General features: G+C 73.0%; 50 protein-coding genes (1 of these 50 only partly in view). 21 read left to right on the top strand and 29 right to left on the bottom strand.

What is annotated here, in order from left to right; genetic code table 11:
- The first annotated feature begins 181 nt into the window (after positions 1 to 181).
- The 3 genes from ACFO3J_RS19465 (at position 182) to ACFO3J_RS19455 (ending at position 3,765) form a co-directional block, all read left to right on the top strand.
- Positions 182 to 862, top strand: a complete 681-nt coding sequence (locus tag ACFO3J_RS19465) for a bifunctional DNA primase/polymerase (RefSeq protein ID WP_386430727.1) — start codon at positions 182 to 184, stop codon at positions 860 to 862.
- A 327-nt stretch (positions 863 to 1,189) separates the two neighbouring features.
- Entirely contained in the window at positions 1,190 to 2,080 is an 891-nt protein-coding gene (locus ACFO3J_RS19460) for an ABC transporter ATP-binding protein (RefSeq protein ID WP_386430726.1), read from the top strand.
- Positions 2,077 to 3,765 (top strand): transporter, encoded by a 1,689-nt coding sequence (locus ACFO3J_RS19455; protein ID WP_386430725.1) that lies wholly within the window; start codon positions 2,077 to 2,079, stop codon positions 3,763 to 3,765. Before ACFO3J_RS19460 ends, ACFO3J_RS19455 begins: the two co-directional genes overlap by 4 nt.
- Positions 3,766 to 3,820: 55 nt before the next feature.
- Here ACFO3J_RS19455 and ACFO3J_RS19450 read toward each other — a convergent pair whose 3' ends face one another.
- Entirely contained in the window at positions 3,821 to 5,083 is a 1,263-nt protein-coding gene (locus tag ACFO3J_RS19450; protein WP_386430724.1) for an MFS transporter, read from the bottom strand.
- Positions 5,084 to 5,233: 150 nt separating this feature from the next.
- Between ACFO3J_RS19450 and ACFO3J_RS19445 the strand changes: the two genes are divergently transcribed.
- The gene (locus ACFO3J_RS19445) at positions 5,234 to 5,830 is read left to right on the top strand and encodes a CGNR zinc finger domain-containing protein (protein WP_386430723.1); all 597 of its coding nucleotides are present in this window, start codon (positions 5,234 to 5,236) and stop codon (positions 5,828 to 5,830) included.
- 3 nt (positions 5,831 to 5,833) lie between these two features.
- On the opposite strand, the gene ACFO3J_RS19440 is transcribed toward ACFO3J_RS19445, so the two are convergent.
- The 14 genes from ACFO3J_RS19440 to ACFO3J_RS19375 form a co-directional block, all read right to left on the bottom strand.
- Positions 5,834 to 6,466: a hypothetical protein gene (locus tag ACFO3J_RS19440; RefSeq protein WP_386430722.1), complete on the bottom strand. Its 633-nt coding sequence runs from the start codon at positions 6,464 to 6,466 to the stop codon at positions 5,834 to 5,836.
- Positions 6,463 to 6,858: a hypothetical protein gene (locus ACFO3J_RS19435; RefSeq protein WP_386430721.1), complete on the bottom strand. Its 396-nt coding sequence runs from the start codon at positions 6,856 to 6,858 to the stop codon at positions 6,463 to 6,465. The genes ACFO3J_RS19440 and ACFO3J_RS19435 overlap by 4 nt, the downstream gene beginning before the upstream one ends.
- 43 nt (positions 6,859 to 6,901) lie before the next feature.
- On the bottom strand, positions 6,902 to 8,092 hold the full coding sequence (locus ACFO3J_RS19430; RefSeq protein ID WP_386430720.1) for a hypothetical protein: 1,191 nt from the start codon (positions 8,090 to 8,092) through the stop codon (positions 6,902 to 6,904).
- Positions 8,093 to 8,214: 122 nt separating this feature from the next.
- Positions 8,215 to 8,490: a WXG100 family type VII secretion target gene (locus ACFO3J_RS19425; protein ID WP_386430719.1), complete on the bottom strand. Its 276-nt coding sequence runs from the start codon at positions 8,488 to 8,490 to the stop codon at positions 8,215 to 8,217.
- 146 nt (positions 8,491 to 8,636) lie between these two features.
- Positions 8,637 to 11,738, bottom strand: coding sequence for a BTAD domain-containing putative transcriptional regulator (locus ACFO3J_RS19420; RefSeq protein ID WP_386430718.1), 3,102 nt, complete (start codon positions 11,736 to 11,738; stop codon positions 8,637 to 8,639).
- Positions 11,739 to 11,841: 103 nt separating this feature from the next.
- Positions 11,842 to 12,336 carry a TadE/TadG family type IV pilus assembly protein gene (locus tag ACFO3J_RS19415; RefSeq protein WP_386430717.1) on the bottom strand — a complete coding sequence of 165 codons (495 nt, stop codon included), beginning with the start codon at positions 12,334 to 12,336 and terminating at the stop codon, positions 11,842 to 11,844.
- Entirely contained in the window at positions 12,336 to 12,800 is a 465-nt protein-coding gene (locus ACFO3J_RS19410; RefSeq protein ID WP_386430716.1) for a TadE/TadG family type IV pilus assembly protein, read from the bottom strand. The genes ACFO3J_RS19415 and ACFO3J_RS19410 overlap by 1 nt, the downstream gene beginning before the upstream one ends.
- A gap of 4 nt (positions 12,801 to 12,804) precedes the next feature.
- Entirely contained in the window at positions 12,805 to 13,188 is a 384-nt protein-coding gene (locus ACFO3J_RS19405) for a TadE family protein (protein ID WP_386430715.1), read from the bottom strand.
- 184 nt (positions 13,189 to 13,372) lie between these two features.
- Positions 13,373 to 13,582: a Flp family type IVb pilin gene (locus tag ACFO3J_RS19400; protein ID WP_386431037.1), complete on the bottom strand. Its 210-nt coding sequence runs from the start codon at positions 13,580 to 13,582 to the stop codon at positions 13,373 to 13,375.
- 91 nt (positions 13,583 to 13,673) lie between these two features.
- The gene (locus ACFO3J_RS19395) at positions 13,674 to 14,585 is read right to left on the bottom strand and encodes a type II secretion system F family protein (protein WP_386430714.1); all 912 of its coding nucleotides are present in this window, start codon (positions 14,583 to 14,585) and stop codon (positions 13,674 to 13,676) included.
- A complete protein-coding gene (locus ACFO3J_RS19390) occupies positions 14,582 to 15,565 on the bottom strand; it encodes a type II secretion system F family protein (protein ID WP_386430713.1) in 984 nt (327 codons plus the stop codon). Before ACFO3J_RS19390 ends, ACFO3J_RS19395 begins: the two co-directional genes overlap by 4 nt.
- Positions 15,565 to 16,872, bottom strand: coding sequence for a CpaF family protein (locus tag ACFO3J_RS19385; protein ID WP_386430712.1), 1,308 nt, complete (start codon positions 16,870 to 16,872; stop codon positions 15,565 to 15,567). Before ACFO3J_RS19385 ends, ACFO3J_RS19390 begins: the two co-directional genes overlap by 1 nt.
- The gene (locus ACFO3J_RS19380; protein ID WP_386430711.1) at positions 16,869 to 17,672 is read right to left on the bottom strand and encodes a hypothetical protein; all 804 of its coding nucleotides are present in this window, start codon (positions 17,670 to 17,672) and stop codon (positions 16,869 to 16,871) included. The genes ACFO3J_RS19385 and ACFO3J_RS19380 overlap by 4 nt, the downstream gene beginning before the upstream one ends.
- A gap of 20 nt (positions 17,673 to 17,692) precedes the next feature.
- Positions 17,693 to 18,427, bottom strand: coding sequence for a hypothetical protein (locus tag ACFO3J_RS19375; protein ID WP_386430710.1), 735 nt, complete (start codon positions 18,425 to 18,427; stop codon positions 17,693 to 17,695).
- A gap of 421 nt (positions 18,428 to 18,848) precedes the next feature.
- Here ACFO3J_RS19375 and ACFO3J_RS19370 point away from each other — a divergent pair, with 421 nt between their 5' ends.
- The 5 genes from ACFO3J_RS19370 (at position 18,849) to ACFO3J_RS19350 (ending at position 26,986) form a co-directional block, all read left to right on the top strand.
- Complete coding sequence (locus tag ACFO3J_RS19370) at positions 18,849 to 23,387, top strand: FtsK/SpoIIIE domain-containing protein (protein WP_386430709.1); 4,539 nt, start codon at positions 18,849 to 18,851, stop codon at positions 23,385 to 23,387.
- A 98-nt stretch (positions 23,388 to 23,485) separates the two neighbouring features.
- Positions 23,486 to 23,782 (top strand): hypothetical protein, encoded by a 297-nt coding sequence (locus ACFO3J_RS19365; RefSeq protein WP_386430708.1) that lies wholly within the window; start codon positions 23,486 to 23,488, stop codon positions 23,780 to 23,782.
- Positions 23,783 to 23,787: 5 nt separating this feature from the next.
- Positions 23,788 to 25,128: a putative T7SS-secreted protein gene (locus tag ACFO3J_RS19360; protein ID WP_386430707.1), complete on the top strand. Its 1,341-nt coding sequence runs from the start codon at positions 23,788 to 23,790 to the stop codon at positions 25,126 to 25,128.
- An 84-nt stretch (positions 25,129 to 25,212) separates the two neighbouring features.
- Entirely contained in the window at positions 25,213 to 26,097 is an 885-nt protein-coding gene (locus ACFO3J_RS19355) for a hypothetical protein (protein ID WP_386430706.1), read from the top strand.
- Between the two features lie 10 nt (positions 26,098 to 26,107).
- A complete protein-coding gene (locus ACFO3J_RS19350) occupies positions 26,108 to 26,986 on the top strand; it encodes a hypothetical protein (RefSeq protein ID WP_386430705.1) in 879 nt (292 codons plus the stop codon).
- Between the two features lie 78 nt (positions 26,987 to 27,064).
- On the opposite strand, the gene ACFO3J_RS19345 is transcribed toward ACFO3J_RS19350, so the two are convergent.
- Both ACFO3J_RS19345 and ACFO3J_RS19340 read right to left on the bottom strand, forming a co-directional pair.
- A complete protein-coding gene (locus tag ACFO3J_RS19345) occupies positions 27,065 to 28,015 on the bottom strand; it encodes an alpha/beta fold hydrolase (RefSeq protein ID WP_386430704.1) in 951 nt (316 codons plus the stop codon).
- Positions 28,016 to 28,433: 418 nt separating this feature from the next.
- Positions 28,434 to 29,126 (bottom strand): metal-dependent transcriptional regulator, encoded by a 693-nt coding sequence (locus ACFO3J_RS19340; RefSeq protein ID WP_386430703.1) that lies wholly within the window; start codon positions 29,124 to 29,126, stop codon positions 28,434 to 28,436.
- A gap of 120 nt (positions 29,127 to 29,246) precedes the next feature.
- On the opposite strand from ACFO3J_RS19340, the gene ACFO3J_RS19335 reads away from it, so the two are divergent.
- The gene (locus ACFO3J_RS19335; RefSeq protein WP_386430702.1) at positions 29,247 to 30,020 is read left to right on the top strand and encodes an SIS domain-containing protein; all 774 of its coding nucleotides are present in this window, start codon (positions 29,247 to 29,249) and stop codon (positions 30,018 to 30,020) included.
- Positions 30,021 to 30,080: 60 nt separating this feature from the next.
- On the opposite strand, the gene ACFO3J_RS19330 is transcribed toward ACFO3J_RS19335, so the two are convergent.
- Positions 30,081 to 31,445, bottom strand: coding sequence for a PAS domain-containing protein (locus ACFO3J_RS19330; RefSeq protein WP_386430701.1), 1,365 nt, complete (start codon positions 31,443 to 31,445; stop codon positions 30,081 to 30,083).
- A 329-nt stretch (positions 31,446 to 31,774) separates the two neighbouring features.
- Complete coding sequence (pdxH, locus tag ACFO3J_RS19325; RefSeq protein ID WP_386431035.1) at positions 31,775 to 32,434, bottom strand: pyridoxamine 5'-phosphate oxidase; 660 nt, start codon at positions 32,432 to 32,434, stop codon at positions 31,775 to 31,777.
- A gap of 318 nt (positions 32,435 to 32,752) precedes the next feature.
- Here pdxH and ACFO3J_RS19320 point away from each other — a divergent pair, with 318 nt between their 5' ends.
- On the top strand, positions 32,753 to 33,853 hold the full coding sequence (locus ACFO3J_RS19320) for a citrate synthase 2 (protein ID WP_386430700.1): 1,101 nt from the start codon (positions 32,753 to 32,755) through the stop codon (positions 33,851 to 33,853).
- A 251-nt stretch (positions 33,854 to 34,104) separates the two neighbouring features.
- Entirely contained in the window at positions 34,105 to 35,223 is a 1,119-nt protein-coding gene (gene serC / locus ACFO3J_RS19315; protein ID WP_386430699.1) for a phosphoserine transaminase, read from the top strand.
- Positions 35,224 to 35,395: 172 nt separating this feature from the next.
- Here the strand turns inward: serC and ACFO3J_RS19310 are convergent, their stop codons facing one another.
- Positions 35,396 to 36,439 (bottom strand): hypothetical protein, encoded by a 1,044-nt coding sequence (locus ACFO3J_RS19310; RefSeq protein ID WP_386430698.1) that lies wholly within the window; start codon positions 36,437 to 36,439, stop codon positions 35,396 to 35,398.
- A 47-nt stretch (positions 36,440 to 36,486) separates the two neighbouring features.
- Between ACFO3J_RS19310 and ACFO3J_RS19305 the strand changes: the two genes are divergently transcribed.
- Both ACFO3J_RS19305 and ACFO3J_RS19300 read left to right on the top strand, forming a co-directional pair.
- Positions 36,487 to 37,167, top strand: a complete 681-nt coding sequence (locus ACFO3J_RS19305; RefSeq protein ID WP_386430697.1) for a GDSL-type esterase/lipase family protein — start codon at positions 36,487 to 36,489, stop codon at positions 37,165 to 37,167.
- Between the two features lie 83 nt (positions 37,168 to 37,250).
- Complete coding sequence (locus ACFO3J_RS19300) at positions 37,251 to 38,246, top strand: aldo/keto reductase (protein WP_386430696.1); 996 nt, start codon at positions 37,251 to 37,253, stop codon at positions 38,244 to 38,246.
- 136 nt (positions 38,247 to 38,382) lie between these two features.
- Here the strand turns inward: ACFO3J_RS19300 and thpR are convergent, their stop codons facing one another.
- The 3 genes from thpR to ACFO3J_RS19285 all read right to left on the bottom strand — a co-directional run bounded on the left by thpR (position 38,383) and on the right by ACFO3J_RS19285 (position 41,092).
- On the bottom strand, positions 38,383 to 39,030 hold the full coding sequence (thpR, locus tag ACFO3J_RS19295; RefSeq protein WP_386430695.1) for an RNA 2',3'-cyclic phosphodiesterase: 648 nt from the start codon (positions 39,028 to 39,030) through the stop codon (positions 38,383 to 38,385).
- Positions 39,031 to 39,048: 18 nt separating this feature from the next.
- Positions 39,049 to 40,530, bottom strand: coding sequence for an MFS transporter (locus ACFO3J_RS19290; RefSeq protein ID WP_386430694.1), 1,482 nt, complete (start codon positions 40,528 to 40,530; stop codon positions 39,049 to 39,051).
- Positions 40,531 to 40,657: 127 nt separating this feature from the next.
- Positions 40,658 to 41,092: a MarR family transcriptional regulator gene (locus tag ACFO3J_RS19285; protein WP_386430693.1), complete on the bottom strand. Its 435-nt coding sequence runs from the start codon at positions 41,090 to 41,092 to the stop codon at positions 40,658 to 40,660.
- Positions 41,093 to 41,310: 218 nt separating this feature from the next.
- Between ACFO3J_RS19285 and ACFO3J_RS19280 the strand changes: the two genes are divergently transcribed.
- Positions 41,311 to 41,586, top strand: coding sequence for a DUF2530 domain-containing protein (locus tag ACFO3J_RS19280; protein ID WP_386430692.1), 276 nt, complete (start codon positions 41,311 to 41,313; stop codon positions 41,584 to 41,586).
- 70 nt (positions 41,587 to 41,656) lie between these two features.
- Here ACFO3J_RS19280 and ACFO3J_RS19275 read toward each other — a convergent pair whose 3' ends face one another.
- Entirely contained in the window at positions 41,657 to 44,866 is a 3,210-nt protein-coding gene (locus ACFO3J_RS19275) for a sacsin N-terminal ATP-binding-like domain-containing protein (RefSeq protein WP_386430691.1), read from the bottom strand.
- An 817-nt stretch (positions 44,867 to 45,683) separates the two neighbouring features.
- Positions 45,684 to 46,436: a DUF3027 domain-containing protein gene (locus tag ACFO3J_RS19270; protein ID WP_386430690.1), complete on the bottom strand. Its 753-nt coding sequence runs from the start codon at positions 46,434 to 46,436 to the stop codon at positions 45,684 to 45,686.
- A 272-nt stretch (positions 46,437 to 46,708) separates the two neighbouring features.
- Here ACFO3J_RS19270 and ACFO3J_RS19265 point away from each other — a divergent pair, with 272 nt between their 5' ends.
- The 4 genes from ACFO3J_RS19265 (at position 46,709) to ACFO3J_RS19250 (ending at position 50,365) form a co-directional block, all read left to right on the top strand.
- The gene (locus ACFO3J_RS19265; RefSeq protein WP_386430689.1) at positions 46,709 to 48,085 is read left to right on the top strand and encodes an MFS transporter; all 1,377 of its coding nucleotides are present in this window, start codon (positions 46,709 to 46,711) and stop codon (positions 48,083 to 48,085) included.
- A 111-nt stretch (positions 48,086 to 48,196) separates the two neighbouring features.
- Positions 48,197 to 48,688, top strand: a complete 492-nt coding sequence (locus tag ACFO3J_RS19260; protein WP_386430688.1) for a hypothetical protein — start codon at positions 48,197 to 48,199, stop codon at positions 48,686 to 48,688.
- A complete protein-coding gene (locus ACFO3J_RS19255) occupies positions 48,685 to 49,425 on the top strand; it encodes a futalosine hydrolase (RefSeq protein ID WP_386430687.1) in 741 nt (246 codons plus the stop codon). The genes ACFO3J_RS19260 and ACFO3J_RS19255 overlap by 4 nt, the downstream gene beginning before the upstream one ends.
- A complete protein-coding gene (locus tag ACFO3J_RS19250; RefSeq protein WP_386430686.1) occupies positions 49,418 to 50,365 on the top strand; it encodes a 1,4-dihydroxy-6-naphthoate synthase in 948 nt (315 codons plus the stop codon). The genes ACFO3J_RS19255 and ACFO3J_RS19250 overlap by 8 nt, the downstream gene beginning before the upstream one ends.
- A gap of 326 nt (positions 50,366 to 50,691) precedes the next feature.
- On the opposite strand, the gene ACFO3J_RS19245 is transcribed toward ACFO3J_RS19250, so the two are convergent.
- Complete coding sequence (locus ACFO3J_RS19245; RefSeq protein ID WP_386430685.1) at positions 50,692 to 51,075, bottom strand: cold-shock protein; 384 nt, start codon at positions 51,073 to 51,075, stop codon at positions 50,692 to 50,694.
- A 163-nt stretch (positions 51,076 to 51,238) separates the two neighbouring features.
- Here ACFO3J_RS19245 and ACFO3J_RS19240 point away from each other — a divergent pair, with 163 nt between their 5' ends.
- A complete protein-coding gene (locus tag ACFO3J_RS19240; protein ID WP_386430684.1) occupies positions 51,239 to 51,511 on the top strand; it encodes a hypothetical protein in 273 nt (90 codons plus the stop codon).
- Here ACFO3J_RS19240 and ACFO3J_RS19235 read toward each other — a convergent pair.
- Together ACFO3J_RS19235 and ACFO3J_RS19230 are read right to left on the bottom strand one after the other, a co-directional pair.
- On the bottom strand, positions 51,490 to 52,125 hold the full coding sequence (locus ACFO3J_RS19235; protein WP_386430683.1) for an HAD family hydrolase: 636 nt from the start codon (positions 52,123 to 52,125) through the stop codon (positions 51,490 to 51,492). The genes ACFO3J_RS19240 and ACFO3J_RS19235 overlap by 22 nt on opposite strands.
- A gap of 58 nt (positions 52,126 to 52,183) precedes the next feature.
- Positions 52,184 to 53,176, bottom strand: a complete 993-nt coding sequence (locus ACFO3J_RS19230) for a hypothetical protein (protein ID WP_386430682.1) — start codon at positions 53,174 to 53,176, stop codon at positions 52,184 to 52,186.
- 123 nt (positions 53,177 to 53,299) lie between these two features.
- On the opposite strand from ACFO3J_RS19230, the gene ACFO3J_RS19225 reads away from it, so the two are divergent.
- Complete coding sequence (locus ACFO3J_RS19225; RefSeq protein ID WP_386430681.1) at positions 53,300 to 55,948, top strand: helicase-associated domain-containing protein; 2,649 nt, start codon at positions 53,300 to 53,302, stop codon at positions 55,946 to 55,948.
- A gap of 23 nt (positions 55,949 to 55,971) precedes the next feature.
- Here the strand turns inward: ACFO3J_RS19225 and ACFO3J_RS19220 are convergent, their stop codons facing one another.
- Positions 55,972 to 56,352 carry the 3' portion of a Uma2 family endonuclease gene (locus ACFO3J_RS19220; protein WP_386430680.1) on the bottom strand. It continues 198 nt past the right edge of the window, so 381 of the gene's 579 nt are visible here — the last part of the coding sequence; the start codon falls outside the window, past its right edge; its stop codon occupies positions 55,972 to 55,974.

Below are 56,352 nucleotides of genomic sequence, written 5' to 3'. Positions count from 1 at the left end.
GTCATTTCCCGCCAGTCGCCGGAAATACGCACGTAGTGGCGGTAATTCACCCGAGCCGGGCGGCTCCCGGGCCCAGTTGACTACCTGTGCCTACCCGAAACGGACGCCGACTGCCCGTACGCGCCCCCGGCCATGCATCGGTGCGCCCGTCATGAGCCACGGCCGCACCCCGTAACCGCCGATGAGTCAGGGAGTTGTGCAGCGCGTGGAAGACACCATCGGGGCCCCTCGGCAGCTCAGCGGCCAACTTCTCGACGCGGCGGTGCGATACGCCGAGGAAAGGCACTGGGACGTCCTCCCCGGTTCATGGCTGGACATCCCCGCGGGGGGCGCACCGCGCTGCTCGTGCTCCGCGCCCGACTGCCCGGCGGCCGGCGCCCACCCGACCCGGCCCGACTGGGCCGCCCAGGCGAGCGGCGACACCGCGGTGCTCCGCGAGATGTGGCGGCGGCAGCCGCTCTCCTCGGTCCTGCTGCCGACCGGCCGCGCCTTCGACGCGATCGACGTACCGGAAAGCGCGGGCTTCCTCGCCCTGGCCCGGCTGGACCGGATGCAATTACCACTCGGGCCTGTGATCTCCACACCAGCGCGCCGGCTGGCCTTCTTCGTGCTGCCCGGTGCCACGAGGAAGGTGCCCGAACTGCTGCGCGCGCTGGGCTGGCCGGCCGGCACCCTCGACATGGTGGTGCGCGGCGAGGGCGACTGGGTGGCCGCGCCGCCGACCCGGATGGGCACCGGGGGCTCGGTGCAGTGGGCCCGCCGGCCCACCGAATTCAACCGCTGGCTGCCGGACTCCCGCGAACTGATGAACCCGCTCGCGTACGCGTGCGGGCGGGATGTGGTCGCGGCCCGCGCACGGTGACGGGGCCGTGCTCCCCCGCCTGGGGCACCGCCGATGCGCCCCGGTATGTCCGTGGCCTTTCCGCCGCCTTTCCGAGGTGTTTCCGGCGCCGATCCACTGCCCGTCCACTGCCGCTCCGCCTCCGATCCGCCACCGTCCCGTCGCCGTCCCGTCGCCGTTCCGCCGCCTTCGAGCGGGGCGCCGCACTTCCGCCCGGGCCAAGGGCCGCCCGGGTCGATCGTCACTGTCAGTGGTCCCCTCTAGGGTTGCGGTACGGACGACATGTGCGCGCCGCTGCGACCGGTGGCGGGCACGGCCTGAGGGCGCAGTGGTGAGAGGTGCCGCGAGATGGGACAGCCGGAGGAGACTACGCAGGGTGAGGCCGTACGGCCGCAGCCGTACGGGGCGCTGCCCGTCTACGGCGGGACCGCGCCCGGCGGCGTTCCCGGCGTGGCGGGCGAGGGCGGCGGTCCGACGCCCGCGGTGCTGGTGCGCGGGCTGTGGAAGCGGTTCGGTGAGCACGCCGCCGTGGCCGGCATCGACCTGGCGCTGCCCGCGGGCCGCTTCATCGGCCTGGTCGGGCCGAACGGCGCGGGAAAGACCACGACCCTTTCCATGGTGACCGGCCTGCTGCGGCCCGACGAGGGGACCGTGCGGATCGTCGGCCACGACGTCTGGTCGGACCCGGTGGCGGTGAAGTCCCGGATCGGGGTGCTGCCGGAGGGGCTGCGGCTCTTCGAGCGGCTCTCGGGGCGCGAACTCCTCGGCTATACAGGCCGGTTGCGCGGTCTGCCCGGCGCGCAGGTCGACGAGCGGGCCGCCCAGCTGATGGACGTGCTGGACCTGTCCGACGCGCGGCACAAACTCGTCGTCGACTACTCCACCGGCATGCGCAAGAAGATCGGCCTGGCGGCGGCCCTGCTGCACAACCCCGAAGTCCTCTTCCTGGACGAGCCGTTCGAGGGTGTCGACCCGGTCTCCGCGCAGGTGATCCGCGGTGTGCTGGAGCGCTATACGGCCACGGGCGGCACCGTGGTGTTCTCCTCGCATGTGATGGAGCTGGTGGAGAGCCTGTGCGACTGGGTCGCGGTGATGGCCGCCGGACGGATCGTCGCCCGCGGCCCGCTCGCCGAGGTGCGCGGCGCCGCGAGCACCTTGCAGGACGCCTTCTTGTCGCTGGTCGGAGCCGATCGGCGCGGCGGCCAGGATCTGGACTGGCTCGGCGGGAGCACCCGATGACGGCCTCCGGCCCGCCGCCGTTCCCCGGCGCGGCCCCGGCTCCCCTCGCCCCCGCGGCCCCGGTCCCGGCCCGCGGCGGCTCGATCACCCCGGTGTTCGTACGGCTGAAGCTGGCCGTGATCCGCAACGGGCTGCGGCAGTCCCGGGGCCGCACGGCCGGCTGGGCGGTCGGGGTCGCCTTCGCGATGCTCTACGCCCTGGGCCTCGGCGCGGGCATGATCGCGCTGCGGGGCAGCCACTACGCACCGGCCGCCACCGTCACGCTCGCCGTGGTGCTGGGCCTGGGCTGGGCGGTGATGCCGCTGTTCTTCTTCGGCGGTGACGACACCCTCGACCCCACCCGGCTGTCGATGCTGCCGCTGCGGCCCCGCCCGCTGATGACCGCGCTGCTGACGTCCTCCCTGGTCGGCGTCGGCCCGCTGTTCACCCTGCTGGTGTCCACCGGGGCGATGATCGCGGTCGCCCACGGCGCGGCGGCGACAGCCGTGGCGGTGCCGGTCGTCGCCCTGCTGCTTCTGACCTGCGTGGCGCTGTCGCGGGCGGTGGCCGCTGCCAACACCCGCTTGCTGACCAGCCGCAGAGGCCGTGATCTGGCGCTGCTCAGCGGTCTGTTCGTGGCGGTCGGCGCGCAGCTGGTCAATCTCGGCGTCAGCTCACTGAGCTCCGACGGCGGTCTGCACCGGGTGACCTCGATCGCCTCGGTGCTGCGCTGGATACCGCCGGCGCCCGCTGTGGACGCGGTGCGCTCCACCGGCCGGGGTGCGTACGGCCTGGCGGCGGTGCAGCTGCTCTACGCGCTCGCGGCCCTCGCCGTGATCCTGCGGTGGTGGTATCGCAGCCTGGTGCGGCTGATGGTGTCGCCGGACGCCTCCACCCTCCAGGCGGCCGATGTCCCGACCGGCGGCGCGGCACGCTCGGGTTGGCCCGGGCGGGTGGCCGGCCTGTTTCCGGCGCGGCTGGTCGGGGGCCGGACGGGCACGGTGATGGAGCGCCAGTTCCACTACCTGTGGCGTGACCCCCGGTCGCGGGCGGCGCTGGCCACCGGTCTGGCGGTCGGGCTGCTGCTGCCGCTGGTCGCGGTGGTGCAGCACGGCACGGTCTACCAGTGCCTGTGGGCGGCCGGGCTGCTGGGCATGCAGATGTACAACCAGTTCGGCACGGACGGATCGGCGTTCTGGACCGTCGCCGCGACCATCTCCACCCGCCGGGACGCCGCGCTCGAACTGCGCGGCCGGGCGCTGACCCTGGTGGGGATAGCGGTGCCCTACGTCACCGTGGTCACGGTGGGCGCGGCTCTGCTCCTCGGCAGGCTCGACGCGCTGGCCGAGACGCTGGGCCTGTCCTTCGCCTTCCTGGGCGCGCTGACCGGCACCGGCACCTACGCCAGCGTCCGCTTCCCCTATGCGGTGCCGCAGCAGAACGCGTTCGGCAACGCCGCACCCGGGCAGGGCGGGCTGGTCGCGCTCAATGTGTTCGGCGGGACGCTGAGCGGCGCGGTGTTCTGCCTGCCGGTGCTGGCGCTGTCCGTGCTCCTGCACCACACCGGCCACCAAGGGCTGTCGTGGACGGTGCTGCCGGTCGGGGTGGTGTACGGAACCGCGGTGGGGGCGGCGGCCCTGCGGTTCACCGCGCCGCGGCTGCTGGACCGGCTGCCGGAGATACTCGCGGTCGTGGGGAAGGGCTGAGGGAGCCGCGCCGGGTGAGGGACCTGCGCACCGGGTCGCCGCCGTCACCGCTGGGTCAGCCGCCGACCCGCTCGTAGCCGGCCGCGGGGCGCCGGAGTTCGGTCGTCCAGCCGAGGAAGGCGATGACGGGCAGGGCGGCGCCGAGCACGGTCACGGCGGTCCAGCCGCCGGCGTGGAAGGCGTAGGACCCGGCCTGCGAGCCGATCGCGCCGCCGACGAAGAAGGTGGCCATGAAGGCGCTGTTGAGCCGGGCCCGCGCCTGGCCGTCGAGCTGGTAGACCACCTGCTGGCCCAGGACGAGGGTGGCCTGGGTGCCCATGTCCAGCACCACGGCCGCCGCGCCGAGCGCGATGACGTTGTGCCGCCCGAACCCGGCGACGACGAAGGCGACCGCCGCGGCGACGAACGAGACGGCGGTCATGGGACGTACCAGTCCGCGGTCCGCCCACCTCCCCGCGAGGGGCGCCACCAGCGCGCCCCCGGCCCCCGCCAGGGCGAACAGGCCGACCTGCCACTGGTGGTAGTCGAAGGGCGGCGCGGTCAGCACATAGGAGATGGTCGTCCAGAAGACGGAGAAGGCGCCGAACATCGCTGCCTGGTACAGCGCCCTGCGGCGCAGCGCCGGATGCACCTTGAGCAGCCGGGCGGTGGAGCGCAGCAGTTGGCCGTAGGACAGGCCGGCCGCGGCGCCAGCGGGGGCGCGGCGGGGCAGGCGGGAGCGCAGGACGAGCGTCAGTACGGTCATCAGACCGGCCGAGGTGAGGTAGACGACCCGCCAACTGGTCGCGCCCGCCAGCAGACTGCCGAACGTACGGGACAGCAGGATGCCGGTGAGCAGTCCGCTCATCACCTGCCCGACGACGCGACCGCGGGTCTCGTCCGGCGCGAGGTCGGCCGCGAAGGGCACCAGTATCTGGGCGACGACCAGGGTCGTCCCGCAGATCAGCGAGGCGATCAGCAGCACCGCGAAGTCCGGCGCCAGGCCGGCCAGCACAAGGGCGCCGATGGTGAGGGCGAGCAGCACGGTGGCGAGCCGGCGCTTCTCGATGACGTCGCCGAGCGGCACGAGCAGCAGCAGGCCCGCCGCGTAACCCAGTTGAGTGGCGGTGACGAGGCCGCCCGCGGTGACTTCCGAGATGCCGAAGGTGTGGCGCAGTTCGCTGAGCAGCGGCTGGGCGTAATAGAGGTTGGCGACGGTGACGCCGCAGGCCACCGCGAGCAGCACGATCAGGCTGCGGGGCGGCCCTTGGGACACCGGCCCGGGGGTCTCGCCGTCCGGGGTGCGCCCGGAGGACGCGAGGTCGGCGGGGTGGGACATCGGGGGCCTCACAGGGGGTCGCGGCGATGGTCGTGCGGGGCGGCGGGCGGCGGCACGAAGGAGGCACGAGGGCGGCGCCGGGCGAAGGATCAGGGACAAGGGTCGAATTGACGGTACCAGTTAAACCGGTGCCGCCAGTAGGCTGGTCCTATGCCCGACAGCGCCGCCGTCCGTGTCCTCGTGCCCGCCCGTTTCCGTCAGGGGTCGGGCCGGCTGTGCCTCGACTTCCTGCGCACCCTGCGGTTCAGGAACACCCCCGAAGTCACGGAGGAGTTGGCCGATCCGGAGGCGTTGACGGCCTGGGTGAGGCAGTGCGGTCCCTGCGGCGAGGGGCCGGTGGCAGCTCCGGCCCCCGGGCGGGTGGCGGAGGCACGCGCACTGCGCGAGGCGGTTCACGCGCTGATCCTCGCGGCCCTCGGTCCCGACGGGCCGGCCGCGATTCCCGCCGCCGCCCGCGCCCGGCTCAACTCCGCAGCTGCGGCCCCTCTTCCCACGCCCCGGCTCACCCCGTCCGGCGCACTCGGCTGGCATTCCGACGACCCGGTCACCGCCACGCTCGCCCTCATCGCCCGCGACGCGCTCGACCTCGCCACGTCCCCGGCCCTGCTCCCCCGCCTGCGCCCCTGCGCCTCCCCGATCTGCGGCGCCTTCTTCCTCGACCACTCCCGCCCGGGCGCCCGCCGCTGGTGCTCGATGGACACCTGCGGCAGCCGCGCGAAGAAGGCGGGCGTACGGGCCCGGGCCTGAAGCTCAGGGTGTGCGGGCCGGTTCGCTCCAGCGGAAGGTCGTCATCATCGCGTCGAACAGATCGGTCACGGCCCGGGTGAAGGCACTCGCCGGATCCCCGTCCCCCGCGGTCGAGAAACTCACCGCCAGCCAGCGGCTCCCCTCCCCCGGCACAGGCACCACGTAGTCCACATGCCGAGTCGCCGTATCCGCCTCCGCCTCCCCCTCCGGCGCCTCCCGTACGTACTCCCGGCGCACGCCCACCGTCTCCGCGACGCCCCGCACTTCCCCGGCCTCCCCGGCCAGCCGCCCCAACACCGCTTCCGCCCGTGCCTCCCCCTCCCCTCCCACCTCCCCTCCCACCTCCGCCACCAGAAACGACGCGGCCAGCACCCGGCCCCCGGGCCGCGCCCCCACCGGCACATACAGATCCAGGCCGCCCGCCTTCCGCGCATCCTCCACCAGCCGCTCCACCCACCGCCGCACGTACAGCCGGTACGCCATCCCCTTGTCCCGCGGCACCCCATCGGGAATCCGCTCGATCCCCCTGAACACCTTCACGTCCAGCACCCTCCGGGTCCCCTCCCGAAGCGGAACCCGGACCCACCCGGGCGGCAGCAGCAGGCTGTACGAGGTGGGCGGGGCACCGGGGGTCACCGCGGCACCTCTGCGCTGCGCGCGGCACGATGCATGCGCCAGCGGAAGAAGGTGGCGACGATGGGGGCGAGGAGGGGGATGGGCATGACGGCGAAAATCGCTGTGGTCGCAGCCGCGATGGTCGACAAGATTCCCCCAGACCAGATGTAGAACATGACGCCGGAATCCCAACCATTTCGACGTCGAAGAGCATTCATGCCCAGCCAGACGAGTACTTGACCAACGACCGACAGCAAGAGCATCTCGATGACGAACGCGGATCTGTTCGGTGTCAGGAGGCGGGCTGTCAGGCCGATGACGACGAACCCGAACATGGGAATGAAGGCTCCCCAGCGGATCAACTTGTCTCCGCGGGCGATCAGCGGATCATCCGTCAAGTCGCTCGGAAACACGTGACCTCCGACCCACGGTCGTGGCGGAGCTCAGAGGCACTGCTCACCATCTGCTGCCCACCTCCCTCACATATCGGTTCTTGAAGTGCCCATAGGGCCCATAAGAGGTCTTCCAGGGGAAGAGGTCGCTGGTCCCCGCGCCCTTGTCGACGCCATCCACAGCCGTGGCGACAATCCACGTCCCCTGAAAAACCCCCTTGTGCCCCTCCGCCCCCAAACTCGCCCTCTGCACCTCCGGGCTCTCCGGATACGCGGCCCGCAGCCGCTGCACGTCCTTGTGCAAGTTCGCCGTCTCCCGGTCTCCGCCCACCACCGCCGCCTCCCAGCGGGACGCCTCCGGCAGCGGGACGGCCGCCTCCGCCGCCGAGGCCGCGTGGCCGGCCCGTACCGACGCCGCGCGAGCGATATTGCGGAGGTGGCGGGCCCTGCCCCGCTCCGCCCGGGTGGAAGCGCGGCGGTTGACGACCGCTGACGTGCGGTCGCGGAGGGACCGGGTCTCGCGGGCCGAGGTCTCGGCGGCGCGTTCCTCCGCCGCCAGTTCCGCCGCGAGCTTGGTGGCGTCGCGGACACCGCGCAGGTTGGTGAGGGCGACCGTGCCGACCTTCATGGTGAGCAGGCCGAAGAGGTCCATGGCGACATCGGCCCAGGAGCCGTCGGCGGACGACGCGAGCAGGAGGTGACCCGCGAGGACGCCGAAGGTGAGCCAGACGGCGAGTCCGGCCACCCAGCCGGCCGGGGTCATGGTGATCGCGGCGATGGCGATACCGGTGGCGACCCAGCCCATCACGTCCACGACGAACGAGATGACGCTCTGGTACTCGTCAATGGCGTCCTTGCACCGATCCCACCAGCTGTCCTTGATCTCGTCGTCGATCTGGTCGCGGATCCGGTCCGCGAAGTGGGCGGCCCGCGCATCCCGTTGGGCGGTCACCCGGGCAAGGGCCCTGCGGTGGGCGGCGAGCGAGTCGACGTCCCCCGCGTTCCCTGCCTCTTCCGCACGGGCCGCATGAAGAATGCGCCCCGCCTCCGCCTGGAAGCCGTCCAACTCGCCTGCCCAGTGGGTCAGTCCGCCCTGGACGCGTTCGTAGCGCTCGGCGGTCTCCCGCAGCCGGACGTCCAGCTCCCGGGCGCCGTCGCGGAGGGCGTCGGCGTAACGGCCCTGGACGCCTCGGCCCTCGGCGATCGCCCGGAGGTCAGCGGCCTCGGCTCTGAGCAGGGCGGCGACCTGTCTCATGTGCGCGACCTCGTCCAGAATCGCGCCCGGGTCGCCTGGAACCGGATCGGTGTCGGCGAGGGGATGCCAATCGCGCGGCCGCAGACGCCCGGTCGCCGCTCCCGCTGCCGTACGTGCGCCGCTCAACTCGCCCGCGCCAGCCGCTGATCGGTCTGCCGGAAGGTCTCCCGGGCCGAACCGACCAGCTCGCCCACCGAGTCGATGCGGGTGAGCAGCTTCTTGCGGTACCGCGACCAGTTGTCCACGAACGCGTCCATCGCGTCCGCGACCGCGCCCGAGCCCCACACGTCGTGCAACTCGTCCCTGCGCGCCGAGATCGTGCGGAACTCGCCGTACAGCCTGCCCAGCAGCCGTTCCGCGTCGCTCAGTACCTCATCCGTGACCTGGAGGTCGCTCATGCGCGCACCTCCGGGCACCGCCGTGTTCCGTTGTCAGCAGCCACGACCGGACAACGGTGCTGATCACCCCGGAGGTTACGGCTCCATCGGCATATGCCAACCGAACGGGTGGCGCCCCCGGAGTCCAAGACCGGAACGGAAGACGGTCAGTTCGCGATCTGGCCGCGCCAGTGGGGGAGAAGCTCGTCCAGCAGCGCTTCGACGCGGGGCGGGAGGCCTCGGCCCGGGCCGCCGAGCGTGTCACCGCGGGCTGTCAGTGAGCGGGCGGCGGATTCGAGCCGGGCCGGGTCGCCGGTGGCGTGCGTGGCGCGGAGCAGGGCGAGCCAGAGGCGTTCGTCGTCGGGGGACACGGTCAGGCCGGTCTCGACCGCGGCCACCGCGGCCTTCGGCTTCGCGGCGTCGAGGTGCAGGGCGGACAGGGCGAGGGCGATCTCCGCGACCAGGATGGGGTGTTGGGCATCGACGATCTCATGGCCCAGCCAGCCGTAACGCCCCGGTGAGCCGCCGGGTGAACCACCGGCTGGGCGGCCGGAAGAACGATCGGCCAGCAGCGGCCCGCGGGCCAGCGAGAGAGCGTCGGTGAGCAGCCGGCGGCGGATAGCGGGATCGGCGGCGGACCGGCCCTCGGTCGCCTCGTGGTGCAGGGTCTGGAGCACGTCCCAGTCGGATACGACGGAGGTGGCGAGCACGATCCGGCCGGTGTCGTCGAAGCTGAGCCGGGCCGACCCGTCGGGGTCGGTGCCGAGCCACGCGCGGAGGCGTTCGATCAGGGCGTCGCGGACGTCCTCGGTGACGCCGCGCGGCCACAGCGCGGAGGCCAGTACGCGGGGGTGGACACCTTCGCGGTGGAGCAGGAGCAGGGCGAGCGCCTCGTGCAGGAGTTCGCTGCGGTCGGCGACGGGCGCGTCGATGCCGATGACCTCGAACGGACCGAGCAGGCGGGCGTACACACCGGGTCGGCCCTGGTCGGAGAGGTCGACCAGGAACGGCGGCGCGTCCGGCCCGGGGTCGCCGCCGTCCCCACCGTCCCCGCCGTCCCCACCGGCTTCGGCGAACAGCCGCAGCACGGCCTGGTATTGGGCGGCGGGCAGCAGTTGGGCCCGCAGGTCCAGGCCGAGCAGCGGGGCGAGCAGCCGCCCGGCGGGGGTGACTTCGAGTTCCCAGGCGGAGCCGGGCAGCTCGGGGCGGCTGGAGGCCACCAGGTAGCCGATGCCCAATCGACCGGCGTCCGCGGCGAGTTCGGCGAGGCGCTCGGCCTCGGCGTCGGTGGGCTCGGCGGCGAGCAGGACGAGGTGCGGGGCCCACTGGGTGTGCTGGGCGCGGCCGGTGCGGCCGGTGAGCACGCTGTCCTGTCCGGCGGTACGCAGCGCCCCGGCGCGCTGGGCCGTCTCCGCGGTCATCGTCTCGATCACCTCGGGCACGTCGGCGAGGTGCCGCACCCGGGTGGGGGCCAGGGCGGTGAGGTCCTCGGCGAAACCGACGAGGGTGACGGTCATCCGGTCCGACCAGCCGTTGGTGGCCAACTCCGCGGCGACGGAGGCGAGTACGGCGTCACGGTCGGCCCGGGCGCCGGCCAGCGAGACGATGCCGGGCACGGCTTCCAGATTGAGCAGCAGGCGGGCGCCGTCGAGCGTACCGAGGGTGACCAGGCCGGGGTACGGCGCCGCAGCGGCGACATCGGCGTCCTCAGCCAGGTCAGGGCGGTCCAGACGCCAGAAGGTCTGGTCCTGGCCGAGCTGCCAGGGCGTCGGCGGTTGGCCCTCGGGCCAGGCGAGTTGGAGGTGGATCGCCTCGCCGGTGAGCCAGGCGGCGTACACGGTGGGGAGCTTGCGGCCTTCGCTGTCGAGCCTGGCGGACAGCGCGCGCAGCGCCCGGTCGAGGAAGGCGACGGTGTCGGGTTCGGCGCCGATCCGCAGCGCGTCGGCGATGTCGGCCTGCGGGCCGCTCGGAGTACGGGGGGTGCGCGGTCCGCCTCCGCTGACCGACTGCCACAGCGCGGTACGGCGCCGGCGGCCGAGCGCGGCCAGCAGTCCGGCGGCCAGCAGCGGGGAGCCGATCAGCGCTTCGGAGAGACCGGCGGCGAGGGAGGGGGAGGTCGCAGCGGTGAGGGCGGCGGCGACCGGGGACCGGGGGTGCTCGGCGCGGGTGGGTTCGGTGCCTTCGGTACGTACGGTGTTCGCGGTGGTTCCGCTGCCTCCGCTGCTCGTGTCAGCACTGCCCGCGGTGCCTTCCGCGCTCCCCTCGCGTGTGCCGGTCGCCGTGTCCCCGCCGCCGGAGCCGCCTGCCGGGGTGCCGTTCTGTTCGGCGGCCGGACTTGGCGCGGCGGCGTGCGCGCCCTCCGCGGCGGTGTCCTTGGCGCCGCCGTGCTGGGCGTACCGCTCCACGTCGGGCGCGGTGTGCGGGGCGGCGACCGGCATCTGGACGAGGTCGCCGCCGTGCGCGTCGGCGGGCATCTCCATCACCCAGCCGGGCCGGATCAGGCTGGCCTGTGACAGCCGTGAACCGTCGGGCTGCACCCGGTCCTTGTTGAGCTCGTAGATCTCCTTGTAGCGGCGGCCGTCGCCGAGGTGGCGCTGGGCGATCTCCCACAGCGAGTCGTGGTGGCGGCCCTCGGGCGGGCTGATGCGGTAGAACTTGGTGGCCTCCCGGGCGGACTGCGCCGCGCCGCGGTCGGTCACGCCGAGCTGGGCCGTCTGCTGGTGCGGTACGGCCGCGCCGGCCCGCAGGAGTTGCTGGCCGGGGGTCTGCTGGGCGGTGACGGCCACCCCGGGGCGGGCCTGGCTCTCCACCGGGTGGTGCTGGCCGATCTGGGCCAGGCCGGGGACCAGCCCCGCGGTGCCCACGCCGATCAGCAGCAGCGCGGCGATCAGTTGCCGGGCCAGCAGCTGGCTGGGCCCGGAGGCGGGCACCCGGTGCGGCATCCCCACGCCGGAGACGGCGGCCTTGGCCTCCACGAGCACGCATGCCGCGAACTGCGCCCACGCCAGCCACACCACGACGGCCAGCGTGTTGACGAATGTCTCCGCGGTGATCGGCTGGCGCACCAGATCGGAGTCGAAGTGATGCGGCAGCGGCGAACCGAGGAAGTAGAGCAGCGCTCCGGGTACCCCGACCACCAGCACCGCCAGCGCCACGAACGCGGCCAGCGCCCGTACGAGGTCGCCGGCGGTACGTCGCCTGCGCGGTGGGCGGGCCGGCGCTCCACCCTGCGGCGCGCGGTTACGTCCCGTGGCGGCGGTGCGGGCCATGGCTGCTTCCTCTTCTGCCTGCTGTGCGGGCGTGGTGCGGATCTGCGCGGGGTCGACGGACGACGGGTCGGCGGGCGACGGGGTGGCTGCGTCGTGGCGGCGGTCAGTTCGCCGGGCCGGTCACGGACTCGGCTGCGGCCTTGCCGTGGACGACGATCGGCTTGTCGTAGAAGAAACCGGTCAGGATCGGCCGGTAGGTGAGCTGTATGGACACCTCGACACGGTCGGGCTCGGCCAGGGTGCAGCCGGAGTTGCCGGCGTCCTCGTTGTCGAGGCCCGACTTCCTGGCGAAGTCCTCCACGTCCGCGGTGCAGTTGTCGGTGTTGATCACCGGTTGCGTACCGGCGGGGGCATCGCGCAGCGCCTCGACGTTGATGTCCTGGGCCGCGTAACGGGCTGCCTGCTCGGCGATGTCGGCGGCGCGTTCGCGTTTGGAGATCGACAGTCCGCCGTCGACGACGAAGGCCGCGAGCGACATGAAGAGCAGCGCGAAGATGAGGACGGCGGCGGCGCCGGAGCCCCGGTCGCCCTGGCCAGAAGGCCCTGGACGGCCGGTGGGGCGCCGGCGGAACCATCTGACGAGCCCGGACTTCCTCATCAGCCGGCCACCGCCCTGCGGTAGGGGTCGAGCGGCGAGGCGGCCGTCGAGGTGAGGGTCTTGTCGATGGCGAGCCCGAGCGAGCCGAGCCCGCGGATGGTGCAGCTCACCCGGACCTGGAAGAGCGAGCCGGGCGCGAATCCTCCGTCGCCCACCTGCCGGAGCCGCAGGGTGCCGCCGACGCAGGTGTCCGCGAGGTCGTTCCTGGCGGCGTTCTCGGCTTCGTTCATCGCACCGGCCTGGCTGCGCTGGAGGGATCCGGCCCGTGCGGCGTCCCGCGCCGCGCCGTCCAGTGCCCCCCGCCCGTCGACGAGTTGGCCGAAGGCGACCAGTACCAGGATGAAGAGGATCATGACCGGTGCCAGGATCACCACCTCGATGGTGGACAGGCCGCGCTCGCCGTCGGCTCGCTGTGCGCGGCGGGCGGTGGCGCCTTCGAGGGGGCGGAGGGATGTGCCGGGCATCGGATCAGTCCCCCGCGTTGTCCGGGACGAAGCGCTCCACCGGGCCCTGCGAGAGTTCGCGGACGTGGAAGTGCAGGCCGGGGAAGATCGCCGGTACGGAGCCGGTCACCCGGATGCCGACGGTGACGGCGTCGGGGCGGACCGGCTCGATCGCCCCGTCGGTCAGCAGTTCGGGGCCGAGCTGGCGGATGTAGGTCCGGGCGGTGTCGGTGGCCGCGTCCGACCATCCCGTCGGGTCGGCGTCGGCGTCGGCGCGGGCTTCGCGCGCCCCGGCCTGGGCGGCGGCCTGCGCGACATGATCGGCGAAGAAGTACAGTCCGAACTGCACGGTCGCGAAGATCATGAAGAACAGCACCGGGGTGAGGAACACGAACTCGATCGCGGTCATGCCGTGATCGCCACCGGTGCGCGCGCTCACGCTGCCGGCGGCTGCATTACCCGTGACTCCGTCCCCAGTCGCGGCCGTACGGCGCCCCACGCCGCTGTCGCCGCGCACGGCGTCCAGCCGGCGGCGAACGGCCCGGTGCGGCACGTCGGTTGTCCGCTTCATCCCTCGGTCCCCCGGCCGCCGGTCAGCAACTGCCGGAGTCGCCGTTGGCGCCGTCGATGCAGTTCTTCACCGAGTCCGCCTTGCCGCTGAGCGCGCCCTTGATGGTGAAGCCGATGGCGACGACGATCCCGACCACTATGGCGGAGATGACCACCCACTCGACGGCCGAGGCGCCCCGGGACAGCTCCTCGCGGCGGACCCGGTCGAGGCGTCCCCGGAAGTAGGTGATCATGAAATCAAGTGCGGGATGGGAGACGGGCAGACGGTTCACGTGCGGTTCCTCTCGACTCGATGGCGCTCGGGTTTCGGTGACAGCGGGGGGATCAGACCTGGAACACGCGCATCGCGGCGGGGAATATCAGGAACACCAGGAAGCCCGCGCACAGCATGAGTTGCGCCACGAGCATCGACTGCGACTTCTCACCGGCCTCGCCCTCGATCTCGGCGAGTTCCCGGTGCCGCATGGTCTCGGCGCGGGCGCCGAGCGAATCGCGGATCTTGGCGCCGTCGTCGGCGACCAGACCGAGGGTGATCGACAGGTCCTGCAGCTCCTCGATGCCCAGTTCCTCGCCGAGCCGTCCCAGGGCAACCCATTGGCTGGTGCCGGTGATGCGGGCGTCGGTGAGGCAGTTCCTGATCCGCATCAGTGCCCAGCCGTCGCTGATCTCGGCGGCGGTCATCAGCGCCTCCGGCAGGCCGCGGCCGCCGGCCAGATTCATGGAGACCAGGTCCAGATAGGCGCCGATCACCCGGCGCAGGTCCTTGCGTTTCCTCGCGGCGTCCCGCCGGACCTCCATGTCCGGCAGCAGGAAGAACACTCCGCCGAAGATCAGCGCCATCCAGACCGGGATGATCGGGCTGAGGCCGAAGCCGAGTTCCCACAGGCCCGCGAAGACGAACGGCCCGAAGACCACGCCGACCGCCGCCAGCATGATCTTGGTGGCGAGGAAACCCTCCCAGCTCCGGTCCAGCACCGCCAGGTCGGCGCGCAGCGAGCGCAGCTCCCAGCCCTGCTGGCGGTAGAGGGCGGCGATCCGCTCCCCCAGCCGGCCTTGGAGGCTGCGGTCGGTCTCCGTTCCGCCCGCGGGGCCGCCCGGGCCGGCGGCTCGCAGCGCGTCGATCTGCGCGACGGTGGACACGGCACTTCGCCGCCCGGGCATCAGTGCCCTGATCAGGGCGAAGACGCCGAGGCCCACGAGGCCGCCGACCAGGCAGGTGAAGAGGATGCTGTTCATCGGGCACCCGCCCCCTGACCGGGCAGGGGCGCCTGGCCCGGCAGTGGCTGGCCGGGCAGGGGGTGGCCCGGCCCGAAGGGCTCCGGCGGGTCGGCGCGCTGCCCGAGCCGCTCCGGGGCGTGCACGAGGAACCGGTCCGGCGTCTCGATCTTCGCCAGGTTCCTCAGCCACCAGAACCCGGCGGCGAACAGCCCGCACACCACGGCGAGCACGAGCTGTCCGACCGCGGTCCCGTACGGCTCGACGAAGCCGCGGTTGAAGATCGCCAGGCCCAGGACGAAGCCCACCGAGACGACCACCACGATCTGCACGCTGCGCCGGGTGCTGGCCCGCTGGGCCAGCACCCGCTGGCGCATGTCGACCTCCTCGCGGGCGGACTTGGCCAGCGCGCCGAGCACGTCGCGCAGGCCGGGGCCGCGCAGCCGGGCGTTGAGGATGAGGGCGGCGATGATGACGTCGGCGGACGCGTCGTTGATCTCGTCGGCCAGGTGCTGGAGCGCCTCGGGCAGCGGGGTACGGGACCGCAACCGGTCCACCAGCGAGGCGAGATGGGGGCGCAGCGCGGGGGCGGCGGCCCGGGCGGAGGCCGGAATGGCCTGCTCCAGGCCGACGGCGCCGGCGATGGTGTCGCGCAGCGATTCGGTCCAGCCGGCCAGCGCCTCGATGTGCTTCATCGCGGCGCGTTCCTCCGCGGCGCCGCCGAACAGCTTGTTCCAGGAGAAGACGAGCACGGCGGTGGCGGCGCCGAGCACGATCCAGCGGGTGAGGCCGAGCACGACCAGTCCGGCCACGGCGGCCAGCGAGCCGCGCTGCGACAGGAAGCGCGCCAGCTCCGCCGCCCGGTCGGTATGCCCCTGGCCGGGCTTGGCGGGTTTGGGCGCCCAGCCGTACATCGCGACGACGAACAGGGCGATGCCGCCGCCGGCGATGGCCCCGGCGAGCAGGCCGTAGAGCACTTCGACGGAGAGGATCCCGGTCATTACCGCCACACCCCCGTGGGCTGGTAGCCGTGGGCGAGGAGTTCGTCGAGGCAGGAGATGGGTGCGTGCGGCAGCGCCACACCCTCGCGTGCCTCGGCGAAGACCTCGCTGGACAGAACGCGGCCGTCCACCCCGTTGACCTCGCGGATGGAGGTGACGACGCGGCGCAGCGTGCCGCCGCGCGCGAAGTCGTTGCGGCGCTTGAGGAAGACGACGAAATCGATGGCGCCGGCCACCAGCATCTGGGAGGCCTCGACCGGCAGCCGCTCCCGCGCCTGGAGGGCGTAGGTGGAGATGCGGTTGAAGACCTCGGAGGAGCTGTTGGCGTGGATGGTGGACAGCGAGCCGTCGTTGCCCTGCGACATCGCGTTGAGCATGGTGACGATCTCGTCGCCGAGGACCTCGCCGACGATGACCCGGGAGGGGTTCATCCGCAGGGAGCGGCGTACGAGATCAGCCATCGAGATGGCGCCCTGGCCCTCGGAGTTGGGCAGCCGTTCCTCGAACGCCACCACATTGGGGTGGAGTTCGGGGAACTGGTCCAGGCCGAGTTCCAGCGCGCGTTCGACGGTGATCAGACGCTCGTGCGGCGGGATGACGTTGGCCAGGGCTCGCAGCAGGGTGGTCTTTCCGGCGTTGGTGGCGCCGGCGATCATCATGTTCTTCCGTGCGAGGACGGCCGCCGACAGGAAGGAGGCCAGTTCCGGGGTGACCGTGTAGTTGCCGACCAGGTCGGCGAGGAAGACCTTGCCGAGACGGGCTCGGCGGATGGACAGCGCGGGACGGCGGGTGACGTCCATCACGGCGGACAGCCGGGAGCCGTCGGGCAGCCGCAGGTCGAGCTGCGGGTTGGCGGAGTCGAAGGGGCGCGACGACAGACCGGAGTAGGCGCCGAGCACCTGGATGAGCTCGATGAGTTCCTCGTCGGTCTCGGCGACGGGGTCGGCCGGGATCTCGCGGCCGTCGGAGTAGCCGACGAAGACCTGGTCGCAGCCGTTGATGTCGATGTTCTCGACCTCGGGATCGTCCAGCAGCGGCTGGAGCCGTCCGACGCCGAACAGCGCGGCGTGCACCGCGGCGGCGTACGCCTCCTCGGCCTGGGCGTCCGGCGGGGTGCGGCCGACGGTGATCTCGGAGCGGGCGTACTCCTCCAGGATCTGGGCGATGATCGCCCGGGCGAACTGGCGCTCGTCCTCCGCGGACATGGGCGCGGTGTTCGACACCTGGTCGAGCCTGCGCTGCTCCGAGATGCGGTCGCCGGCCTCCTGCCGGAAGCGTTTGACGAGCTGGTGGTCCACCTCGCTCATCGGAAGACTCCGTACCGCTGCGGCACGTCGGCGGTGATCCGGCGGGCGGAGCGGATCAGCAGCGACTTGTCGAGCCGGCCGCGGCGCCGGCCGCTGAGCATCTCGGCGCCCGCCGGGTCGTGTGCGAGGGTGCCCACAACGCGGGCGGAGATCTGCGAGCCCACCAGCATGTCGTTGACCTGCCCGGCGATCCGCACGCTGTGGCCCGGGTCGGTGACCAGCAGGATGCCGATCGGCGGGTGGCCGAGCGCCGCTGCGGCGCCGCGCTGCGAGCCGTGCAGCTTGGCGGACAGGGCGCCCGCCCGGTCCCGCACCCGGGCCAGATGCTCCGGTTCGGTGCGGGCGACCAGCAGCACCAGGGCGGAGTGCGCGAACAGCTCCAGGGTCGGCGAGTCCGTGCCGATCCGGCCGCAGTCGGCGATGACGTCGGCCGCGCCGCCCGGCGATTCATCTAGGGTGGCGAACGCCTGTCCGAGCATCGGCCACAACCCGGCGAGGCCGGCGGCCTGTTCGGCGCTGCCGAGGCCGACGAGCACATCGAGTCCGCCGGTGAGCGGCTGGGCGTGGTCCCACAACTGCTCGGCGGCCAGACCGCGTCGGGCGGTCGCCGCCAGCGACAGCATTCCGGTGTTGGGGTCGAGTGCCCCGCCGTGCGCGGCGCGCGACCGGTAGACGAGGTCGCCGCCGGCCGGGTCGGTCTCGGCCAGCAGCACGCGGCGCGGCCACACGGCGGCGAGCGCGACGGCGGCCGTGGTGACGCCCGGTGAGCCCTTGTCGGCGGCGACAGCGATCAGTGCCATGACGTCTTCGCCCGCTCGCTTCAGTTCTTGCCGGTGACGAGGACCAGGGCGACCGCGTTGGCCGAGGCGGCGACGGTCAGCCGACCGGCGTCCGCGGAGTCGGCCTGGACGGTGACGGAGGTGTTGCCGGAGGAGAAGTCACCCGACGACGCGAACACCTTCTTCACGATCAGGTTGCCGCTGATGAGGTTGCTGTCGCCGCCGGCGGAGCCGCTGTCGGGAGTCGTCCTGGCCGTATTGGTGCTCACGTTGTACGCGGCCACGGTCTCGCCGGCCCGCAGGCCGTTGGGAAACTGGCCGTCCTTCAAGGACAGACCGACCAGTGACTTTCCACGGGTGAGAACCTGGTCCTTCGAGGTGATCATGGTGTCGGTCAACACCGAGAACGCCACGATATTCGTGCTGGTCCGGTAGTTCTTGAGCAGGGTTTTACGCTGCTCCCACCGCACGAATTTCACTCCGGAGTCGTCCGAGAGCATCACTTCGCGAATGGCGGTCGCGGGGATCGGATCGCCGGCGGCGACCGCCGCGGTGACCTCCACGACCGAGATCTTGTTCCCCGCGCGCAGCACCAGCACGGTGGCGCCGAGGGCCCCCACGAGGATGAGCAGGACGGCGAGCGCGGCGAGTGCCGGCTTGCGTTCCCGCGGTGCGACCGGCAGCCGCTCACCGCCGGGCGGCGCCCCGAACGCCGTCGCGGGAACGGGCTGACGGCCGCTGCCGCCGCCCGATGCGGATCGTTCCCTGGTCTTCACGTCACTGCCCCCGTTGAGCCGGCGTGTGTCGATATCGGTTGCGTGGGGAGAGAGACTGCCGCGCTCCGGTCCGGCGGCAGCCCGCAGGCCGATGTCAAGCCACCGCACGTTATCAGCGCCTCACAAACACCCTCAAGGCGCGTCCACGGCAACAGACTTACGGCCTTACGACCGAACGGAACCGTCGGCGTGACACACCCTCAAACGGGCAGCACGGCACAACGCCCGCTCAATCCCCCTTCTTTGGTCCGGCTCGGAGACCACTCTGCCACTGCGGGCCCGTCCGGTGTCACTCCGGATTCCCGCCTGTGGATAAACCAGCGCGAGTTATCCACAGGCCGGTGCATCGGCCATGCCGGGAGTCCGCGGAAGCGGTTATCGTCCTTGACAACCAACTCGAATCCGGGGGAACGAGGAAGCCGTGCGCCTGTCGTTGACCGTGGTCGACCCGCTCCGCGGGGACCGCGCCGATGTAGTGGTCGACGCCGATCCCGCGTCCACCGTCGCGGACGTCGCGCGAGAATTGGGCCGGACGGTCGGCGGTGGCGGCGCGGACATCATCCCGATCGCGGGCGGCGGCTCCCGATCGCCCGGCGCTCCCCCGGTGTACGTCGACGGTTACGCGGTTGATCCCGGCTGGTCGGTGGCCAGGTCACCGCTGCGCGAGGGCGCGGTGGTGAGTCTGTACGACCCGGCCGGCTGCCTCCCGGGCGAACCGGCCGGTGTGGTGGAACTGCGGGTGGCCGGCGGTCCCGACGCCGGCGCGGTGCACCGCCTGGGCATCGGCCGGGTGGAGATCGGGCGCGGCCCGGCGGCGCGGGTACGGATCGAGGATTCCGAACTGGCCGACCGGGCGGCGGTGCTGACGGTCGGTATGGGCGGCAGCTGCCAGGTCTCGGTCGGCGGTGAGACGAGGGACTGGCCGCTGGGCGGTCAGCTCACCTTCGGCAACACCCTGCTGGAGCTGGGCCCCTACACCCCGCCGAACGCTGCGCTGCGTCCTGGGGACGACGGGGCGACATACGAGTACAACCGCCCGCCGCGGCTGTCTCCGCCGGAGCGGATCACGCTCTTCCGGCTGCCGTCGCCGCCGAGGGAGCCCGGCGCGCGGCCGCTTCCGTGGCTGATGGCGCTCATGCCGCTGGTCATGGCGGTGAGCATGGCCTTCATGATGCACCGGATGACGTATCTGATCATGGCGGTGGTCAGCCCCGTCGTCATGGTCGGCAACTACTTCACGGACAAGAAGCACGGCCGCAAGTCCTACGCCAGGACCGTCGGCGAATACCGCGAGCGCAAGGCCGGCATCGAGCGGGACGCCCGCGAGGCGCTCGACATCGAGCGCCGGGACCGCGCGGCGGCCTCCCCCGACCCGGCCACCGTCCTCAACACCGCGACCGGACCGCGCACCAGGCTGTGGGAGCGGCGACGCGGCGACGCGGACCATCTGCTGCTCCGGGTCGGCACCGCGAAGGTGCCGTCCGAGGTGGTGCTGGACGACCCGGAGCAGGAGGAGCACCGCCGCAAGGTCGCCTGGGAGATCGACGACGCGCCGGTCGCCCTGGAGCTGCGCCGGCTCGGCGTCGTCGGGTTCGCGGCGCCGGGCGAGGGTGCCCGGGCGATGGGCCGTTGGGCGGTGGCGCAGGCGGCAGCGCTGAGCAGTCCGATGGATGTGCGGTTCTATGTGCTCACCGATCAGTCGGGCCGGGAGAGCTGGGAGTGGGTGCGGTGGCTGCCGCACGCCCGGCCGGCCGACGGCCAGGACGCGTCGGCGCTGATGGGCACCGACGCGGAGACGGCCGCGGCGCGCATCGCGGAACTCGGCTCGATCCTTACCGAGCGGCAGAAGGCCAAGCAGCAGGCGGGCAGTGGCGCCCATCACGCGGCGTTCTTCAAGGACCCGGACATCGTGGTGGTGCTGGACGGCTCCCGGCGGCTGCGGGCCATGCCCGGCGTGGTCCACCTGCTGCGCGAAGGCCCGGGGGTGGGGATGTTCCTGATCTGCCTGGACTCCGAGGAGCGGTTTCTGCCCGGCGAGTGCCAGGCCGTGGTGATCGCCGAGTTCGAGACCCCGGCTGCCTCCGCGCGGGTCGCCTCGGTGCCGGAGGCGACGGTGGGGGCCGGTTTCCCGCAGGGCGGCTTCCCGTCGCACAACGCCTGGTACGCCGACGCCCGGCAGACCCGGGCGATGGAGACGGAGCCCGCGTTCGGCTCCTTCCGGTTGCGGGTGGAGCAGACCGGCGCGACCCGTATCCGTGGGGTGCGGCCCGATCTGGTGTCACCCGCCTGGTGTGCCCGGCTGGCCCGCTGCCTGTCGCCGATCCGCGACATCAGCGGTGAGGCCGAGGACTCGGCGATCCCCGGCGCGAGCCGGCTGCTCGACGTCCTGGAGCTGGAGCCGCCCACCGCGGACGCCATCGCCGCCCGCTGGCGGCTGAGCCCCGTCTCGACGCAGGCGGTGGTGGGCGAGTCCTACGACGGCCCGTTCGCCATCGACATCCGCAAGGACGGTCCGCACGGCCTCATCGCCGGCACCACCGGCTCGGGCAAGTCGGAGCTGCTGCAGACCATCGTGGCCTCGCTGGCGGTGGCCAATACCCCGGAGGCGATGACATTCGTCCTGGTCGACTACAAGGGCGGTTCCGCCTTCAAGGACTGCGTCCGGCTGCCGCACACCGTCGGCATGGTCACCGACCTGGACGCCCATCTGGTCGAGCGGGCGCTGGAGTCGCTGGGCGCCGAGCTGAAGCGGCGCGAACACATCCTGGCCGGGGTCGGCGCCAAGGACATCGAGGACTACACGGATCTGCTCAAGCGGCAGCCCCGTCTCACCGCGATGCCGCGGCTGCTGATCGTGATCGACGAGTTCGCCTCGATGGTCCGGGACCTGCCCGACTTCGTGACCGGCCTGGTGAACATCGCCCAGCGCGGCCGCTCGCTGGGCATTCACCTGATACTGGCCACCCAGCGGCCGAGCGGCGTCGTCTCCCCGGAGATCCGTGCCAACACCAATCTGCGGATAGCGCTGCGGGTCACCGACGGCAGCGAGTCCTCGGACGTCATCGACGCCCCGGACGCGGGCGGTATCTCCAAGTCCACGCCAGGCCGCGCCTATGTACGGCTGGGTGCGAACTCGCTGGTGCCCTTCCAGTCCGGCCGGGTCGGCGGCCGGCGTCCCGGCGCGGTGGAGAACGTACCGGTGGCGCCCTGGGTGGATGTCGTGGACTGGTCGCGCCTCGGCCGCAGCGCGCCGCGGCGCCCGGCGGGAGCCAAGAGCGACGATGACGAGATCACCGACCTCAAGGTGCTGGTGGAGGCCATCCGCGCGGCCAACGAACGGCTGGCGATCCCGGCGCAGCACAGTCCGTGGCTGCCCGCCCTGCCCGACGCGCTGCGGCTCGACGAGCTGCCCGCGCCGTCTGCGGGTGGTGCGCTGCCGCCGGCCCCCTTCGGTGTGGAGGATCTGCCCGCGCTCCAGGCCCGCCGGTCGGTGGCCGTCGACTTCCACGGCTTCGGGCATCTGCTGGCGGCGGGGGCGCCCCGCTCGGGCCGCTCCCAGTTGCTGCGCACCATCGCCGGTTCGCTGGCCCGCACCCTGTCCACGGCGGATCTGCACCTGTACGGCATCGACTGCGGCAATGGCGCACTGAACGCGCTGACCAGGCTGCCGCACTGCGGGGCGGTGGTGGGCCGTTCACAGTCCGAGCGGGCGGTCCGGCTGATCGGCAGGCTCAAGGCGGAGCTGACTCGACGTCAGGATCTGCTGGCGGCCGACGGTTTCGCGGACATCGGCGAGCAGCGGGCGGCGGTGGGGACCGACGAGGAGCGGCTGCCGCACATCGTGATCCTGCTGGACCGGTGGGAGGGCTGGACGACCTCGCTCGGCGAGCTGGACCACGGGGCGCTCAGCGACGAGCTGTTCACCTTTCTGCGGGAGGGCGCCTCGGTCGGCATCCATCTGATCATCACCGGGGACCGCACGCTGATGGCCGGGCGGATCGCCACCCTCACCGAGGACAAGATCGCCTTCCGGCTGGCGGACCGCTCCGATTTCGCGCTGCTCTCGGTGAACCCGCGCAAGGTGCCGGACGACATCCAGCCGGGTCGCGCGTACCGGTCGGAGTCCGGGATCGAGTTGCAGGTCGCGCTGCTGGACGGGGAGGTCACCGGTCAGGGCCAGGCGGCGGCGCTGACCGCGATCGGTGCAGCGGCCGCCGAGCGGGACGCCGGGCTGCCCCGCTCGCGGCGCCCGTTCCGCGTCGATGTGCTCCCCTCCCGGCTGTCCTTCGCCGACGCCTGGGACATGCGCGACACCGACGCGGCCCGCAGCCCCCTGTGGTCGCTGGTCGGGGTGGGCGGGGACGAACTCACCGGGCACGGACCGGACCTTTCCGACGGGCTGCCCGCGTTCGTCATCGGCGGCCCCGGCAAGTCGGGAAGGTCCACCCTGCTGCTCACCCTCGCGCGGGGCTATCAGCGGCAGGGCGTCAAGCTGGTGGTGGCCGCGCCGCGCCCGTCGCCGGTGCGTGAACTGGCCGGCGGCCCGGGGGTGGTGCGGGTCTTCACGGGCAGCGACATACCCGCCGGTGAGCTGGCCGAGGCGCTGGAGGAGGCCGGGGAAGCACCGGTGGTGGTGCTGGTCGACGACGCGGAGCTGCTGCGGGACTGCGATGCCAGGGACCTGCTCAAGGAGATCGTCACGCGCGGCGCCGACCGGGGCAGGGCGGTGGTGCTGGCCGGCGGCGAGGAGGACATCTGCTCCGGTTTCTCCGGCTGGCAGGTGGACGCCAAGAAGGCCCGGCGCGGTGTGCTGCTCTCCCCGCAGCAGACGATGAGCGGCGAGCTGATCGGCACCCGGCTCAGCCGCAGCACGGTCGGGGGTCAAGTGACGCCCGGCCGGGCCCTGCTGCACCTCGGGGACGGTGAACCGAGGACGGTGACAGTGCCGTTGACGGTCTGACGGTCCGGCCGGACGCGTACTCCCAATAGAGTAGGGGCCACCATTTCCACGCGGGGCCGGTGAATTCCTGTGGAATGCCGGGAAAGGATTGATTCTTTATGGGGGATCTGCAGATCAATGGCACCGTGATGGGGGATTTGAGAAAGACGTTCGCCACCATCGCGGACCGTATGGACGGCGTCAGCCGGTCCATGGGCAATACCGATGGCGAGGCGGTCGGGGCGCCCGAGCTCATCAACGACGTCCATGACTTCGCCGACGACTGGCACTACGGCATCCGGCAGATAGGCCAGCACGCCGACACCGCGGTCCAGATGATCGACCGGATCGGCAAGACCTTCGACGAGGCCGATCTGCGACTGGCCAACTCCCTGAAGACCGACGGGAAGAAGTGACGGCCGTGACCCGGAGCTTCCCGCATCTCGGTTTCGACCCCGCTCCCGGCGAGGTGGAGCGCACGCGTGCGCTGGCCCGGCAGCTCGGGGATCTGCACGGCGAGCTGACCGTCACGGTCGATGAACTCGCGCGGATCGACAGCGGTTACTGGAAGGGCGAGGCGGCCAAGGCGTTCGTCGCGCACATCGACAGCGATGTGACCCCGCTGATCAAGAAGGCCCACGACTCCTTCGGGCGGGCGTCCGAGGCGCTCACCCGGTGGGCCGACCAGTTGCACGGCTTCCAGGACGAGGCCGACTCGCTGGAGAGGGAGGCCGCCGCCCGGCAGAGCGCGGTGGACCGGGCGCGGTCCGCGCTCGGCTCCCCGGCGGCGGACGACGGTGTCCCGCACCCCGCCCCGGGCGCGGCCCCCGACCCGGCCGCCGCCGCCGACCGCAAGCGGAAGCAGCAGGCCGCCACCGAGGCCGGCGACGCCCTGCAAGCGGTGCGGCACCGCGCCGATGAGCTGCACGCCCGGTTCACCCAGGCAGCCGTGACCATAAGCCGCGACCTGGACAAGGCCGGCGACATCGCGCCCGACCGGCCCGGACTGTTCAGCCGGATGGTGCACGGTGTGGAGGGCGCCTGGAACGACACGGTCCAGTGGGTCCAGGACCACGCCGACCTCATCAAGACCATCGGCGATCTGCTCAGCGACCTCACCGGCATTCTGGCCGTACTGGCCATCATCACCGCCCCCTTCGAACCGCTGGGGGCGATCTTCGCCGCCGCCGCGGTCGTCACCAGCGTCGCGGCGCTGGTCAGTCATCTGATCGCGAAAGCGGCCGGCGCCGACGTGAGTTGGATGAGCATCGGCTTCGACGCGCTGGGCGCGGTCCCCGGTATCGGCGCCTTCGCCAAGGGCGCGAAGGTCGTGGAGGGCTCGGTGGCCGCCGCGCGGGCGGTCGAACTGGGCGAGGGGTTCCGCGGTGTGACCACCATCGGCCGCAACTTCGTCGGCAAGGCAGGCGAGTTGATCACCAACGGCAAGCAGATCACGCTGTTCAAGAATCTGACGCTGGAGTTCGGCGGCATCAAGACCGCCGGGAATATCGTCTCCGACGGGAAGATGATCAACCGCATGCAGCTGATCTCCGAGCAGGTCTACCACAACGGCCAGCTCATCGGCACCAAGGGACTCAAGGCGATCACCGGGGGCAGGGTCGCGGTCGACGCGATGAGCACCACGGGCCGGGCCATCGACGCGGGCCTGAAGCTGGCGCCCAAGCTCTACTCGATACCCCAGCACATCGGCGAGGCCGTCCACCTCGGTGACCGCTTCGACCAGGCCGCCACCTCGCACTGACCGGGCCGGCGCCCGCCCCGCCCCGCACACCCCCGCCCAGCCGACGCATCCCACAACCGCGGACCGACCGAGAGGCGCCTGACGATGGACTGGTATCCGGACCCGGACGAGACCACCCTGCTGCGTACGCCGATCCACTTCGCCACCGGCTACGCGCACCCGGTGGCGGGCTCGCGCTGGTTCCGGGACACCGAGCGGCGGGACATCCAGGCGGAGTTGCCGGGGTGGCCGGCCGGCCCCGAGTTCACCCCGCACACCAAGACCGCGCAGAACGTCGACCGGGTCGGGGGCGGGCTGCTCGGCGGAATCGTCACCGCCATCCAGGTCGCCGTCGAGGCGGTGATCGGCGGGAACAGTGTGCCCATCGGCCAGGACCCGTCGCGGTCCAAACCGGAGGACCCGGCCAACGAGTCGGAGGACTTCCCGGTGATGTGGGCCGCGCCCGGCACGCTGGCCCGTACAGTGCCGTGGCAGTTGGACCCGTCGCGCCGCCCGGACCGCTACCGGGTGGACGCGGTGGTCACCGAGCGGCGCTTTCTGCTGCTGGGCGTCGGCCCGGACCTGACGGCGCCCGCGCAGGTGCTGTGGGAGACCGCGCGGGACACCGTGGCCGGCGCCGAACGGCTGAAGTTCAGCGCGGGCGGCCACGATCTGCGGATCCGCTTCACCGACGGCTCCTGGGTGCGGCTGTCCACCGCCGCCACCGAGAAGCTCGGCGGGCTGCTGGCGGACCGCCGGCGGCTGGTGCCGGAGTCCGAGCTGACCCCGGGACAGCGCGAGCGGGTGGCGCGCTTCGTGACCGAACTGCCCACCACCGCGCAGACACCGAAGTTCTTCCGGCTGGCCGGCGGGGTCGTCCTGGTCGAGAGCCAGGTCCCGGCGAAGATCGGCAAGGGCCTGTTCGAAACCCATTCCATCCTGATGGGCGAGACCGGAGACCCGGCGCGTCCGCAACCCGGCGAACTCTAGGCGGGATTCCGTGACACCCTCCCTCCCGGCGACTCCCGCCGGTTCCACGAGCAGCCGCACGGGTGATCCCGCGAGCGGCCGAGCAAGCGACCCCGCCCCCGGTCCGATATCCCCGCCGGGCGCCGCCACCGCCGGCGTCGAAGGGGAGACAGCCACCCCGTCGCCCCCGGACATACCGCCGCTGGCCTTCGTCGTCCCCGAGTCCTTCCACGCCCTGCCCATCGCGGCCACCCGCGAGGAGCGCACCGAACTGGCCGGGCGCTTCGTCCAGGAGCTGTACGCGAACGGGAACGACGAGCTGTGGACCGCCGCCGCCCCCTACTACGCAGCGCTCGGCGAGGCCATGGGCGGACAGGGCCTGGACTACGCCGCGATGGGTCTGTTCGCCATCGATGACCGCATCGAGGGCGACGAAGGCGCCGAGGGCGTCGCGCACTGCTCCTTCACCGTCACCGCCATCGAGTCCGACCACCCCTCGGTGGAGGTGGCCGCGAACGGCATCCGGGAGATCCTGGTCAGGGACGAGAACAACGACGCCCGCTGGATCGAACTGCCCTGCGGCCCGGCCGTCTCCTGCGTCACCCTGCGCGAGTACGTCCTCGGCGCGGAGCTGACCACCGGCGGTGCGGCGGTCCGGCTGCGGATGGGGCAGATCCAGGTCTACGTGCCCTTCCCCACCGGCCCCTACACCGCCGTCTTCACCCTGGACACGGCGGCGATCGACTACTGGGGCGAGTTCAGCGAGATGACCATGGCGATCCTGCGCAGCGTCAGCTTCGCGGGTACCGAGGGCCCCGAGGGCGCCGGCGACGTTGACGACGCTGCCGACCCCCCGACTGCCGAGGAGCCCGCCGGTCGGCGGCACGCAGCCGGATCAGCCACCCGCTGACCGGTCGCCGGACGCCGCCTCCCGGCGTGGGCGAACCCCCGGCCGCCCCGCAGCCCGTCAACCCGCCCCCAGCGCCCCTCACGCCGTGCCCGCCGATCCCAGGACCGCGCCCGCCGGGCCCACCTCCTCCCGCAGGAAGCTCTCCACCGTCCCGTACCAGGCCTCAGGCTGGTCCCAGGGGACGAGGTGGCCGGCGTCGGCGATCTCCGCGTAGCGGCCCCGAGGCAGCACGCGGACCATCTCCTGCGCCTCGGCCCGGCCCAGCAGTCCCTCGATGCCGCGCACGACCAGGGCGGGGCACGTCACCTGGGCCAGCTCGTCCCAGTGGGCATCCCCTATCCACGGATCCCGGGAACGCAGCAGTTGCTCGGGGGTGCACAACGGCCGCCAGCCGTCCTGGCGCTCCTCCATCACCTCGGCGAAGAAGTCTCCCCTGGCCGGATTCGGCCGCTCCGCCCAGGAGTCGCCGGCGGTGAACCAGCGGCGTACGTCGCCGAGGGTGGCGAAGGGCAGTGGCCAGCTCTCCAGCCAGTCCCGCCACTTCCGCTGCCCGGCCTCGCCGACCGCGGAGGCCCGCATGTCGCAGATGATCACGGCCGCGATCAGATCGGGCCGGCGCGCCGCGCACTGCCATGCGGTGAGGGCGCCCATCGAGTGGCCGACGAGGGTGACCGGGGCCAGGCCGAGCTGCTCGATCGCGGCGATGACATCCGCGACGTACACCTCCGGGGTGTAGGGGCCGTCCGGCTTGTCGCTGCGCCCGTGACCCCGCTGGTCGAGGGCCAGGGCCCGGTAGTGCGGGGCGAGCCGGCGGGCCGTCGCCGCCCAGTGCGAGGCGCGGCCCAGCATGCCGTGCAGCATCAGCACACCGGGCCGGGCATCGGCCGGGCCGGGCGGCGACACTCCGGTGTCTCCCGGGACCGTCCGGGCCGGGTCACCGGCCTGCCCGGGAAGAGTTCCCTGGGCCGCGTACTCCCAGGCCACGAGCTGTGCGCCGCCGGCGCCCCTCACCTCGTACCGCTTGATCATGTGCCGCACCTCCTTTCCCGGCACACGCTATCGAACTTCTATTCGAACACGTGGTCAGCTCGCCCAACACAACTCGTTCGAGTGACAGGACTCAAGGATTGATGGCGCGGGCCGAGGGGAGGACTTCAGCGGGACGCGACGCGAAGGGGAAGCGGGTCGCGGGAAGGCACTCGGGAAGCTCGGGGTCCCGGGTCCGCCGAGGGGGGTTCAGGGGAGGGACACAGGGGAGGAAAAGGCCCCGGCGCCGCCGAGCGGCGCCGGGGCCCGGCACTCGGCCGCGGACGAGCCGGCCGTCGCGTCCGCGGAGGCGGGAAACGGACGCGGGGAACGACAGACAGCCATGAGGCACAGACAGCCATGAGGCGACGAAGAAGCAGCGGCAGGCCACGAGAAGCCGCGGAAACAGGGGAGGGGGTGCTTACCTCTTGGCCACGAACACATGCGAAGCGATCTCGGGGTCCAGCTCGGCGGCCTCACCGCCACTGCCGACCAGCACGCCGCCGGCCGAGGTGGTCACGCTGATCACGGCGCCCGGCTGCACACCGGCCCGCCGCAGGGTGTACATGACCTGGGCGTCGGTCTGGATCGGCTCGCCGATCCGGCGCACCACCACGCTGGCCCCGGACTCACCGGGCTGCAGCTCGCTGAGGCTGACCATGCCCTCCTCCAGGAAGGGATCGGCCCCTCCCAGCTGGCCCAGCTCCTCCAGGCCCGGAATCGGGTTGCCGTACGGCGACTCCGTGGGATGGTGCAGCAGCTCCAGCACCCGCCGCTCCACGGCCTCGCTCATCACGTGCTCCCAGCGGCACGCCTCCGCGTGCACCTGCTCCCACTCCAGGCCGATGACATCGACCAGCAGGCATTCGGCGATGCGGTGCTTGCGCATCACCCGGGTCGCCGTGCGGCGGCCCTCGTCGGTCAGTTCCAGATGGCGGTCACCCGCGACATGGAGCAGTCCGTCGCGCTCCATACGTGCCACCGTCTGGGAGACCGTCGGGCCGCTCTGATCGAGCCGCTCGGCGATCCGGGCACGCATAGGAACCACACCCTCCTCTTCCAATTCCAGGATGGTGCGGAGATACATCTCCGTCGTATCGATCAGTCCGGACATCGCGCCCCTCGTTTACTCGTGCGTGGCCCTGGGTCAATTCTGACGCATCGCACCGACAACCGGCCCCGGCACGGGATTCCCGCCTTGACACCGGTGCCGCGTCGGCACCACGGTGACCGCATGAGTGAGCCCCCCGCGGATCTTTCCGACCGGTATTTCGACGCTGCCATCGCCCTGCTGCGCCGGGTCCGGGACGAGGAGGGGGCCGCGATCAAGGCCGCCGCCACCGCCGTGGCGGATGCCGTCGCCGCAGGTGGCCGGGTGTTCACCTTCGGCGCGGGCCACTCCTCGCTGCCCGCGCAGGACGTGGTCTACCGGGCCGGCGGCCTGGCGCTGGTCAACCTGCTGTCCGTCCCGGGTGCCATCGGGGTGGACGTGGTGCCCGCCACGCTGGGCAGCGCGCTGGAAAGGGTCGAGGGTCTGGCGGCCGCGGTGCTGGACACCAGTCCGGTGCGCGGCGGCGATGTGCTCTTCGTGATCTCGCTGTCCGGCCGGAACACCCTCCCGGTGGACATGGCACGGCACGCCCGCGCGCGCGGAGTGCTGGTGGTGGGGGTGACCTCGGTCGTGTACGCGGAGGAGACCCGCTCCCGGCACACCTCGGGGACCTATCTCAAGGACAACTGCGACATCGTGCTGGACTCCAAGATCGCGGTGGGCGACGCGGAGCTGGCCGACGACGCCGTCCCGGCGCCCTTCGGGCCGGCCTCCACCGTGGTGACCAGTGCCCTGATGCAGGCGGTGGTCGCCACCGCCGCCACCGAGCTGGCCGCTCGGGGCATCACCCCGCCCATGATCCGCTCGGGGAACGTGGACGGGGGCCACGACTGGAACGGCCAGGTCTTCGAGGAGTACCGGGACCGGATCTTCTTCCGCCACTCCGCCCAGCGCTGAGCCCCGCCGCACCCGCCGGCCCAGCTGACCGGCCGGCGGAGCCGAACCCCCGCCCCCGGCTCAGCGGTCCCCCGCCAGCCCGGCCAGGTCCACCGCCATGGCGACCCGCGCCGCCACATCCTCCGCGTAGGCGGCGTCCGCGCGGTCGAACAGCGGGCGGCCGGAGCCGCGCAGGAAGGTGAGGGCGCCGACCGTGCGGCCCCTGCTGCGCAGCACCGTGGTCAGACCGTGCACCGTGCCCGGGGGCCAGCGCCGGGCCGCCGCCCACGCGTCGGCGCGCGACCGGGGGATCTCCAGGCCCCCGGCGGCGTCACCGGCCGCGCCGCCCGCCGCGCCGCAGCTGGTGCGCACGGTCCCGAGCCGTTCCACCGCCTGGAGCACCGGGTGGCCGGGCTCGTAGCCGACCGGGATGGCAGGGCCCACCTCCGGCAGGCCGGGCCTCGGTTCGCCCTCGGGGCTGGCGGCGATCCGGACCAGCCGCCCGGCGCCGTCCAGCAGGTCGACCAGCGCGTGGTCGGCGAACCCGGCGAGCGCGAAATCCAGCTGGAGCACGGCCGCCTCCAGGGCGCTCTCGCACTCGGCGGCGGCCCGGTCGGCCCGGTGCAGCTGCTGGTAGCGGAAACGTATCCGGGTGCTCTGCCGCTCCAGCTTCTTCTGCGCGGTGACGTCGGCGAAGAGCCAGCCGACGCCCAGCGGTACGGGCTCCTCGCCCAGCGGCGACCCGAGCAGCACGAAGCCGCTGCGCCAGCAGTAGCGGGCGTCGGTGGCGTCACCGCGCAGGCTGACCCACACCTCGATGCCGGCCGGTGAGACACCCTCGGCGAGGACGTGCTGCAAGGCGTTCTCCAGCTCCTCGACGCCGTGGTCGAGGAGTTCGCCGAGCGGTCGGCCGAGCAGTGCCTGGCGCCCGCAGTGCAGCAGTCTGGCGGCCTGCTCGTTGGCCAGCGCGGGCCGCAGATCGGCGTCTATCAGCACCACTCCCCACGACGCCCCGGCGAACAGCGACTCGCTCAGCGCGATCGACCGCTCCAGGTCGATCTGGGCGTGCACATCGGAGAAGGCGCAGTAGACCCCGGCGGGCCGCCCGTCGGCGCCGGCCACGGCCGCGGACTGGGTGCGCACCAGCACCCGGCGGCCGTCCTTGGTCAGCAGCGCGAACTCGTGCACCTGGCGCCCCGGCGTGTCCATCGCCGAGAGCAGCCGTTCCTGCGTCGCGCGGGCGTCGGCGGCGCGCGCGGCCCAGCCCCCGAAACCGCGCCGGCCGACGGCCTCCTCGGCCGTCCAGCCCAGAATGCGGGTCGCCTCAGCGTTCCAGTGGGTGATCACGCCCTCCCGGTCGAAGGCGCACAGGCCCGCCTCCATGCCGTTCAGCAGGGCGGCCAGCAGTTGCTCGTCACCTTTGGGTTGCGCCTCGAATGGCTGCACGTCACAACATTCAACCCGGGTGTGGGCTGCGTCACACGAGATTTACCTAAATAGGTTGTGCGTTTCCGGCTGAGTTTCTTAGGCTTGCCGTACACACGAAGGGAGGTGGTTCGAAGCATGAGTTGCAGTCGGACACGTGAGGTGACTGCGGGCTAGCACCGCGCACTCGGCGTGCAAAGTGCTCGCCAATCCCACGCAGTACACCCGACCCGCGGGCTCGTCGGACTTGTCCGGCCGGTGCTCGGAGCCGCAAGGCTCCGGGGAGAGTCCGCGGGTCGTTCGCGTTCCGGGCCGGAATCGCGGCCCGCCAGGCTCCCCCGGCGCTCCCCTTACGGCGCCAGCCGCTCCACCGCCCACCGGCCGCCGGAGCCCGCCCCGCCCCCGTTCCCCTCGTATACGAACCGCAGCCGGTCGTGCAGCCGGTCGTCCCGGCCCTGCCAGAACTCGACGGTCGAGGCCGCCACCCGGAAGCCGCCCCAGTACGGCGGCACCGGCACCGGTGTCCCCTCCGGCCAGCGGGCGGCGCGCTCGGCGTACGCCTCCTCCAGGACGGCCCGCGAGGCGACGACGCTGGACTGCTCGCTCGACCACGCGCCGAGCTGCGAGCCGTGCGGCCGACTGTGGAAGTAGGCCGCCGTCTCCTCGGGCGGCACGCGCTCGGCCCGGCCGATGACGATCACCTGCCGGGCGATGGGGTGCCAGGGGAAGACCAGCGAGACATGCGGGTTCGCGGCCAGCTCACGGCCCTTGCGCGATCCGTGGTTGCTGTAGAAGACGAAACCGCGCCGGTCGTAGCCCTTGAGCAGCACCGTGCGGGAGCTGGGCACGCCGTCCGGTGTCGCGGTGGACACGATCATCGCGTTGGGTTCGGCCAGGGCGCCGCTGCCGGTGGCGCGTACCGCGTCGGCGAACCAGCGGGCGAACTGCTCGTAGGGGTCGTCCGCGAGTTCCGCCTCGTCCAGCCCCTCCGCTCCGTACTGCCTGCGCATGGCCGCCGGGTCGGGGGTGGTCGCCGCCGGGTCGTGTTCCTCGTGGGGCTCTCGTGGTTCTCGCACGGCCACATCTTCCAGGACCGCGGCCGGAGTGGGAGCACAGCCACGGATGTGCGGCATCTCACCCTGTCTGTCATGTCCCCCAGCGGGGAGAATTGCCCGCCGGGACCCAGTTCGCGACGTGCGTGTTTGCACGTCACCGGCACACCGCATCAACACATCAGGGCGTCAACGCGTCACCGCCCCACCGCGTCACCAGCTCGTCAGAAGTTCACCAGATCACCCGGATCAGCAGATCATCAGAGGAGCCGCCTCATGTCCGACTTCGTACCGGGACTCGAAGGAGTCATCGCGTTCGAGACGGAGATCGCCGAGCCCGACAAGGAGGGGGGTTCGCTGCGCTATCGCGGGGTCGACATCGAGGAACTCGTCGGCCATGTGGGCTTCGGGAATGTGTGGGGCCTGCTGGTGGACGGGAAGTTCGATCCGGGCCTGCCGCCCGCCGAGCCGTTCCCCATTCCCGTCCACTCCGGTGACATCCGGGTGGACGTCCAGTCGGCGCTGGCCATGCTCGCCCCGGTGTGGGGGCTCAAACCACTGCTCGACATCGACGCGGAGGAGGCCAGGGACGATCTGGCCCGCGCCGCCGTGATGGCCCTGTCGTACGTCGCCCAGTCCGCCCGCGGGCAGGGGCTGGCGATGGTGCCGCAGCAGGAGATCGACAAGGCGCACTCCATCACCGAGCGCTTCATGATCCGCTGGCGCGGCGAGCCGGACCCCAAGCATGTCGCCGCGGTGGACGCCTACTGGAGCTCGGCCGCCGAGCACGGGATGAACGCCTCCACCTTCACCGCCCGGGTCATCGCCTCGACCGGCGCCGACGTGGCCGCCGCGCTGTCCGGGGCGGTCGGCGCCATGTCCGGGCCGCTGCACGGCGGGGCGCCCTCCCGGGTGCTCGGCATGATCGAGGAGATCGAGCGCACCGGCGACGCCGAGCGCTATGTGAAGGCCGCGCTGGACAAGGGCGAGCGGCTGATGGGCTTCGGGCACCGCGTCTACCGCGCCGAGGACCCGCGGGCCCGGGTGCTGCGCCGGACCGCCCGTGAGCTGGGCGCGCCGCGCTTCGAGGTCGCCGAGGCGCTGGAGAAGGCGGCGCTGGCCGAGCTGCACGCGCGCCGCCCGGACCGGGTGCTCGCCACCAACGTGGAGTTCTGGGCGGCGATCGTGCTGGACTTCGCTGAGGTGCCGGCCCACATGTTCACCTCGATGTTCACCTGTGCCCGGACGGCCGGCTGGTCGGCGCACATCCTGGAGCAGAAGCGGACCGGGCGGCTGGTCCGTCCCTCCGCCCGCTACGTGGGACCGGCCTCGCGCGGCCCGCAGCAGATCGAGGGGTACACCGGCATCGCCCACTGAGCCGCCGCCTGCGGCGCAGGACCCGTACGTACCGGCTCCGCCGCACATAGGACATCCGTACGACAGCGGTCCGCTGGCCCCGCCCGCGCCAGCACGCGGGCGGGGCGAACCGGACCGGCGGCAGCCCGTCCCCGCTGGGCCGGCCGGCCCGCCGGCCCGGCCCCACCGCACCGAAAAGGCGGCCCACCAGGCACCGTCTCACCCGATGGGACACTCACCGAAACGCCCCCGTTACGCACTACGCTGCCAGCGTGGCCGATATCCAGATTCCCGCTGAAATCAAGCCCGCCGACGGACGGTTCGGGTCGGGCCCCTCCAAGGTGCGGACGCAGGCGCTCGACGCCCTCGCCGCGACCGGGACCTCCCTGCTCGGCACCTCGCACCGCCAGGCGCCGGTGAAGAACCTGGTGGGTCAGGTCCGTGACGGCGTCCGCCAGCTCTTCTCGCTGCCGGACGGCTACGAGGTGGTGCTCGGCAACGGCGGGTCGACCGCCTTCTGGGACGTCGCCACGCACGGCCTGATCAGTGAGAAGTCCCAGCACCTGTCCTTCGGTGAGTTCTCCTCGAAGTTCGCCAAGGCGTCCGGGCTGGCGCCGTGGCTGGCCGACCCGACGATCGTGAAGTCGGAGCCGGGCACCCACCCGCTGCCGGTCGCCGAGGAGGGCGTGGACGTCTACGCCCTCACCCACAACGAGACCTCCACCGGTGTCGCGATGCCGATCCACCGGGTGGCCGGCGCCGACGAGGGCGCGCTGGTCCTGGTGGACGCCACCTCGGGCGCGGGCGGCCTGCCGGTCGACATCGCCGAGACGGACGTCTACTACTTCGCCCCGCAGAAGTCCTTCGCGGCGGACGGCGGCCTGTGGCTGGCGGTGTTCTCCCCGGCGGCCCTGGAGCGGGCGGCGGCGATCGCCGCGACCGGACGGCACATCCCGGCGTTCTTCGACCTGCCGACCGCGATCGACAACTCGACGAAGAACCAGACGTACAACACCCCGGCGGTGAGCACCCTCTTCCTGCTCAACGAGCAGCTGGAGTGGATCAACGGCCAGGGCGGCCTGGACTGGGCGGTCAAGCGCACCGCCGACTCCTCGTCGCGGCTGTACGGCTGGGCGGACCGGGCGTCGTACGCGAACCCGTTCGTGACGGACCCCGAGCAGCGTTCGCAGGTCGTCGGCACCATCGACTTCGAGGACGGCATCGACGCCGCCGCGGTGGCCAAGGTGCTGCGGGCCAACGGGATCGTGGACACCGAGCCGTACCGCAAGCTGGGCCGCAACCAGCTGCGGGTCGCGATGTTCCCCGCCGTCGACCCGGCCGACGTCGAGGCGCTGACCGCCTGCGTCGACTACGTCATCGGCCAGCTCTGAGGTCCCGGCGCCCCGCTGACGCTCTGACAGCACCGGAGATCTGACACCCGACCGTCCGGATACGGCGGCGGCCCGCTCCCCAGCGGTCCGCCGCCGTCGCACGTCCCGCCGGCCAGGGCTGACCCGGGCGACACCAGCGCCCCCGGGCGGCGCCAAGGTCGGCGGGCGGCCCTCAGCGTCCCTCGCGCCGCCGCTCCCGCTGCCGCCGCGCGAAGTTCCGCAGCCCCACCCCCGCCGCGCCGAGGCCGACCAGCACCGCGATGCCCAGCGCCTTGCGGCTGGTGCTCTGCGACTGCGTCGCGGGGGTGGTGCTCTGCGCCGCTCCGCCCCCGCCGCCCTGGGTGGCCGGGGAGGTCGCCGGAGCGTCCTGGTCGGGCAGGTCCTTGCCGCTGAGCGGCTCGCGCCACACCTCGCTGTCGGCGCCCTCGCTGCCGTACATCAGCGCGCGGCCGTCGGGCGTGTAGGTGACCGACTCGCCCTGCCGCTGTATCGGTACGGCCAGGCTGCCGATCTCCTGCGGCCGGTCGGCGGTCCAGCGGTAGTCGGTGGACCAGAAGTAGCCGCGCAGTGCCAGCCGGGTGCCGTCCGGGGAGAAGGCGCCGTCGGTCACCCAGGGCACGTCGGCGATCCGGCGGAAGACGTTGACGCCCTTCGGGTCGAGGGTGGCGGGGCCTTCGTAGAGATGGCCGCCGTTCTCGTTCTTGCTGGCGATGTAGACCCGGCCGGTCTTCGGCTGGACCATCAGCGCCTCGGCGTTGCGCGGACCGGCGTCGTACTTGACGGTGAAGCGGGTGACGTCCACCGTCTGGTCGCGCAGCTGCCGGGGCTCGGGGAAGCGGTAGATCCACACCTCCGGCCAGCTGCCGTCCAGGTTGTCGCCGATGTCGCCGACATAGAGGTCGCCGTCCGGGCCGAGCGAGATCGCCTCCACGTCCCGGGCGTGGATGCCGCGCATCGTCACCCGGGCCACCGTCTTCCCGGTGGCCGAGTCGACGGCGTAGACGTACGGGCCGTCGCCGCTGTCGTTGTGCGTCCAGTAGATGCCCGGGTGGCGGTGACTGGCGGCCAGGCCGCTGGACTCGGTGATCCGCGGGTCGCTCATATGAAAGGCCACCGAGGCCCCGCTGTCGGCGACGGCGGGCGCGGCGGCGGCGCAGGCCAGCGCGAAGGCGGCGCAGGCGGCGGCGACCGGCAGGGTCGGGAGAAGGGCGCGCATGCCCCCCAGTGTCCCTGTTCGGCCCCGGGTCGGGGATGATGCCCCGCATGCGCTACCTCTTCGTCGGCGATTCGATGACCGTCGGCGCCGCCGGTGACTACACCTGGCGCTACCGCATGTGGCAGCACCTGTGCGGCCTGGGCGAGCGGTTCACGGTGGTGGGCCCGCGCACCGGGCTTTACGACGCGGCGGCGGACGAGGCGGTCTCCGGCGATTACGCCGATCCGGGGTTCCCGGCCCACGCCCGCCGCCATCTGGCCGGGTGGGGCGAGGGCTGGCTGCACATGGTGCCGCAGATCGGCGAGGTGGTGCGCGAGCACCGCCCGGACGTGCTGCTGGTGTCGCTCGGGCTGATCGACCTGGGCTTCTACACCGACGCCGAGGAGACGGCGGCGAATGTGGCGCGCTTCGTCGCCGAGGCGCGGGCGGCCCGGCCGGGGGTGCGGATGGTGCTGCTGCCGGTGATCCCCAACACCCGGGCGGATCTGGACCCGGGCTTCGCCGACCAGTGCGCGGAGCTGAACGAGCGGACCGCCAAGGTCGTGGCCGAGCTGGACTCCCCCGCCTCGCCGCTGCTGCTGGCCTCCCGCCCGGCGGGCTACGACATACAGCTCCACACCTACGACGGCACCCACCCCAATCCGGCGGGCGAGCACAAGCTGGCGGCGGCCTTCGCGGACGCGATGCACCAGGCGTGGGACATCGGGGCGCCCTACGAGCTGGACTGAACGACGCCCGTTGCCCTGCCCCTTGAGCCCGGGGCAGCAGGGCCCCTTGATTGGAGCGCACTCCAAGGGCTTGGGTGGGACATATGGAGTACACACAGCTCGGACGCACCGGCCTCAAAGTCAGCCGCCTGGTGCTCGGCACCATGAACTTCGGTCCGCAGACCGACGAGGCCGACAGCCACTCGATCATGGACGCGGCGCTGGCCGCGGGCGTCAACTACTTCGACACCGCCAATGTCTACGGTTTCGGTGACAACAAGGGCCGCACCGAGGAGATCATCGGCAGCTGGTTCGCGCAGGGCGGCGACCGCCGGGACAAGACCGTGCTGGCCACCAAGGTCTACGGCAACATGGCCGCCGAGGGCGACGCCTGGCCGAACCACGACCGGCTGTCGGCGGTGAGCATCCGCCGGGCCGTCGAGGCCAGCCTGAAACGGCTGGGCACCGACTACATCGACATCTACCAGTTCCACCACGTGGACCGGTCGACGCCGTGGGACGAGATCTGGCAGGCGATCGACGTCCTGGTGCAGCAGGGCAAGATCCTCTACGCCGGGTCCAGCAACTTCGCCGGCTGGCACATAGCGCAGGCCAACGAGACGGCGGCCCGGCGCGGTTCGCTGGGCCTGGTCAGCGAGCAGTGCCTGTACAACCTGATCGAGCGGCGGGCCGAGATGGAGGTGATCCCGGCGGCGGAGCACTACGGCCTCGGGGTGATCCCCTGGTCGCCGCTGCACGGCGGCCTGCTCGGCGGGGCGCTGCGCAAGCAGCGCGAGGGCGGCGGCGCCCGCTCCACCAGCGGCCGGTCGGCGGACTCGCTGAAGTCCGAGGAGCAGCGCGCCTCGATCCAGGCGTACGAGGATCTGTGCGACAAGCACGGTCTCCAGCCAGGTGACGTCGGCCTGGCCTGGCTGCTGACCCGGCCCGGGGTGACCGGTCCGATCGTCGGCCCGCGCACCCAGGACCAGCTGGACTCGGCGCTGCGGGCGGTGGAACTGGAGCTGTCCGAGGAGTTCCTGACCGCGCTGGACGAGATCTTCCCGGGCCCGGGCCCGTCCCCGGAGGCCTTCGCCTGGTGAGGTGACGGATACGGGTGAGGTTCGCCCGCGCCGCCGCGGTTCAGCGGACCGCGGCGGCGACCACCACCACGGCGAGCAGCAGGACGAAGGCGGCGGTCATCACTCGCGTACGGGTCTTGGGGTCCACCCCCCGAGGTTAGCCGCCGGACCCGGTGCCTTCGTCGGCCGGGCCGCCGCTCCCGCGGCCCAGCGGCCAGGCCCGCACCGTTTCGTAGCGCGGCTGCTCGCCCGGCACCCCGGAACGCGGCGGAACGCTGCTGACCAGGCTGAGGGTGTCCGCGGTCCACGGCGAGCCCCGGAAGCCGGCCAGCGCCTCGGCGAGGGGTCCCAGCCGCGGCGGCCCGGAAGCCGCCGCCGCTTCGGTGCCGGCGGTCCGGCGGACGCCGGGGCTGCGGGCCACGGTCAGGTGCGGCTGGAAGCCGTGTCCCTCGTCCGCCGGGGCGCCGGCCCGGCGGCCGGCGGCGCGTACGGAGTCGGCGAGCCCGGCCACGCCGGCCAGATCGCCTTCCGCGCCGACCCACAGCGCCCGCTCGCCGAAACGGCCGGCGCCGGAAAGCCGCAAGGTGTGCGGGCCGTGCCGGCGGGCGGCGCGGCCGAGCCGTTCGTCCAGCCCGGGGCGTACGCCGTCCGGCACCTCGCCGAGGAAGGCGAGGGTGAAGTGCCAGCCGCCCGGCTGGGTCCAGCGCAGCGCCGACGCGTCGTCCCGGCGGCGTACGGCGTGCAGCGCCCCGGCGAGTTCCCCGGCCGCGGCCGGGGGCGGCAGCAGGGCGACGAAGAGCCTCATCCGGGCCTCACTCGGGCCTCACCCGGCCGGGGTGAGGTTCTTGGTCAGGCCGGTGTCGCCGCCGCGGTCCTCGGCGTCGTCACGACCGGCGGCATCTCTGGCGGCATCACTGGCGGCGTCGTCGCGTATGTCGGGCTCCCCTTCGGGAACCGACCCCGCGTCAGGACGGGGCCGGGCGATCCCCTCGCGCGGTACGAAGGCGACCAGCGGGCGGCCCTCCGTCCGCCGCAGGCTGATCCGCACCCGCAGGCCGCCGGTGCGGGCCAGCACCAGGCCGACCCCCAGCGCCGCGGCCGCCGAGATCAGACCGCCGGACAGGAAGCCGACCCGGGCCCCGTACGTATCGGTGACCCAGCCCATGACCGGGCCGCCGATCGGGGTGCCGCCGACGAAGACCATCATGTACAGGCTCATCACCCGGCCGCGCATCACCGGATCGGTGGCGAGCTGGACGGTCGCGTTGGCGCTGGTGTTGAAGGTCAGCCCGAAGATGCCGATCGGCACCAGCAGGGCGGCGAACAGCCAGTAGGACGGCGCGATCGAGGCCAGCGCCTCCAGCAGGCCGAACAGCATCGCCGCGCCCACCAGCATCCGCAGCCGGCTCCGGGAGCGGCGGGCGGCGAGCAGCGCGCCGAGCAGTGAGCCGCCGGCCATCAGCGAGTTGAGCAGGCCGTAGCCGCCGGCGCCGCTGTCGAAGACCTTGTTGGCGAAGGCGGACAGCCAGATCGGGAAGTTGAAGCCGAAGGTGCCGATGAAGCCGACGAGCACGATCGGCCAGATGAGCTCCGGCTTGCCGGCCACGTAGCGCAGGCCCTCGCGCAGCTGGCCCTTGCCGCCGCGCGGCGCCCGCTCGATCTTGTGCAGCTCGGAGGTGCGCATCAGCAGCAGGCCGGTGAGGGGCGCGATGAAGGACAGGCCGTTGATCAGGAAGGCCCAGCCGCTGCCCACCGCGGTGATCAGCACACCGGCGACCGCGGGGCCGACCAGCCGGGCGGCCTGGAAGTTCGCGGCGTTCAGCGAGACGGCGTTGCGCATCACGCGCTGGCCGACCATCTCGACCACGAAGGTCTGCCGGGTGGGGTTGTCGACGACCGTGACCATGCCGAGCAGGAAGGCGATGGCGTAGACCTGCCAGACCTCGACCACGCCGCTGAGGGTCAGACCGGCCAGCGTCAGGCCGAGCACGCCGAGGGCGGCCTGGCTGCACAGCAGGATCTGCCGCTTGGGGTACCGGTCGGCGATCACACCGCCGTACAGGCCGAACAGCAGCATGGGAAGGAACTGGAGGGCGGTGGTGATGCCCACCGCGAACGACGAGCCGGTGATGCTGAGCACCAGCCAGTCCTGGGCGATCCGCGACATCCAGGTGCCGGTGTTGGAGATCACGGCGCCGGTCGCGAAGAGCCGGTAGTTGCGGACCTTGAGTGCGCTGAAGGTGCCCGTCTTCCCGCCGGGCTGTTCAGGTTCGGTTGCGGTGTCTGTTCCGGCTGCCGAACTCAATCGGTTCTCGCCTCCCCATTCATCGGTTTCACCGGTCTCATCGGTGTGCGTCAGGTGCGCCGGCCGCTGTCCTTCGGGTTTCCTCCGGGCGCGGGCCGCCGGGCGGCGGGCCTGGGCCGGTGCGTTGTCACAGGTGAGCGAGCTTGTCGAGGACAGGGGCGGCCAGCCGCAGCACGGCCAGCTCCTCTTCGCTGAGCCCCTCGGCCAGCTGGGCGAGCCAGGCGTTCCGCTTGACCCGGCTCTCGGCGAGCATCGCGGCGGCCTCGTCCGTACGGCTCACCACGACCTGCCGCCGGTCGTCGGGATGCGGCTCCCTGCGGACCAGCCCCTTGGCCTCCAGCATGGCCACGATCCGCGTCATCGACGGCGGCTGCACATGCTCCTTGCGGGCCAGCTCCCCCGGCGTCGCCGACCCGCAGCGCGCCAGTGTGCTCAGCACCGACATCTCGGTCGGGCTGAGCGACTCGTCCACACGCTGGCTCCGCAGCCGGCGCGAGAGCCTCAATACGGCGCCGCGCAACTCATTGACGGTCGCACGGTCGTCCTCGGACAGTTCAGTCACATTCGTTAGCTTAGCTTATTACCTAGGCTAATCAAACCGGCGCCGCACGCGTTTCTCACGCATACGGATGACATGACTACACTGAGATACCCCTCCCGGAGGAGGACCGCCCCGAAAGGGGCGCGGGGAACCGCGCGGCCGGCCACGACGGACCCGCGCCCCGGGGACGCGCCGCGACCCGTTGCGGCCGACCCCGTCCCGCCGCCTACGATGTCCGCATGAGCAGCGACAAGCAGCGGATCCCCCTGCGCGAGGCGCCCGAGCCGATGGAGGCCAACGACGTCGCGACCATCACGGTCGGCGTGATCGTCTGGTTCGTGCTGTTCGTCGTCCAGGTGCCCTTCTACGGCTGGTACGCCGACCACGGCCACGCCTGGTTCATCTGGACCTGCCTGGCCGGCGGCACCTGCGGCCTGCTCGGCCTGTGGTACGTCCGCACCCGGCGCGACGCGATCCGCCGGGCCGCCGCCGCCCGCACCGCGCCGGAGGCCTGAGCCGCCCGGGCCGACACCCCGGCGGCCCACCGCCCCGCTCAGCCGAAGGCAAGCACGGCGCGGCGACCCCTCAGTCGAACCAGCGCGCCTCGGCCAGCTCCTCCGTACGGGACGGGTCCTCCAGCAGCGCGGCCAGTTCGAAGCGGCGCTCCCAGCGGCCGGCCGCCCAGGCCAGACCGGCCGCGACGCCCTCCACCGTGGAGGCGTGCAGGACGCCGTCCGCCCAGCGCCAGTCCACCTCGATCCCGGCGGTGAGCAGCAGTTCCTCGTGCTCCACATAGCTGGTGGGAGCGCCCGGCAGCAGGTCGTGGACGGCGGACAGCACCTCGTGCGCCTCGCCCTGCGAGATCACCGCCGCCTCCACCGCCTCGCTCAGCCGCCGCACCTGGAACAGCTCGGCCAGGTCGCCGGCCAGCCGGGGCGGGACCGGCAGCAGTGCCCGGCCACCGGCCAGCGGCAGCAGATCGGGCGCGTCGGCGACCAGCGCGTCGGCCGCGTCCACCACCACCGGTTGGCCGTCGGCGACAGCCCGCAACTCGTCCGGGAGCGTCACCTGTTCGGGGTCGAGTTCGGCCAGGGCCGCGTACAGACCGTGCAGTTGGGCGGTGGACACCTCACGTCCGGGCTCGGCCAGCCGGCCCAGCAGCTCGGCGGCGCCGCCCGGTTCGGCCAGCAGCGCGGCCACGGTGGTGCGTACGCCGAGGGCCCGCAGCACCTGCTCGTCCACGCCCTCGTCGGTCTCGGCCTCGTCGTAGAGCCCGGCGAGCAGCCGGTCACCGCCGGCCGCGCGCAGACCCACCGGGCGGCGCCCGCCGAGCACCGGGTGGTCGCGCAGCCACCAGGCGGCGTAGGCGCGCACGGACTCGGTGGTGCCGTCGGGCAGCAGGACACGGATCGGCAGGGTGACCGCGTCCCGCAGCGGCGGCCGGGACAGCAGGGCCAGCGCCTGCGGCCAGGCGTCGTCGTCCACCAGGTCCAGGTCGCGGACGCCGATCACCTCGGTGGCCACCGGCGGCACATCGGTCTCGGGGAGCTGGTCGAGGACGTCCTCGCACCACACGTCGACCGCGTCCAGCAGGCCCACGTCGTCGGGCTCGGCGAAGTCGCTGTCCCGGGGTTCGAGGTCGTCGGGGTCGAGGACGACATCCTCGGCGCGGACCAGGGCGAAGGTGGCGAGCACGCCGACCGCGGTGAGCGGCTGTTCGCCCCAGCGCGCGGCCAGTTCGGCGTCCACGGCGGCGAGTTCGCCCTCGCGCAGCACCTGCTCCAGCGCGCTGCCGGGCATGATCAGCTCACCGGCGGGGGCGAGTTCGCCGTCCTCGTCGGGCAGCGCCAGGCCGCCCAGCCACGGCTCGTCGCCCGGCGCCAGGCCGGCCGCCCGGGCCAGGCCCAGCACGGTCTCGGCCAACTCCTCGGCATCCAGACCGCTCGGGTCGTCCCAGGCGGCCCGGTCGTCGTCCAGCGACGCGGCCACCGCGGCCCGCACCTGCGGTGTGGTCAGGATGGCGCGCGGGGTCGCGGGCGAGGCGCCCAGCTTCTCCAGCAGCGGATGGGCGGCGTCGGCGTGCGCGACGCGCAGTCCGAGCCGGGCCAGCAGCAGCGGGTCGGCGGCGGTCTCGTCGTTCTCGCCGCGCACCGGCAGCAGTACCTGCCGGGGGCCGACCACCGTACGGCCGTCGGCGAGCGGTACGGGCAGGCCGCTGAGGATGTCGGAGTCGGTGCCGGCCAGGGCGTCGTAGAGCCGGTACCACCAGTCGGCGGGCCGCTCGGCGCCGGCCAGCCGGTCGACCGCGTCGGCCAGCGTGAGCCGGGCGACGCCCAACTGGCGAAGCGCCGGACGCCGTTCGAGCGTCGAGGGGACCAGGGTCGGCAGCACTTCGGCCAGCACCCGGACCGCCTCGGCGGTGGCGCCCTCCACCACCTCGGCCTCGACCGGGCGCAGCGCCTGGCTGTCACCGGCCAGCGGGCCGCCGTCGTCCCAGGCGTCCGGGTCGGCGACGGGGGCCGGCGCGTCCTGCGCGGGCGGTTCGGCGGCGCGGGGCAGGAAGGCGGTACGGGGCAGCGCGGCGAGGACACGGCGGCGCAGTTCGGCGTCCAGCTCACCGGTCCCGAGCGGGCCCGGCACCAGGTCCACCACACCGGTGCCGACCGGTCGCCAGTCCGCCATCAGCCGGACGTACGCCTCGGCGGCGCGGTCCAGCAGGAAGTCGGTGAGCGGGCCGAGGGCGGCGTGCCGCCGGGTCGGGTCGAGCGGGAAGGAGGCGAGCAGCAGCGCGGGCAGCCCGAGGGGCTCGTCGGTGGGCGTCGGCGCGTGGACGACGGCGGCGGTAAGGGGTGCCTGCGGGGCGCCCTCGGCGTCCACCGGGACGGCCCAGGTCACCGACCAGACCGGGCGCAGCCGCTCCTCCACCGGCCGGTCCACCAGGAGTTCGGGCTTCAGCGGGCCGCCGTCCGCGTCGACGCGCCAGCGGGTGGGGGTGGTTCGGGCACTGTCCTCCACCAGCACGTCGCCGTCGTCCAGTTGACGGCGAGTCAGTGTCCTGGTCCCGTCCGGGGTTTCGACAACGACTTCGCCGAGACCTGGCAGGGCGAGCAGCAACGCGTCGTCGATGGATGCGAGCAGACGGGCCGTCAGTTCCTCGGCGGAGCTGTCCCGCAGCGGCAGTACGATGACCGTGTCGTACGTGTCCGGCGCGGTGCCTTCCGCGGCGAACGGCAGCCGCAGCAGCGGGACATGTCCGTCGCGGCGACGCAACTCGTCTTCCAGGCCAGGGACTTCGGCGCTCAGCTCGCGAGCCTCGGTGAGCGACCAGCGGACGCCTCCGGTGCGGCTGAGCACGGCGGGTTCGTCACTGACGGCGAGGACGGCCGCGAAGCCGACGCCGAAGCGGCCGACGGCGGCCGGACCGTCGTCGCGTTTGGCGGAGGCTCGCAGGGTGGACAGCGATTCCACGGCGGCGGCGTCGAGCGGGGCGCCGGTGTTGGCTGCGGCCAGCACCGCGGGGGCCCCGTCCGCGCCCTCCTCGGCCGGGTGCAGGGTGAGGCGCAGCCGGCCGGGCACACCGGCCCGGGTGGCCGCGTCCGCGGCGTTCTGCGCGAGCTCGATGGCGAGGCGGTCCCGGTAGCCGCCGAGCGCGAGGTCCTCCTCCGCGTTGGCGTCCTCCCGGAACCTCGCGGTGGAGGTGGTCCACGCGCCCAGCACCGCTTGCCGCAGGCTCGCCGTACGGAAGGGGTCCGCATGGCCTTCCGGGGCCGTCCGTACAACACCTGCGCGGGTCACTTACGGGCCCTTCCGTCGCCGTCCGCGGCCCCTGCGGGGCCCTGCAGTCGTGACGGTACCGCCATCCGAGCGTCCCCCGCTCCGCGGCCGGCTCCTCCCCTCCCCCCGCGCGGCCGACGCGGGCCGCTATCCCGGCCCGTGCGGATCCCCTCCGGGGCGGCCCCGCTCCCGCGCGGGCGGCGGGCTCCTCTTCCCACCCGCAGCCACCACCTGTGCGAGCCGGTGAGCCGCTCTCCGCCGCCACCGCCTGCGGCGCTGCCCCCTTCCCTGAGGCCGCCCGTGCGGGTGGGTGCTCGGTGCTCGGCTTTCCGCCCTCTCGCGGGGCTTTCCCGCCATCGGCGGCGAACCGTCCGCGATACTTGCCGCGCCTGCGGCGCGGGGTTCCCACCCGCAGCCACCCGTGCGGGTGGGTGGTCGGCTTTCCGCCTTCTCGTCGGACTTCCCGCCATCGGCGGCCAGCCGTTCGCGGATTTGCCGCACCTATGGCCCGACCTGTGCCAGGTGAGTGGCTGATGCCCCGCCCTCTCCTGGGACTTCCATGCTCGCCCCGCGCCGGTCCCGCACGACGCACGGGCCGGCAGCCGCCGACGGCGGGCAGCCCCACCGGAAGAACCCGCACCCGGCAACGAATCCGCACGGGTGGCTGCGGGTGGGAACGACACCGCGCCGCAGGCGCGGCCCGCCCCGCACGACCGGAGCAGCCGCCAGCGGCGAGATCCCCGGCCGGGGAAACGGCGACCCCGCGCCGCAGGCGCACCCGCGGCGGAGCGCGCCGCCCCCGCGACCGCCGCCGTACCCGCACCCCCCGCCCGGAGGGCTAGTCGTAGAGGTCGTCGAGCACCATCGGCGACGGCTCCGGCGACTTCGGCATGACCGCCGCCTCGGAGTGGGCGCCGCAGCCGTAGCCGAGGGAGACGATGTGGCCGTCCGCCGGGGAGTACTCGTTCGCGCAGATGCCGAAGGCCTGGCTGAGGGAGCCCGAGATGGGGATGAGGAAGGCGCAGGTGTCGCAGGCGGCCGGGGCCGCCTGGGCCATCGGGGACTTGGGGCCGAATTCCTCCTCCCAGCGGTCCGCGGCGATGTGGAGGCCGTAGCGGGAGAGGACCCGGGGGCGGCCCATGCCGAGTTCCGAGGCGACCGAGCCGATCTCGGCGACCGAGGGGAGCGGCAGGCCCTCCTCCGAGGGGGCCGGCTCGCCCGCCCAGCCGGGCTCCAGCCGGAGGTCGTCCGCCTCGCTCGGCAGCAGATCGCCGGGACCCATGTCGCCGGGCCGCAGGCGCTCGCTCCACGGCACCCATGCGGGGGCCAGCACGGCGTCCCCACCGGGCAGCAGCACCGTTTCGTCGATGGTGATCTGCTTGGACCTCGAAGCCCGGGTCAAGGTGGTGGCCCAGTGCCAGCCCCGGTAGGCCGGTTCCTCGCAGGCGAAGTGATGGGTGACCACCCGGTCACCCTCCGCGACCACCCCTAGGTGCTCACCGACGGAGTCTGGCCCCGCCGCCTCCTGCGTCACAGCCAGTGCGACATCGACCGCCTCGGCGCACAGGCGGTCAGGGGTACGGCTTCGCATCGCAGGACTCACAGAAATCGTTTCTCTCTCTACGCCGTCTCACGTGTGCGCCCGCGGGGGCGGACCCGGTGGTACAGAGGAGCGGTGGCGGAGCGGACCTGTGGACCGCGTCAACGCCTTCGTTCCCTGCTTCCCGGCCAGCTTCCCCGGTCTGCCCGAGCGTCCCCCGGGCGCACCTGTTGCCACTATTCTGCGCGATCGCACGCTACCTGTGCGCACCACCACTGCAAAGGAGGGGGTGCGGGGGCTGTCAATTGGGGGAGGATTGCGTCGTGGCACGTACCGTGACCGCGGGCCCAGGGCCCGTACGCAGGGGAGGGCGCGCCCTCACGCACGGCGTGGGGCGGGCCCTGAGCGGCGTTGTCCGGCGTATCCGCCGTACGACACGCGCGGGAGGCGCGGGCGAGTCGGGTCTGTCGAAACTGATCGAACTGCACGCGGTGAACTCGGCCGGCGACATGCTGATCACCGTCGCGCTGGCCAGTACCGTGTTCTTTTCGGTACCTACGGGCGAGGCCCGCGGCCGGGTCGCGCTCTATCTGCTCGTGACGATGGCGCCCTTCGCGGTGCTCGCGCCGGTGCTCGGCCCGCTGCTCGACCGCTTCCAGCACGGCCGCCGGGCCGCGATGGCCGCCTCGATGATCGCGCGGGCGGTGCTGGCCTGGACGATGGCCGGGGTGGTCTCGACCGCGGGGCTCGGGCTGTATCCGGCCGCGCTCGGCGTCCTGGTGTCCTCAAAGGCGTACGGCGTGGTGCGCAGCGCGGTGGTGCCCAGACTGCTCCCGGGGCGCACGACCCTGGTCAAGGCGAATTCCCGGGTCACCCTGGCCGGCCTGCTGGCCACCGCGGTGGCCGCGCCGATCGGGGCCGGGCTGCACTTCATCGGCCCGCAGTGGCCGCTCTACGGCGCCTTCGTGGTCTTCGCGTGCGGCGCGCTGCTGTCGATCTCGCTGCCGCACGCGGTGGACTCGTCCCGGGGCGAGGCCAAGGCCCGGCTGACCGCCGACGAGGAGCTGCCGGCCGAGCCGGTCGGCCCGCCGGGCAAGAAGCCCGGCCTGCTGGGCGTCGGTTCCTCGGTGCTGCACGCGCTGCAGGGCAATTCGGGGCTGCGGGCGCTGTCCGGTTTCCTGACGCTGTTCCTGGCGTTCGTGCTGCGCGAGCACCCGCTGGGCGGATTGAGCCCGGCGGTGTCGCTGAGCGTGGTCGTGGTCTCGGCGGGTGTCGGCAACGCGCTGGGCACCGCGCTGGGCTCCTGGCTGAAAGCCCGCGGCCCGGAGATCATCATCGGCACGGTGCTGATCTTCGCGCTGTCGGCGGCCATCGTGGCGGCCGGCTGGTTCGGGCTGTTCACGGTGGCGGCGCTGGCCGCGATCGCCGGTGTCTCGCAGGCGCTGGCGAAGCTGTCGCTGGACGCGCTGATCCAGCGGGACGTGCCGGAGATGGTCAGGACCTCCGCCTTCGCCCGTTCCGAGACGGTGCTGCAGCTGTCCTGGGTGGTCGGCGGCGCCATCGGCATCATCCTGCCGCTGAACGGTCAGGTGGGCATGGGAGTGGCCGCCGGACTGGTGCTGATCGCCTTCGTGACCTCGGTACGCGGGCTGCTGGGCGCGGCCCGGCGCGGCAATTCGAGCCCGGCCCGGGTCGCGTAGGCCCCCGCGTACGCGGCGGGCACTTCCCCGTCAAGCCCGTGTCAAGCCCGCGGGGCGGGACGGCACACCCCCGCGCAGGTGGGGCCCCAACGGCCCGGTAGCCTCACCCCCATGAGCATTCGCCGCGCCGCCACCGCTATCGGTGCCATCTCCCTGGGGCTGATCGCCCTCACCGCCTGCGACAAGCCGACCGCGCTGGCGACGGTGACCGTGGGCTCCAAGTCCGTCCACGCGGAGGCGATCAGCAAGTGCTACGCCAAGGGCAAGAAGCTGCCCCAGGAGATCTTCCTGGCCTGCCTCCAGGCCAAGCCGACCCACCACATCACCGTCCCGGTGGGCGACCAGGTCCGGATCGGCGTGGACCCGGGCATCGGTGACAAGGGCTGGCTCCTCGTCCGCGACACGAGCCTGGTGACCAACGAGCTGCTCAAGAACAAGACCTACTGGCAGCTGGACAGCGCCTCGCTGTTCACCACCCAGGACCCGCAGACCGGCCAGAGCACGATCGCGAAGTCGGTGGACCTGAGCGTCGTGGAGTCCAGCGACACCAGCGGCGCCAACGTCTTCCGGGTGATCTCCTTCACGCTGACCCGGGGCAAGTGACCGATCCGGTGGCACCCGCCCGGATCCTGGTGGTGACGGCGGTGGCCGCCGAACGCGACGCCGTCACGGCAGGCTTGCGCGCCCCGGCGGCCGGGAGCGGAGCGATCACCGCGGCCGGAGCGGTCACCGTGCTGGCCGGCGGAGTGGGCCCGGCCGCGGCCGCCGCTTCCACCGCGACCGCGCTGGCCCGGGCCGCGCACGACCTGACTCCGTACGACCTGGTGGTCTCCGTCGGGATCGGCGGCGGTTTCGCCCCGGCCGCGCCGGTCGGCTCGGTGGTGGTCGCCGACGCGATCGTGGCCGCCGACCTGGGGGCGCAGACCCCCGGGGGCTTCCTGCCGGTCGCCGAGCTGGGTTTCGGGACCTCCCGGCATGATCCGCCGCCGGTGCTGTCCCGGGCCGTCGCCGGGGCCCTGGGGGCCGCCTACGGGCCCGTGCTGACCGTTTCCACGGTGACCGGCACGGCCGGACGCGCCGCCGAGCTGAGCGGGCGTCACCCTGGCGCCGTGGCGGAGGCCATGGAGGGCTTCGGGGTGGCGGAGGCCGCCGCCGCGGCCGGGGTGCCGGTGCTGGAGATCCGCGCCGTGTCCAACGCGGTGGGCCCCCGGGACCGGGCGGCCTGGCGGATCGGCGAGGCGCTGGCCGCGCTGACCACGGCGTTCGGGAAGCTCCCGGCGGCCCTGGCGGACTTCGGGAAGCTCTCTCCGCCGCTGGAGGTTGAGGCACAACATGGCTGACATCGCTGACACCGCCGGCAGCGCCGGCACCGCCGGAACGACCGACATCGCTGACACGGCTGACGCGCTCGACACACTGGACACACTGGAAACCGCCGACGACAGGGCGCTGCGGATCGCGTACTCCCCCTGCCCGAACGACACTTTCGTGTTCCACGCCTGGGCGCACGGCCTGGTCCCGGCCGCGCCCGCGCTCGATGTGACCTTCGCCGACATCGACATCACCAACGGCATGGCCGAGCGCGGCGAGTTCGACGTGCTGAAGGTGTCCTACGCGGTGCTGCCGTGGGTGCTCGACGAGTACGCCCTGCTGCCCTGCGGCGGCGCGCTGGGGCGCGGCTGCGGCCCGCTGGTGCTCACCCGGGAGGCCGGCACGGACCTGTCCGGCAAGACGGTGGCGGTGCCGAGCGAGCGCTCGACCGCGTATCTGCTCTTCCGGCTGTGGGCCGCCGACCAGGTGCCCGACGGGGTCGGCGGCATCGTGGTGATGCCGTTCAACGAGATCATGCCGGCCGTACGGGACGGCCGGGTGGACGCCGGCCTGGTGATCCACGAGGCCCGCTTCACGTACCAGAACTACGGTCTGCACAAGCTGGCGGACATGGGCGAGCACTGGGAGTCCACCACCGGGCTGCCGATCCCGCTGGGCGCGATCATCGCCAAGCGCTCGCTGGGCAAGGAGCGGCTGCACGCGCTGGCCGACGCGGCCCGCGCGTCGGTGCGGAGGGCGTGGGACGACCCGGCGGCGTCCCGGGCGTATGTGCTGGCGCACTCGCAGGAGATGGACCCGGCGGTCGCCGACCAGCACATCGAGCTGTATGTGAACGAGTTCTCCGCCGACCTGGGCGAGGACGGCTACGCGGCGGTACGGGGGCTGCTGACCCGGGCCGCGGCCGAGGGGCTGGTGCCGGCGCTCCCGCAGGACGCGCTGGCCTTTTGAGCCGTTCGGGTTGTCGTGGTTGTTGGGGTAGTTCGGGCAGTGCCGTTGTCCCGGCGCTCGACTCATCCGCGTGTTCGAGACGGTGAAGGCGGGGAAGGCGGCGCGGAGTTCGCCGGGTTTTCCGGCCGGTTTTTTCGGCCGGTACGGAGGAAACCGCTGGAACCGCCGGAACCCGACTCCGTTTTCGGCCGGTGAAAAAGGCGTTCGACCGGAAAGGATGGCCGGAAACCACCGGAGAATCCGGCCGGAATTCACCGAGACGCTTTACCGGAAGCAGCCCTTCCGGTAAAGCGGCGGAAACCCGGCGCGGTCTTGGTGAGAGACCGTCAGACGTCCAACTGGTCCGCCACCACCCGGAGCACGGAGGCAATCTTGTGCCCGTGCGCCTTGTCCGGATACCTGCCGCGCTGGAGCGAACGCGCGACCTCTTCGAGCAGCGTGGTGAGATCCTGCACGATGGGCAGCAGTTCATCGGGCTTGCGGCGCTGGGCCGCGGCAACCGAGGGGGCGGGGTCGAGCAGGGTCACCGAAAGTGCCTGATCACCGCGCTGCCCTGCGACGACGCCGAATTCCACGCGCTGGCCGGGCTTGAGGGCGTCAACGCCTTCGGGCAGCACCGAGGAGTGCACGAAGACATCGCCGCCGTCATCGCGGGAGAGAAAGCCGAAGCCCTTCTCGCTGTTGAACCACTTGACCTTGCCGGTAGGCACGTCCGACCTCGTCCTCATTGCTCGAAACCTCATCGATACAACACATCAGCGGGTCCACCGGAGACCCGCTGGCAACCAGGCTAATGGCCCGCCGCCGTGTGACAAGACGCCGAGGTCCTGATCCACGGTCCACGGCGCCACGCCACGGATCTACCCTTGTCGGGTGAGCAAACAAACCATGGGCGCCGGTGACCTGCTGGTGCGGATCGGCGCGATCGTGTTCCTCGTCGGGGCGGTCGGCACACTGGCGACGGTGGCGCCGCTGCTGCTGGACACCCGGCGGCTTCCGACACCGGCCTATTTCGTGTCCATGCTGATGGCGGTGGGCATGGCGCTGGCCTTCGGCGGGCTGCTGAAGGCCGCGCTGGCCCAGCGGCAGGCGGCTCAGGTGGGGCCTGCCCCGGAAGGGGGCGGTCAGACCGCCGCTGAGCTGTAGGCGGCGAACCAGGCGGGGAATCCGGTCAGGTCGTCCAGCACCACATCGGCGCCGGCCGCCCGCAGCTCCGCCGCGCCGCACGGACCGGTGGCCACCGCGACCGACAGCGCGCCCGCCTTCTGGGCGCCGCGTACGTCGCCGACGTGGTCGCCGACGTATACGGTCGCGCCGTATTCGATCAAGGCCTCCGCCTTGGCCTCGGCCCACAGCCAGCCGCGGACGTCGGCGTCGATGCCGACGTGCGCCAGGTGCAGCCGCGCGTTCGGCTCGAACTTCGCGGTGACGACGACCGCCCGGCCGCCCGCGTCCTGGACGGCCTGGACGGCTTCCACCGCGCCGCGCATCGCGGGGGTCGGCGCGATCGCGTGGTCGGGGTAGAGCGTCCGGTAGCGCTCCCCCATCTCCTCGACGTGCTCGGCGGGGAACCAGTTGGCCAACTCCTCGTCCAGCGGCGGCCCGAGCCGGGTCACCGCCAGCGCCGAGTCGATGAAGACACCGGTCTCGACGGCCAGCCGGTCGTACACCGCCTTGATGCCGGGCCGCGAGTCGATCAGTGTCATGTCGAGGTCGAAGCCGACGGTGAGCGGGGCGAGGTCGTTGATCACGCCGACCATTGTCCCCCGGCGGGTCCACAGGTCGCGCCGCTGGGGGTCCGGGCGGCCCGGCGGGACGCTACGCCGTGCGGCGCGCGCGCCAGACCAGGTAGAGGGCCGAGCCGACGGCGGCGACGCGGATGGTGGCCGGCAGCGAGTCCTGGATGGCCGGGCCGAGCGCGCCCTGCGCGATGGGCGTGCTCCACTTGCCCGCGTCGCGCCCCCACAGCCACACGAGCATGCCGACGGCGGCGGCGCCCGGGATGCCGAGGATGCCGAATTTGGCCTGCTGGCGGGTGAGCCGCCGGGACAGATAGCCCATCAGCCAGCCCAGGCCCATCGGGATCAGGGAGCCGATCACCGCGCCGGCGATCAGCAGCGCGGCGGCGGTCAGCAGCACCGGGCTCCCCCAGCTCCTGGCACCGCCCTTGGCGGCCGGTCCGCCCGCGCCGCGCGAACCGGGCAGGCGGGGCAGCCAGCGGCGCGGTCTCTTGGCGGACGCCGCAGGGACCTCCTCCACCGCCTCGGCCGGTTTCTCCGCCACTTCGGGCGGCAGCGCCTTGCGCAGGGTCGGCGGGCCGTCCTCGGCGAGCTCCTCGTCGTCGAACGGGATGGTGATGCCGCCGGTCATGCCGGTCAGCCCGGCCAGCTCGTCGCCGGCCCGCAGCCGGTCACCGGGGCCGTCCAGGCGCCACCAGTCGGTGCCGCCGTCGTCCGCGGCCCCGCCGCGAGGTCCGGGGCCTGCCGTGGGCTTCGCGGCGGGCTCGTAGTAGCCGAGCGGGGCCCGCTCGGCGGCGTGGTCGGGGTAGTCGGGCTCCGGCGCCGTACGGCCGCCCGCGCCCGCTCCCGGGACCGTGCCGGCCGCCGCCTCCACCACTTCGTCGGGGGCGCCGATCCGGTCCAGGATGCGGCGGACGGTGGCCGGGCTGTCGGCGGCGCCGCGCTCCCGGTCGATGTCCTTGCGGAGCTGCGTGACGAGCCGCATCCGCTGGGCGGCGGGCAGGGCGGTCTGTGCCAGGTCGCCGACCCGGCTCAAGTAGTCGAACACCAGCTGATCGCTCTCGACACCCACCGCCAAGCCCCCTTCTCCCGCGCCGCGTTGCACCTGCCCCGACGGTACCGGCCCACCGCCGCGGCTGTCCTCACCCCGATGGGCGGGCCCGGATATTCGAGCGGTACGGCTAATGTGGGACGGATGAGGAGTGAAGGCGGACCGGTGGGCCCGCGCACCCTGGCGGAGGACCTGCGCGCACGAGACGACGCGGCGCTGGCCCTCCTGCTGCGCGCCCGCCCCGATCTCCTCACCCCGGTCCCCAACGACCTCACCCAGCTCGCCACCCGCGCCGCCACCCGCTCCTCCGTCCTGCGCACCCTCGACCGCCTCGACACCTTCACCCGCCAGGTCGCCGAGGCCCTCGCGGTCTCGGCGGACCCGTGCGGGTACGAGGCTCTGCGCGAGCTGATGACGGGCCGCACGGATACGGCGGGCGGCGCCCGCCCGGGGGCGCCCTCCGCCGACGCCGGCGGTGCCACCGGGCCCGGCCCGAGCACGGATACGGCGGCCGGCGGCCCCGGCCGGGCGCCGGAGGCGGGGGCCGCGGCGACGCAGGGCGGCGCCCACGCCGATGACCGGGCCGCCCGCAACCTCGCCGCCCGCGCGGCCGTGCCGCTCGGCGGGGAGTCGCTCGCCGAGGGGGTCGCGCGGGCCGTCGTGGAGGCGCTGCCCGGGGCCGTGGAGACGTTGCGGCGGCATGGGCTGGTGTGGGGCGGGGACGACGCGCTGCGGCTGGTGCGGACCGCGCGGGACGTGCTGGCGCCGACCGCGGCCGTGGTGTCGGCGACCGGGCTCGGCCCGTCCGTGGGGGAGACGACCGCCGGGATGTCCCCGGCCCGCCTCCAGGAGGTGCTGGAGGACGCCGGCCTGGCCAAGACGCACGACTCGGTGAGCGCGCTGAACGCGCTGGCCGGGCTGTTCGGCGACCCCGAGCGGTTGGCCGCGCTGCTGGAGCAGGCCCCCGAAGGGGTATGGGCGGTGCTGGAGCGCCTGGTGTGGGGGCCGCCGTACGGCGAGGTACGGGACGCCGCCGCGGCCGTACGGGCGGCGCGCGCCGCGACCCCGGTGCAGTGGCTGCTGGCCAGGGGGCTGCTGCTGCCCGCCGGCCCGCACAATGTCGTGCTGCCCCGCGAGGCCGCGCTGACCCTGCGCGGCGGCCGGGCGCACCGTACGCCCGAACCCGCGCCGCCCGCCGTGGAGGCGGTCGCCCGGTCCGAGAAGACGGTGGACCTGACCGCCGCGGGGCAGGCCCTGACCGCGGTCCGTACCGTCACCGAGCTGCTCACCGCCTGGCAGAGCGGCGGCCCGCCGGTGCTGCGGGCCGGCGGCATCAGCGTCCGGGACCTGAAACGTACCGCCGGCGCCCTGGACCTCGCCGAGTCCGAGACCGCCTTCTGGCTCGAACTCGCCTACGCCGCGGGCCTGATCGCCACCGACGGCGAGCTGGACGAGGCCTACGCCCTCACCCCCGCCGCCGACGAGTGGCGGCAACTGCCCACCGCCCGCCAGTGGACCGTACTGGCCGCCGCCTGGCTGACCGCGACCCGCACGCCCGGCCTGGTCGGCAGCCGCGACCCCAAGAACCGGGCGCTGTCCGCGCTCGGCCCCGACCTGGACCGCTCACTGGCCCCACAGGTCCGCCGCCGCGCGCTGCGCCTGCTCGCCGGACTGCCGCCGGGCTCGGCCGCCGACCGGGCGTCCCTGCTGGCCCGGCTGCGCTGGGAGCGTCCGCTGCGGGCCGGCACGGAAACGCTGCGCACCGACCTGCTGGGCTGGAGCCTGAACGACGCCGAGGTGCTGGGCGTCACCGGACGCGGCGCGCTGGCCGCCCACGCCCGGCCGCTGCTGGAGGGGGACCCGGGGGAGGCCGCCGACGTCCTCGCGCCGCTGCTCCCCAAACCGCTGGACCACGTCCTCCTCCAGGCCGACCTGACGGCGGTGGCCACCGGCCCGCTCGTCGCGGCGCTCGCCGAGACCCTCGACGTACTGGCCGACATCGAGTCCAAGGGCGGCGCCACCGTCTACCGCTTCACCCCGGAGTCGGTACGCCGCGCCCTGGACGCGGGCCGGACCGCCGCCGAGCTGCAAGCGTTCCTGAGCAGCCACTCGCGCACGCCGGTCCCGCAGCCGCTCAGCTACCTGATCGATGACGTGGCCCGCCGCCACGGCACCCTCCGGGTCGGCGCTGCGGCCGCATATCTGCGCTGCGACGACGACTCCCTGCTCACCGAGCTGCTGGCCGACCGCCGCGCCGCCAGCCTCGGCCTGCGCCGCCTCGCCCCGACCGTGCTGGCCTCCCAGACCGAGCCCGGCACCCTGCTGGACCGGCTGCGCGCGATGGGCCTGGCCCCGGCCGCCGAATCCGCCGACGGCGATGTCCTGATCAGCCGCCCCGACGCCCGCCGCACTCCGCCGCGCACCCCGCCCGTACCGATCGGCGAGGGGCCGCCGGTCCCGGACGACCATCTGCTCGGCGTCGCCGTCAAGGCCATCCGGGCGGGCGACCGCGCCGCCACCGCTGTCCACCGCACCAGCCCCGCGGCCCCCGACGGCCTCCCCCGGACTCCGACCGCCGACACCCTCGCCACCATGCAGGCCGCCGTCCTGGCCGGCGAGTCCCTCTGGATCGGCTACGTCAACGCCGAGGGCGCCGCCAGCCAACGCGTCATCGCCCCGGTCCGCGTCGAGGGCGGCTACGTCACCGCCTACGACCACAACGCCGACACCGTCCGCACGTTCGCCCTCCACCGCATCACCGGCGTCTCCGAACTGGCCGACGACCCGGCCTGACCTCGTCGGGGCGAAGCCGCGACTCAGCCCCGAGGACGCACGAGCCGCCCGGGGTCCAGCTCGACGGAAAACGGCTTCTCGATCAGCGTCTCGCGCCCCGCCTCAGCCACGATCCGGTCCGCATAGCGCCCGGCTTCCAGCTCGGCAACGATCAGCGCGGGCCCGGGCTCCAGCTCAAACCGCCACAGGTGTTCGATCCCGGCCTGCGCGTAGTACGGCGGCTTCAGCAGTCGGTCGATCCGGCGGCCGGCCGAGGATGGCGAGACGATCTCGACCACCAGGACCACGGCTTCGGCGTCATACGCCACCGGGTCCCCGGCCGCCGCGGCGGCATCCACCACCGCGATGTCCGGGATGAAGAGGCCGTCGGGAAGGACCACGTTGACGGCCTCCAGAACCTCATA

The organism is Streptomyces polygonati (assembly GCF_042650325.1).
Taxonomy (GTDB): Bacteria; Actinomycetota; Actinomycetes; order Streptomycetales; family Streptomycetaceae; genus Actinacidiphila; species Actinacidiphila polygonati.
This window is presented reverse-complemented; position numbering and strand designations above follow the sequence as displayed.

Excerpts from the sequence above, each read along its gene's own strand:
- ACFO3J_RS19410 (WP_386430716.1), bottom strand. The coding sequence starts at position 12,800 with ATGCCCGGCACATCCCTCCGCCCCCTCGAAGGCGCCACCGCCCGCCGC.
- ACFO3J_RS19305 (WP_386430697.1), top strand. The coding sequence starts at position 36,487 with ATGCGCTACCTCTTCGTCGGCGATTCGATGACCGTCGGCGCCGCCGGT.
- ACFO3J_RS19400 (WP_386431037.1), bottom strand. The coding sequence starts at position 13,582 with ATGATCACCTACTTCCGGGGACGCCTCGACCGGGTCCGCCGCGAGGAG.
- ACFO3J_RS19460 (WP_386430726.1), top strand. The coding sequence starts at position 1,190 with ATGGGACAGCCGGAGGAGACTACGCAGGGTGAGGCCGTACGGCCGCAG.
- ACFO3J_RS19425 (WP_386430719.1), bottom strand. The coding sequence starts at position 8,490 with ATGAGCGACCTCCAGGTCACGGATGAGGTACTGAGCGACGCGGAACGG.
- ACFO3J_RS19235 (WP_386430683.1), bottom strand. The coding sequence starts at position 52,125 with ATGGTCGGCGTGATCAACGACCTCGCCCCGCTCACCGTCGGCTTCGAC.
- ACFO3J_RS19430 (WP_386430720.1), bottom strand. The coding sequence starts at position 8,092 with ATGAGACAGGTCGCCGCCCTGCTCAGAGCCGAGGCCGCTGACCTCCGG.
- ACFO3J_RS19340 (WP_386430703.1), bottom strand. The coding sequence starts at position 29,126 with ATGTCCGGACTGATCGATACGACGGAGATGTATCTCCGCACCATCCTG.
- ACFO3J_RS19380 (WP_386430711.1), bottom strand. The coding sequence starts at position 17,672 with ATGGCACTGATCGCTGTCGCCGCCGACAAGGGCTCACCGGGCGTCACC.
- ACFO3J_RS19450 (WP_386430724.1), bottom strand. The coding sequence starts at position 5,083 with ATGTCCCACCCCGCCGACCTCGCGTCCTCCGGGCGCACCCCGGACGGC.
- ACFO3J_RS19335 (WP_386430702.1), top strand. The coding sequence starts at position 29,247 with ATGAGTGAGCCCCCCGCGGATCTTTCCGACCGGTATTTCGACGCTGCC.
- ACFO3J_RS19270 (WP_386430690.1), bottom strand. The coding sequence starts at position 46,436 with ATGCGAAGCCGTACCCCTGACCGCCTGTGCGCCGAGGCGGTCGATGTC.
- ACFO3J_RS19390 (WP_386430713.1), bottom strand. The coding sequence starts at position 15,565 with ATGACCGGGATCCTCTCCGTCGAAGTGCTCTACGGCCTGCTCGCCGGG.
- ACFO3J_RS19365 (WP_386430708.1), top strand. The coding sequence starts at position 23,486 with ATGGGGGATCTGCAGATCAATGGCACCGTGATGGGGGATTTGAGAAAG.
- ACFO3J_RS19455 (WP_386430725.1), top strand. The coding sequence starts at position 2,077 with ATGACGGCCTCCGGCCCGCCGCCGTTCCCCGGCGCGGCCCCGGCTCCC.
- ACFO3J_RS19280 (WP_386430692.1), top strand. The coding sequence starts at position 41,311 with ATGAGCAGCGACAAGCAGCGGATCCCCCTGCGCGAGGCGCCCGAGCCG.
- ACFO3J_RS19465 (WP_386430727.1), top strand. The coding sequence starts at position 182 with ATGAGTCAGGGAGTTGTGCAGCGCGTGGAAGACACCATCGGGGCCCCT.
- pdxH (WP_386431035.1), bottom strand. The coding sequence starts at position 32,434 with ATGCGCAGGCAGTACGGAGCGGAGGGGCTGGACGAGGCGGAACTCGCG.
- ACFO3J_RS19300 (WP_386430696.1), top strand. The coding sequence starts at position 37,251 with ATGGAGTACACACAGCTCGGACGCACCGGCCTCAAAGTCAGCCGCCTG.
- ACFO3J_RS19445 (WP_386430723.1), top strand. The coding sequence starts at position 5,234 with ATGCCCGACAGCGCCGCCGTCCGTGTCCTCGTGCCCGCCCGTTTCCGT.
- ACFO3J_RS19250 (WP_386430686.1), top strand. The coding sequence starts at position 49,418 with ATGGCTGACATCGCTGACACCGCCGGCAGCGCCGGCACCGCCGGAACG.
- ACFO3J_RS19225 (WP_386430681.1), top strand. The coding sequence starts at position 53,300 with ATGAGGAGTGAAGGCGGACCGGTGGGCCCGCGCACCCTGGCGGAGGAC.
- ACFO3J_RS19345 (WP_386430704.1), bottom strand. The coding sequence starts at position 28,015 with ATGATCAAGCGGTACGAGGTGAGGGGCGCCGGCGGCGCACAGCTCGTG.
- ACFO3J_RS19260 (WP_386430688.1), top strand. The coding sequence starts at position 48,197 with ATGAGCATTCGCCGCGCCGCCACCGCTATCGGTGCCATCTCCCTGGGG.
- ACFO3J_RS19310 (WP_386430698.1), bottom strand. The coding sequence starts at position 36,439 with ATGCGCGCCCTTCTCCCGACCCTGCCGGTCGCCGCCGCCTGCGCCGCC.
- ACFO3J_RS19385 (WP_386430712.1), bottom strand. The coding sequence starts at position 16,872 with ATGAGCGAGGTGGACCACCAGCTCGTCAAACGCTTCCGGCAGGAGGCC.
- ACFO3J_RS19355 (WP_386430706.1), top strand. The coding sequence starts at position 25,213 with ATGGACTGGTATCCGGACCCGGACGAGACCACCCTGCTGCGTACGCCG.
- ACFO3J_RS19320 (WP_386430700.1), top strand. The coding sequence starts at position 32,753 with ATGTCCGACTTCGTACCGGGACTCGAAGGAGTCATCGCGTTCGAGACG.
- ACFO3J_RS19415 (WP_386430717.1), bottom strand. The coding sequence starts at position 12,336 with ATGAGGAAGTCCGGGCTCGTCAGATGGTTCCGCCGGCGCCCCACCGGC.
- ACFO3J_RS19420 (WP_386430718.1), bottom strand. The coding sequence starts at position 11,738 with ATGGCCCGCACCGCCGCCACGGGACGTAACCGCGCGCCGCAGGGTGGA.
- ACFO3J_RS19405 (WP_386430715.1), bottom strand. The coding sequence starts at position 13,188 with ATGACCGCGATCGAGTTCGTGTTCCTCACCCCGGTGCTGTTCTTCATG.
- thpR (WP_386430695.1), bottom strand. The coding sequence starts at position 39,030 with ATGAGGCTCTTCGTCGCCCTGCTGCCGCCCCCGGCCGCGGCCGGGGAA.
- ACFO3J_RS19395 (WP_386430714.1), bottom strand. The coding sequence starts at position 14,585 with ATGAACAGCATCCTCTTCACCTGCCTGGTCGGCGGCCTCGTGGGCCTC.